Origin of the sequence: Sphingomonas sp. Ag1 (assembly GCF_000980895.1) — a bacterium.
GTDB lineage: Bacteria > Pseudomonadota > Alphaproteobacteria > Sphingomonadales > Sphingomonadaceae > Sphingomonas > Sphingomonas panaciterrae.
On sequence record NZ_LAZX01000084.1, the window covers coordinates 1 to 57,455 of the forward strand.

56 protein-coding genes and 2 pseudogenes (1 of these 58 running past the window's edge) are annotated in these 57,455 nt (G+C 64.1%); 29 read left to right on the forward strand and 29 right to left on the reverse strand.

Annotated features, from left to right (window positions below; translation table 11 throughout):
• Positions 1-524: pseudogene (locus XM50_RS05435) on the forward strand (thiol-disulfide oxidoreductase); the annotation flags it as partial.
• Positions 525-1,101: 577 nt separating this feature from the next.
• On the opposite strand, the gene XM50_RS05440 reads toward XM50_RS05435, so the two are convergent.
• Positions 1,102-1,782, reverse strand: coding sequence for a rhomboid family intramembrane serine protease (locus XM50_RS05440; protein ID WP_082102739.1), 681 nt, complete (start codon positions 1,780-1,782; stop codon positions 1,102-1,104).
• A gap of 292 nt (positions 1,783-2,074) precedes the next feature.
• Between XM50_RS05440 and XM50_RS20755 the strand changes: the two genes are divergently transcribed.
• Both XM50_RS20755 and XM50_RS05445 read left to right on the forward strand, forming a co-directional pair.
• Complete coding sequence (locus XM50_RS20755) at positions 2,075-2,833, forward strand: PEPxxWA-CTERM sorting domain-containing protein (RefSeq protein ID WP_082102740.1); 759 nt, start codon at positions 2,075-2,077, stop codon at positions 2,831-2,833.
• 206 nt (positions 2,834-3,039) lie between these two features.
• Entirely contained in the window at positions 3,040-4,068 is a 1,029-nt protein-coding gene (locus XM50_RS05445; RefSeq protein WP_156167149.1) for a site-specific integrase, read from the forward strand.
• A gap of 1,799 nt (positions 4,069-5,867) precedes the next feature.
• Here XM50_RS05445 and XM50_RS19980 read toward each other — a convergent pair.
• From XM50_RS19980 to XM50_RS05480, 6 genes are all read right to left on the reverse strand, one after another.
• Positions 5,868-6,413 carry a hypothetical protein gene (locus XM50_RS19980; protein WP_231621863.1) on the reverse strand — a complete coding sequence of 182 codons (546 nt, stop codon included), beginning with the start codon at positions 6,411-6,413 and terminating at the stop codon, positions 5,868-5,870.
• A gap of 311 nt (positions 6,414-6,724) precedes the next feature.
• Positions 6,725-9,928 (reverse strand): autotransporter domain-containing protein, encoded by a 3,204-nt coding sequence (locus XM50_RS20430; protein WP_197075391.1) that lies wholly within the window; start codon positions 9,926-9,928, stop codon positions 6,725-6,727.
• Positions 9,929-10,038: 110 nt separating this feature from the next.
• Positions 10,039-13,833, reverse strand: coding sequence for a beta strand repeat-containing protein (locus XM50_RS20435; protein WP_197075393.1), 3,795 nt, complete (start codon positions 13,831-13,833; stop codon positions 10,039-10,041).
• Positions 13,834-13,957: 124 nt separating this feature from the next.
• Positions 13,958-15,265, reverse strand: a complete 1,308-nt coding sequence (locus tag XM50_RS05470; RefSeq protein ID WP_046408045.1) for an O-antigen ligase family protein — start codon at positions 15,263-15,265, stop codon at positions 13,958-13,960.
• Positions 15,266-15,502: 237 nt separating this feature from the next.
• Positions 15,503-15,763: a hypothetical protein gene (locus XM50_RS05475; RefSeq protein ID WP_046408047.1), complete on the reverse strand. Its 261-nt coding sequence runs from the start codon at positions 15,761-15,763 to the stop codon at positions 15,503-15,505.
• Between the two features lie 196 nt (positions 15,764-15,959).
• Positions 15,960-16,685, reverse strand: coding sequence for an SDR family oxidoreductase (locus XM50_RS05480; protein WP_046408049.1), 726 nt, complete (start codon positions 16,683-16,685; stop codon positions 15,960-15,962).
• 149 nt (positions 16,686-16,834) lie between these two features.
• Between XM50_RS05480 and XM50_RS05485 the strand changes: the two genes are divergently transcribed.
• Positions 16,835-17,740, forward strand: coding sequence for an AraC family transcriptional regulator (locus XM50_RS05485; protein ID WP_046408051.1), 906 nt, complete (start codon positions 16,835-16,837; stop codon positions 17,738-17,740).
• Between the two features lie 105 nt (positions 17,741-17,845).
• Positions 17,846-17,914, forward strand: coding sequence for an excalibur calcium-binding domain-containing protein (locus XM50_RS21130; RefSeq protein ID WP_082102766.1), 69 nt, complete (start codon positions 17,846-17,848; stop codon positions 17,912-17,914).
• Positions 17,915-18,032: 118 nt separating this feature from the next.
• On the opposite strand, the gene XM50_RS20440 is transcribed toward XM50_RS21130, so the two are convergent.
• The 3 genes from XM50_RS20440 to XM50_RS19985 form a co-directional block, all read right to left on the reverse strand.
• The gene (locus tag XM50_RS20440) at positions 18,033-18,398 is read right to left on the reverse strand and encodes a hypothetical protein (RefSeq protein WP_197075395.1); all 366 of its coding nucleotides are present in this window, start codon (positions 18,396-18,398) and stop codon (positions 18,033-18,035) included.
• A gap of 54 nt (positions 18,399-18,452) precedes the next feature.
• On the reverse strand, positions 18,453-18,833 hold the full coding sequence (locus XM50_RS20445) for a hypothetical protein (RefSeq protein ID WP_197075397.1): 381 nt from the start codon (positions 18,831-18,833) through the stop codon (positions 18,453-18,455).
• Between the two features lie 241 nt (positions 18,834-19,074).
• Positions 19,075-19,248: a hypothetical protein gene (locus tag XM50_RS19985; protein ID WP_156167153.1), complete on the reverse strand. Its 174-nt coding sequence runs from the start codon at positions 19,246-19,248 to the stop codon at positions 19,075-19,077.
• 484 nt (positions 19,249-19,732) lie between these two features.
• On the opposite strand from XM50_RS19985, the gene XM50_RS05495 reads away from it, so the two are divergent.
• The 6 genes from XM50_RS05495 (at position 19,733) to XM50_RS05525 (ending at position 24,827) form a co-directional block, all read left to right on the forward strand.
• On the forward strand, positions 19,733-20,689 hold the full coding sequence (locus XM50_RS05495) for a replication initiator protein A (RefSeq protein WP_082102743.1): 957 nt from the start codon (positions 19,733-19,735) through the stop codon (positions 20,687-20,689).
• Between the two features lie 428 nt (positions 20,690-21,117).
• Positions 21,118-21,999 (forward strand): helix-turn-helix domain-containing protein, encoded by an 882-nt coding sequence (locus XM50_RS05500; protein WP_046408054.1) that lies wholly within the window; start codon positions 21,118-21,120, stop codon positions 21,997-21,999.
• 560 nt (positions 22,000-22,559) lie between these two features.
• Positions 22,560-23,075, forward strand: coding sequence for a hypothetical protein (locus tag XM50_RS05510; RefSeq protein ID WP_046408057.1), 516 nt, complete (start codon positions 22,560-22,562; stop codon positions 23,073-23,075).
• An 83-nt stretch (positions 23,076-23,158) separates the two neighbouring features.
• A complete protein-coding gene (parA, locus tag XM50_RS05515; protein ID WP_046408149.1) occupies positions 23,159-23,812 on the forward strand; it encodes a ParA family partition ATPase in 654 nt (217 codons plus the stop codon).
• On the forward strand, positions 23,809-24,084 hold the full coding sequence (locus tag XM50_RS05520; protein ID WP_046408058.1) for a ribbon-helix-helix domain-containing protein: 276 nt from the start codon (positions 23,809-23,811) through the stop codon (positions 24,082-24,084). The genes parA and XM50_RS05520 overlap by 4 nt, the downstream gene beginning before the upstream one ends.
• A gap of 80 nt (positions 24,085-24,164) precedes the next feature.
• Complete coding sequence (locus XM50_RS05525) at positions 24,165-24,827, forward strand: PglD-related sugar-binding protein (protein ID WP_156167155.1); 663 nt, start codon at positions 24,165-24,167, stop codon at positions 24,825-24,827.
• Here XM50_RS05525 and XM50_RS05530 read toward each other — a convergent pair.
• The 10 genes from XM50_RS05530 to rfbC form a co-directional block, all read right to left on the reverse strand.
• Positions 24,784-25,908: an aromatic ring-hydroxylating oxygenase subunit alpha gene (locus XM50_RS05530; RefSeq protein WP_052742445.1), complete on the reverse strand. Its 1,125-nt coding sequence runs from the start codon at positions 25,906-25,908 to the stop codon at positions 24,784-24,786. The two genes, XM50_RS05525 and XM50_RS05530, sit on opposite strands and share 44 nt — an antisense overlap.
• Before the next feature lie 31 nt (positions 25,909-25,939).
• Positions 25,940-26,686: an SDR family NAD(P)-dependent oxidoreductase gene (locus tag XM50_RS05535; RefSeq protein ID WP_046408060.1), complete on the reverse strand. Its 747-nt coding sequence runs from the start codon at positions 26,684-26,686 to the stop codon at positions 25,940-25,942.
• Positions 26,687-26,691: 5 nt separating this feature from the next.
• The gene (locus tag XM50_RS05540) at positions 26,692-27,591 is read right to left on the reverse strand and encodes a ketoacyl-ACP synthase III (protein WP_197075399.1); all 900 of its coding nucleotides are present in this window, start codon (positions 27,589-27,591) and stop codon (positions 26,692-26,694) included.
• 152 nt (positions 27,592-27,743) lie between these two features.
• Positions 27,744-27,956, reverse strand: coding sequence for an acyl carrier protein (locus XM50_RS05545; RefSeq protein WP_046408063.1), 213 nt, complete (start codon positions 27,954-27,956; stop codon positions 27,744-27,746).
• A gap of 21 nt (positions 27,957-27,977) precedes the next feature.
• Positions 27,978-28,973 carry a 3-oxoacyl-ACP synthase III family protein gene (locus XM50_RS05550; protein WP_197075401.1) on the reverse strand — a complete coding sequence of 332 codons (996 nt, stop codon included), beginning with the start codon at positions 28,971-28,973 and terminating at the stop codon, positions 27,978-27,980.
• Positions 28,974-29,091: 118 nt separating this feature from the next.
• On the reverse strand, positions 29,092-29,964 hold the full coding sequence (locus tag XM50_RS05555; protein WP_156167157.1) for an alpha/beta hydrolase family protein: 873 nt from the start codon (positions 29,962-29,964) through the stop codon (positions 29,092-29,094).
• A 19-nt stretch (positions 29,965-29,983) separates the two neighbouring features.
• The gene (gene rfbA, locus XM50_RS05560) at positions 29,984-30,853 is read right to left on the reverse strand and encodes a glucose-1-phosphate thymidylyltransferase RfbA (RefSeq protein ID WP_046408068.1); all 870 of its coding nucleotides are present in this window, start codon (positions 30,851-30,853) and stop codon (positions 29,984-29,986) included.
• A complete protein-coding gene (gene rfbD / locus XM50_RS05565; RefSeq protein ID WP_046408153.1) occupies positions 30,850-31,740 on the reverse strand; it encodes a dTDP-4-dehydrorhamnose reductase in 891 nt (296 codons plus the stop codon). Before rfbD ends, rfbA begins: the two co-directional genes overlap by 4 nt.
• Entirely contained in the window at positions 31,737-32,789 is a 1,053-nt protein-coding gene (gene rfbB / locus XM50_RS05570; RefSeq protein WP_046408070.1) for a dTDP-glucose 4,6-dehydratase, read from the reverse strand. The genes rfbD and rfbB overlap by 4 nt, the downstream gene beginning before the upstream one ends.
• 12 nt (positions 32,790-32,801) lie before the next feature.
• Positions 32,802-33,365, reverse strand: a complete 564-nt coding sequence (rfbC, locus tag XM50_RS05575; protein WP_046408154.1) for a dTDP-4-dehydrorhamnose 3,5-epimerase — start codon at positions 33,363-33,365, stop codon at positions 32,802-32,804.
• Between the two features lie 236 nt (positions 33,366-33,601).
• Between rfbC and XM50_RS05580 the strand changes: the two genes are divergently transcribed.
• The 6 genes from XM50_RS05580 (at position 33,602) to XM50_RS05605 (ending at position 40,473) form a co-directional block, all read left to right on the forward strand.
• Positions 33,602-34,744, forward strand: coding sequence for a DegT/DnrJ/EryC1/StrS family aminotransferase (locus XM50_RS05580; RefSeq protein ID WP_269430561.1), 1,143 nt, complete (start codon positions 33,602-33,604; stop codon positions 34,742-34,744).
• Positions 34,741-35,346, forward strand: a complete 606-nt coding sequence (locus XM50_RS05585) for a sugar transferase (RefSeq protein WP_197075403.1) — start codon at positions 34,741-34,743, stop codon at positions 35,344-35,346. Before XM50_RS05580 ends, XM50_RS05585 begins: the two co-directional genes overlap by 4 nt.
• 66 nt (positions 35,347-35,412) lie before the next feature.
• Positions 35,413-36,705 carry an oligosaccharide flippase family protein gene (locus XM50_RS20450; protein WP_197075405.1) on the forward strand — a complete coding sequence of 431 codons (1,293 nt, stop codon included), beginning with the start codon at positions 35,413-35,415 and terminating at the stop codon, positions 36,703-36,705.
• Positions 36,678-37,844: an O-antigen polymerase gene (locus XM50_RS05595; protein WP_046408075.1), complete on the forward strand. Its 1,167-nt coding sequence runs from the start codon at positions 36,678-36,680 to the stop codon at positions 37,842-37,844. Before XM50_RS20450 ends, XM50_RS05595 begins: the two co-directional genes overlap by 28 nt.
• A 9-nt stretch (positions 37,845-37,853) precedes the next feature.
• Entirely contained in the window at positions 37,854-38,621 is a 768-nt protein-coding gene (locus XM50_RS05600; RefSeq protein WP_052742446.1) for a glycosyltransferase family 2 protein, read from the forward strand.
• A 7-nt stretch (positions 38,622-38,628) separates the two neighbouring features.
• Entirely contained in the window at positions 38,629-40,473 is a 1,845-nt protein-coding gene (locus tag XM50_RS05605; protein ID WP_231621864.1) for a right-handed parallel beta-helix repeat-containing protein, read from the forward strand.
• A 75-nt stretch (positions 40,474-40,548) separates the two neighbouring features.
• On the opposite strand, the gene XM50_RS05610 is transcribed toward XM50_RS05605, so the two are convergent.
• Positions 40,549-41,469, reverse strand: coding sequence for a glycosyltransferase (locus XM50_RS05610; protein WP_231621865.1), 921 nt, complete (start codon positions 41,467-41,469; stop codon positions 40,549-40,551).
• A gap of 508 nt (positions 41,470-41,977) precedes the next feature.
• Between XM50_RS05610 and XM50_RS05615 the strand changes: the two genes are divergently transcribed.
• The 10 genes from XM50_RS05615 to XM50_RS21135 all read left to right on the forward strand — a co-directional run bounded on the left by XM50_RS05615 (position 41,978) and on the right by XM50_RS21135 (position 51,106).
• Complete coding sequence (locus XM50_RS05615) at positions 41,978-43,900, forward strand: polysaccharide biosynthesis protein (protein ID WP_046408078.1); 1,923 nt, start codon at positions 41,978-41,980, stop codon at positions 43,898-43,900.
• Positions 43,901-43,951: 51 nt separating this feature from the next.
• Entirely contained in the window at positions 43,952-45,346 is a 1,395-nt protein-coding gene (locus tag XM50_RS05620) for an O-antigen ligase family protein (protein ID WP_156167159.1), read from the forward strand.
• A 53-nt stretch (positions 45,347-45,399) separates the two neighbouring features.
• Positions 45,400-46,098: a polysaccharide biosynthesis/export family protein gene (locus XM50_RS05625; RefSeq protein ID WP_231621866.1), complete on the forward strand. Its 699-nt coding sequence runs from the start codon at positions 45,400-45,402 to the stop codon at positions 46,096-46,098.
• A 29-nt stretch (positions 46,099-46,127) separates the two neighbouring features.
• Entirely contained in the window at positions 46,128-48,335 is a 2,208-nt protein-coding gene (locus XM50_RS05630) for a GumC family protein (RefSeq protein WP_082102751.1), read from the forward strand.
• Positions 48,319-49,572 (forward strand): tetratricopeptide repeat protein, encoded by a 1,254-nt coding sequence (locus tag XM50_RS05635; RefSeq protein WP_156167161.1) that lies wholly within the window; start codon positions 48,319-48,321, stop codon positions 49,570-49,572. The genes XM50_RS05630 and XM50_RS05635 overlap by 17 nt, the downstream gene beginning before the upstream one ends.
• A gap of 5 nt (positions 49,573-49,577) precedes the next feature.
• Entirely contained in the window at positions 49,578-49,865 is a 288-nt protein-coding gene (locus XM50_RS05640; protein WP_046408085.1) for a hypothetical protein, read from the forward strand.
• 18 nt (positions 49,866-49,883) lie between these two features.
• Complete coding sequence (locus XM50_RS19990) at positions 49,884-50,039, forward strand: hypothetical protein (RefSeq protein WP_156167163.1); 156 nt, start codon at positions 49,884-49,886, stop codon at positions 50,037-50,039.
• Positions 50,040-50,045: 6 nt separating this feature from the next.
• A complete protein-coding gene (locus XM50_RS05645) occupies positions 50,046-50,231 on the forward strand; it encodes a hypothetical protein (RefSeq protein ID WP_046408086.1) in 186 nt (61 codons plus the stop codon).
• 460 nt (positions 50,232-50,691) lie between these two features.
• Positions 50,692-50,877: a hypothetical protein gene (locus XM50_RS05650; protein ID WP_046408088.1), complete on the forward strand. Its 186-nt coding sequence runs from the start codon at positions 50,692-50,694 to the stop codon at positions 50,875-50,877.
• Between the two features lie 52 nt (positions 50,878-50,929).
• The gene (locus XM50_RS21135) at positions 50,930-51,106 is read left to right on the forward strand and encodes a hypothetical protein (RefSeq protein WP_443024638.1); all 177 of its coding nucleotides are present in this window, start codon (positions 50,930-50,932) and stop codon (positions 51,104-51,106) included.
• 230 nt (positions 51,107-51,336) lie between these two features.
• Here XM50_RS21135 and XM50_RS05655 read toward each other — a convergent pair whose 3' ends face one another.
• Together XM50_RS05655 and XM50_RS05660 are read right to left on the reverse strand one after the other, a co-directional pair.
• Positions 51,337-51,888 carry a GNAT family N-acetyltransferase gene (locus XM50_RS05655; RefSeq protein ID WP_046408089.1) on the reverse strand — a complete coding sequence of 184 codons (552 nt, stop codon included), beginning with the start codon at positions 51,886-51,888 and terminating at the stop codon, positions 51,337-51,339.
• Positions 51,885-52,193, reverse strand: a complete 309-nt coding sequence (locus XM50_RS05660) for a type II toxin-antitoxin system TacA family antitoxin (protein WP_046408091.1) — start codon at positions 52,191-52,193, stop codon at positions 51,885-51,887. Before XM50_RS05660 ends, XM50_RS05655 begins: the two co-directional genes overlap by 4 nt.
• A 108-nt stretch (positions 52,194-52,301) precedes the next feature.
• On the opposite strand from XM50_RS05660, the pseudogene XM50_RS21025 reads away from it, so the two are divergent.
• Positions 52,302-52,436 (forward strand): annotated as a pseudogene (locus tag XM50_RS21025) (AAA family ATPase); the annotation flags it as partial.
• Positions 52,437-52,553: 117 nt separating this feature from the next.
• Here the strand turns inward: XM50_RS21025 and XM50_RS20760 are convergent.
• The 6 genes from XM50_RS20760 to XM50_RS05685 all read right to left on the reverse strand — a co-directional run bounded on the left by XM50_RS20760 (position 52,554) and on the right by XM50_RS05685 (position 54,704).
• Complete coding sequence (locus tag XM50_RS20760; protein ID WP_231621867.1) at positions 52,554-52,919, reverse strand: type IV secretory system conjugative DNA transfer family protein; 366 nt, start codon at positions 52,917-52,919, stop codon at positions 52,554-52,556.
• A gap of 67 nt (positions 52,920-52,986) precedes the next feature.
• Entirely contained in the window at positions 52,987-53,493 is a 507-nt protein-coding gene (locus tag XM50_RS21140; RefSeq protein WP_443024639.1) for a type IV secretory system conjugative DNA transfer family protein, read from the reverse strand.
• A 99-nt stretch (positions 53,494-53,592) separates the two neighbouring features.
• Positions 53,593-53,853, reverse strand: a complete 261-nt coding sequence (locus XM50_RS20770) for a hypothetical protein (RefSeq protein ID WP_046408092.1) — start codon at positions 53,851-53,853, stop codon at positions 53,593-53,595.
• Entirely contained in the window at positions 53,853-54,137 is a 285-nt protein-coding gene (locus XM50_RS05675) for a hypothetical protein (protein ID WP_046408093.1), read from the reverse strand. The genes XM50_RS20770 and XM50_RS05675 overlap by 1 nt, the downstream gene beginning before the upstream one ends.
• Positions 54,134-54,361 carry a conjugal transfer protein TraD gene (locus XM50_RS05680; RefSeq protein WP_046408094.1) on the reverse strand — a complete coding sequence of 76 codons (228 nt, stop codon included), beginning with the start codon at positions 54,359-54,361 and terminating at the stop codon, positions 54,134-54,136. Before XM50_RS05680 ends, XM50_RS05675 begins: the two co-directional genes overlap by 4 nt.
• Before the next feature lie 16 nt (positions 54,362-54,377).
• Positions 54,378-54,704: a conjugal transfer protein TraD gene (locus XM50_RS05685; protein ID WP_046408096.1), complete on the reverse strand. Its 327-nt coding sequence runs from the start codon at positions 54,702-54,704 to the stop codon at positions 54,378-54,380.
• 171 nt (positions 54,705-54,875) lie between these two features.
• On the opposite strand from XM50_RS05685, the gene traA reads away from it, so the two are divergent.
• Positions 54,876-57,455, forward strand: partial view of a Ti-type conjugative transfer relaxase TraA gene (traA, locus tag XM50_RS05690; RefSeq protein WP_046408097.1) — the 5' portion only. Its footprint extends 339 nt past the window's final position; 2,580 of the gene's 2,919 nt are visible here — the first part of the coding sequence; its start codon is at positions 54,876-54,878; the stop codon falls past the right edge of the window.

Genomic DNA, 57,455 nt, shown 5'->3' on the forward strand with positions numbered 1-57,455 from the left:
CAAACCCGGGGCGGTTCAGTGCTGCGATGATCTTCATCATCCGAGCCGCTCTCGTCTCCATGGCTCATTGGGAGTTCTCGCCGGTCCGGCCGCGACCTTGGTGGCTTTACGGGATACCGGTTGTGCTCTTTGTATCCTGCTGGTCTCCGTATATCGGATTGAAGACCGAGAGTTCGATCGCGATGTTCAGCAACCTCCATACTGAGGGCGGAAGCACTAACCATCTGCTGTTTTCTACCCCGCCGTACCTTTTTCCCTACCAGCAGAAAACGGCAAGGATCATCGACTCGTCTTCCGAGAAGCTGCGGCGTCAAGGAGCCAGCGGAAATTATCTGGTTGAGCATGATCTTGCACTCCGGATCATCGGCAACCCCAAAGAGTGGGTCACCTACGTAATCGACGGCAAGACCTATCACCATGTAACCGCCGCAACCTACACCGGTTATCGTCCAAACTGGATAGAAACGAAGCTACTGGACTTCAAACCAGTCGACTGGGACCGACCGAAGAAGTGCACGCATTGAACATAAGCCGTTGCGAAGGGGGAGCGGCTTTGCTGGCTCACTGAGCAACTTGGTAACGGAGCGAAGTATCGCGCTGTTCTGGTTTTTGAGAGAGGGTAGTTAGCGAGTCGGTGTCGCCGGTCGACGAGTCCGCGCTGGCCGCCGATCGGCGATGCTGGAGCAGCATCGCCGTTTACGCTTTCTTGTGTAGCCGAAAGTCCTCATCGCACGTTGCATTTAAACCACCTGCTTTTCTGAGACCCGAGCATTGGCGTTGCTCAGCAGGCCGGCGGAGAACTTTTGGTGTGGGCGTCCATGGAAGATGATCGTGTCAGATGATCCCAGACATGTGCAGTTCACGCTATACTTCATGGCCGTGAATGCTCCCCGGACGGAAGGCTACGGAAGGCGCATCAGCGATATCCAAGGGTGAACCCGGTTGGTGGATGGAGGCGGAGCGGCCTTCCGTCGCTGAACAGCCCGGGTGTGACGTGGAAACGGAGTAGCGCCGCTTGCACAAAGCATATCCCGACACTTCCTTGAGCGTTGGTCCGCCTCTCAGACGAAAAATCATGTTCCGACCGGCAGGTGCGGCCTGCTATTTGTCGGATCGCTCAAGGTACAGTGGCGTGGCAAAGAAGCCGAACAGCAGGCCGCCCAAATGGGCTTCCCAGGCAAGTCCTATCCACCGCCCGGAAAGGACAGCCATGATCGCCAAGAGCAGGAACAGCGCCAGGTGGTTTTGGACAAAGAATTTAACCAGCAGCCAAGTTCTTTGCGATCGTACGCTGACCAGACTTCCGGTCGCGGGGTGCACGCGCGTCAGGGCGGCCACAAGACCAAACACCGCCCCTGAAATGCCCAGCACGGATGCATCTGAGTCGCGATTGACCAGGAGGAAGAGCACCCCTCCCGAAATGCCGCTTCCGATCAGCATGTAGAGGTAGCGTACCCAAGCCAACGGTGGCTGGCCCAGACGCGATATCAACGGCGCACTGAGGAAGAGGAGCGCACTTAGGTTCAAAAGCACGTGTAACCACCCGCCATGCGCAAACACATGCAGGACGAGCGGCATTACTCGTCCATTCTCGATGGCTCGCCAGGAGAGTGCCCAATGAGAAGCGACCGGTACACCGCCCCAGAGAAAGACCACGGCAACCACCAAGCTCAGGGCGATCGGCACAATATGCGAGTGCCATGGTACGCTCCACTGGCGCAAAAACAGAGTATCCGAACCGACGTCTGGCGCGGGATCAACAACCATGATTACCTGCTCCACGCCGGGTCGACAGTCTGATCCAGATCACCGTAGGAGGCTGAACTGCGGGCATACCATCCAAATCCCTTTGACGAACAAAAAGTGACGTTCATCAAAACTCTGCTCATACCATGCTAATCCCCCCCTGTTTAATAGCATTTTACTTTCTTGGATCTCGTGCATATCATTCCATTAACCATACGAGTCGGGTCGCACCAATCTGTTCTGCGTAGCTGCCAGGCAACCTTCCTACATTGTCCTGGCGAAGCATTCCACGAATCAAGGACTTCCTTGATAAACAAGGGGAATCGGTATGAAGAACCAGAAATCTATGGTTGCGGCTGCAGTCATTGCTGTAATGGCAAGTTCCTCACCAGCGATCGGGCAAGCCATTCAGAACGGGCCAGTAAAGAACCAAACTACGGCCTTTGACAACACTATAACTAGCAATGGTGGTACTGTTACGCTTGATACGCTTTCCAATCTGTCTTTGGGAAGCTCCTGGGTGCGCAGCGGATACACCATAAGCTCTACTGACGGCAGTTTCAGGTCTATAGACAGTGGTTACTTGCCGGTGAGCACCAATACCTCAGGCTCGGCTATCGGTGGAGACTCGATTGGAATCGATCCAGACTCTCCATTTCCCTCGTCAGGTCTGACATTCTCTTTCGCGAATCCCATTAACGCCTTTGGTTTAGAAATCGGCGATTGGGCGACCTGCTGCTATCCTTCATCTCTCTATATTGCATTTGATGGAGGAGCAACACGTCTCGTTGCAACTGCCAACGACAGCAACGACAATCCCGGTATCCCTGCCGGTCAAGGCTTCTACAACTTTGTGGGAGCTATCGACAGTTCGAACACCTTTAAAACCATTTCGTTTTATGGGGACGGTGCTGGTGAGTTCATTGTCGCTGGTGGCACGATCAGGTACGGGACAGTCGATATCGGTTCCGTTCCAGCAGTTCCCGAGCCATCGACTTGGGCAATGATGTTGATCGGTTTCGGCTCCATTGGCGGAGCGATGCGGCGCAAGAGGAAGCAGCAAGAGCGAACCCTCGCAGCTGCTTAGTTCTATTGAGCTATGACAATGACGGCATTGCAGCAAGTGGCGACCTTAAGCGTCACCACGGCTAAGCGGATGTCGGTTTTCCTTTTCAACAATCAGGTGCGACGCTTCGATGCAGCGCCGCACCTTTTTTGCGGCTCTATGTCCGATAAGCGTCATTCTCGGACACAAGGCTGGCGCGTCCGAAATCGCTGTGGCAGACGCTATTGATGGCTGCGTCTCCTTCCCTGCCCATGCTCGACCCCGCCGATCGCGGGCATGAAACCGCGCTCGTTGCGCTCGATCCGGCGCAACCGGCGCTGCCGGCGATCCTCAATGCCAAGATCGAGCGTGCCGCAGCCTACGCCAAGGCCGCGCGCGCGGGCGCGACCAGGCGCGCGTATGAGTCCGACTGGGCGATCTTCACCGCCTGGTGCGATGCGCATGGTCTGACCGCGTTGCCGGCTACGCCGGATGTTGTTGCGGTGTTTGCCAGTGACCAGGCCGATGCGGGGCGCAATCCGTCGACGATCAACCGGCGCGTTGCGGCGATCGGCCATTATCATCGTGCCGGCGGCTATCCGGCGCCGACCGCGCTGCCGACCGCCGGGCGGCTCGCCGAGGTGCTCGCTGGCATCCGCGCCGAGCATGGCGGCGCCAAGCGCCAGAAGCGTCCGGCCGATGCGGCTGCGCTGCGCAACATGCTTGCCGCCATCGAGGGCGACGATCTTCGGTCCTTGCGCGACCGCGCGATCCTCGCGATCGGCATGGCTGCCGCGCTGCGACGATCGGAGATCGTCGCGCTGGAGGTCGATCATGTTGCGATTGTGCCCGAAGGCTTGCGGCTTACAATTGCGCGGTCGAAAACCGATCAGGCGCGGCACGGCGCGGTGATCGCGATCCCGGAAGGCTCGCGGATCCGTCCCAAGGCGATGCTACTCGCCTGGATAGCAGCGGCGGGGCATGGTGACGGATTTCTCTTCCGCCGATTGTCGCGGGGCGGCGCGCTCACCCCTGCCCCGATGTCCGATCGTGCAATCGCGCGTCTCGTGCAACAGCATGCCGCGGCAGCCGGGTACGATCCGACACAATTTGCCGGCCATTCGTTGCGGGCGGGCTTCCTCACCGAAGGCGCCTCGCAAGGCGCGACGATCTTCAAGCTGCAGGAAGTTAGCCGCCACAAGTCGGTGCAGATCCTGTCTGATTATGTCCGCAATGCAGAGCTGTTCAAGGATCATGCCGGTCAGCGCTTCCTGTAATCTGAGTTTTGCATAGGTGTGCACATGTCTACAAAGCGGCTTGTCGACATGTGTTGTGGCTGGCGTTCCTCATGGCGTCTGCCCGTCGCTTCTACGACCAACACTAGGAGCAATGATTAAGGCACCCGAACCAGCGTGGCTGCGTGACGCGCTGCTGCCTGGCGCTAGCGACAACGAGGTGGAGATCGAGCCGTTCGCGGATAAGCTTCACCGCATCCCAGGCGCGGATAAGCGGCCGAAGTAAGAAGCAGGCGCGACGCCTTTTGGGGGTGTTGTGGAGACGCCGCGCCAACCCTGTTGCGAGCGGGTCTAGCCTGAAAGGCTGGGGCGCCGATTCGCAGATAGCAGTCTTGTCTCGCATGGTTAACAACGCAAGCCGGAAGGGTGACGGCATCAGCAATGATTGAACTTCATCAAAGCCCCGACGGGCCTGCCCAGTGGCGGGGCAACCAAGTCTGCAACGCAAGCACGACGCTCGCGGCCCCTATGGATGCGAGGTGCTTGCGGAGCCAGCAGCGGGCTAGCGCCGGGCTGCTCGTGATGATCGACCATTCTGGCGTGAAAACAAGCGGCACGGAGCAAGCGTCACCGGACCATCGTGGATGCCTGCGGCAAGGCCCGAACGGTCTAGGCAAGTGCCCCGCCCGAGCTTTGCGGGGCGAAGGCGGGGCACCTGAAACAAACCGGGTTCATGGGGGGATGGGCATCCCGGCTTGCTCATCCTTAATGAAGAAGAAAGGTTAACAAACGGCTACCGAACCGACGAGCCGGCCGATCGACAGCTTCGCCGAGAGCGGCGCCGTCTTTGCATTCCTGACGACTGAGCCGAACAGCCGGTCGGACCAACTCACCCAAAGGCGATGCCGTTGCTGTTGAACAATGAGGATGAGGAGCGCGCGCCCCTAACTGAGACGATGGAACTGGTGGCACCATATCCTGCCCAGCGGATGCGGGTGGACGGCGAAGCGCCCCCATTACTGCAAGCCACAGGGTGGGCACGCAGATTGGGTGCCCAATTGTGCGCGCTAGAGCAAAGTAATTGAAAGCATTCGGTTGGTATAGCCGCTCCAGCCGCCGGCATCTTGCTGTGCGACTCGGCGGGGGCGCCAAGTGGACGATTGGGAGAGCAGCCGCTACAAATCGCGGCAGGTTGCGGAGCTGTACAGTCTTGGGTGCTCCCTACGTCGCGCTTACAGGCCGGCGACTCGCCTCGACCCAGCACTAAGTAATCTGATCCGCGAGTTCAGCGAGATCCCTGCGACGGTTGTGGACACCGCGCCAGCCGGCCGCGGCAAGTCGGTAGATAAGTCGATCGTCAGCGATGACACTGAGGAACACGTGGAGAGCGCGGGCGAAACGAAGAAGCGATGGAATTGGCCGCGTCGCAAGCCTCCGAACTGATGCAACTTGTTTGATTGGCTATCTGTCCTCAAAGGTCATACCTTGGCGCTGCGAGCCACCAATGGTTCGCCCATAGGCGGTATCTCGTGACGGAAGACGCAGCGACTTTTCGGGCCCGGGCGGCGACGGAACGCGCCAATGCAAGCGGATCGCCGTTGCAAAACGTGCGGGATCGAGCCGAACGTGCAGCTTTGGCTTGGGAGGTTATGGCAAACCGCGCCGAGCGCGTTATCGTCCAAAAGCAGGAGCGCGAGGCAGTTACTGCAGCCCAGCGCATCGATAAGGCTTCCGAAAACGACTAGACGCCGTGGGCGGCGCCACGCCTTGGTTATACAACCGCTTGCTCGACGACCATCGCCCGGATCTCGAACGGTGGCCACTGATCACGAGTTTCGTCGTCAGTGCCTGGTAGCCCGCGCCAGCACATCCATTCCGGCCGCCAGTGCTACCCAGCCATCGACGACGTCGCTTCGATCATTCGGCGCAGATCTGATACCGTGGACGATAAGATCCCGCGCCTCGGCAGCGCCGACGGTCCGCACCAGCGCATAGGCCAACTCGACCGCACTATCGGGAACCGTTTCCGGGTCTCCCAAGGTGATCATGCGCACCGCTTCACCCTCTTGTGTTCCGGCCACCGCTCGAACCCCAGTTTTTACCCCGGTGGTGTGGAAGGCGCGATCGCGCCATCGCCTCCACCGAGGATCGTCTCGACCGAGCTCTACCGGGTCAATCTCAAAGGATCGTGAATGTACGTCGAGGTAACTGGCGCCGATCACGCCGTGGGCCGAGGCGTTGGAGCTGTTGACGCCGCATTCCTTCCAGTTTGATGCGGGTGGATGACTAGAGGTCGTCGTCGGCCACTTCTCGCGCTTGCTGTACTTCAGAACAGGCGTGCGAGCATCAAAGTGTCGATCCGGAAAGGACCGCTTAGCCGCTTTCAACAAGCGTTCGGACCGTTGCCATGGGCAGAAACAGCCTTAGTTTCGACAGCGCCAGCGCCGCGCCATCGTGCTGGAAGCGATGCAGGACAGGCCGCTGCGCGTTGCGCTACAGACCGCTTGCGACGCTTCACCGTCCAGCAGCGCCGCTTCGTTGCGCGACGCCGGTATGAGCAGCGCAGGGACGGCCCAAACTCGCCGATGCACCATTGCGCAGGTGAAGCGCGTCACCGCTGCGCACCAACTCGGCGCAGCGACGAGGGACGAGGCGCCGGATGGGCGGCAAGCCGAGCCGTGACCCGCCGCCCACCGGATCAGAAGCCGATCCGCACCCCGGCCATGATCGCTTCCTGGTGATCGTCCGTGCCGGTCTGTGCCGAGGCGGTCGCGAACAGGTCGACGCCTGCGCCGAAGCGATAGACCACCGTGCCCGCTGCGGTGCCGACCAGCGGCGCGCGGCTGGCGCCGAAAGCAGCAAGATCGAAGCCACCGCCGGCATAGCGGCCGAGCGCATCCGCGCGCTTGCCGTCGATCTGGCCGCGCGCCCCCAGCGTAATTGATGGGCGGAAGGCCGCCTCGGATGCGGTGCTGCGGCCGAACGTCACTCCGCCGTCGACGAACCCAGCGACATGGCGATCACGCGTCACGTCCAGCGCAAAGGCGCTGCCGCCCGCTTCCGCCACGCCGTCGCGCGTGGTGCGGATGTAGGTGACGCCTAGCTTTGGCTTGATTGCCCACTCGCTGCCCATGTCGATCGCATAGCTGACGGTCACGTCGGCGACCCAGCTGTTCAGGTCGTAGCGCCCGATCGTGCTCGCCCCACCCGGCAAGGCGCGTTCGGTGCGTGCCTCGCCGCCGTCGTACAGCAGCGACGCGCTGAACCCGATCCCGCTATCCGCCGCATAGCGACCATGGACGCCGGCGACGAAGCCATCGCTCTTGGTGCGCGCACCCAGCACATCGATCTGCTGGCGTGAATTGAGGTAGCCGGCGAAGCCGCCCACCATCCAGTCGCGATCGCCATAGCCGATGCCACCCATGAAGCCGTAGCTTTGCGCGCGTGCGCTCGCCGTACCCTCGCCCGTATCACGGCCCAGCCGGTGCCACTGGCCGACCGTCTGCGCAAAGGTGAACAGCCCCGGATCCTCGCGCCTAGTCGCGAAGCCCTCGCCGCGTGCCACGCCCGCCAGCGTCAGCGCATTGTCGACGCCGAGCTGCGTCGCCGAGGCATAGGCTTCGGGCGTTAGCTGCGCGAAAGCGCGCGGGTCGGAGGCACCCCCTGCCGTGAGCAGCGCGGGCAGCGCCGCGAACAGATTGCTCGTTGCCGGCTGGGTCGACAGCGTCGCATTGGCATAAGCGATCGAGCGCGCTACTTGTGGTGAGAAGCCGGCGTCCCCGAGGAACTGGCCGAGCAGTTGGATGCGGTCGGCGCGCTGCACCACGAAGCCGAACAGGCTGTCGGGCTTCAGCACCGTGGCATAGCCGCCGGTGATCCCGCCGCTCGCAACGACGAGGTCATAGGAGGTGCCGGGACGAAGCGTGCCGCCCGGCACGAGCTGCAGCGTTGCACCCGCCTCGATCGCCAGCGCGCCGTTGACCACCAGTTTGTCCGCACCGGTTGCCGCGATCTCGAACAGGGAAGTCGAGGTGCCCGCCAGCGTGACGTTGCCGTTGATTGTCATCGTGCCGATGCTGGCGCCCGGGCTCAGCGTACCGGCAACAGCAAGGTTGCCGTTCACCGTTCCCGCCGAGCCGAAGGTCGCGCCGCGGTCGACGGTGATCTGTCCGGCGCTGATCATCGATCCCGACAACCCGACCAGCCGACCACCCGACATGTCGACAGAGCCGAATGTAGCATTGCCCGCCACCGCCGCGAAGCCGCCCGACTGGACATAGCGTTCGACGTTGCTGACGCTGGCAAAGGCGACCGGCGCTGCCGCGCTGCCGCCCGCTACCGCGATCGTGTCATTGCCTGCATCGCCATCCACGCTGCCGGCGAAGCGGCCGGTGATGGTGAAGCGATCGTCGCGTGCACCGAACTGGACCCGATCGGCGGTCAGCGCCGCATCGCCGGCCACTGTCAGGTCGGTGCCCGCATCGACGCTCTGATAACCGTGGGCGCCGACCAGTGTCAGCCCGCCTGTGCCTTCGCTGGCGAGCAGCTCGAACTCGGTAAGGATCCCGTCCGCCAGCGTTCGGTCGCCCGCCAGTTCCAGGATCGCGCGGTCCGTGCCCGCGCCGCCCGAAACGGTGCCGGTCAGCACCGATCCAGCGGCGAGGCGCAGCGTGCCGTTACCCGCGCCAAGGTCGATCGTCCCCGCGAGCGCGCCGCCATTGGCGACCGTTACTTGCTGGTCGCCCGCCCCGAACGCCAGCAGCGCCCCCGCCATGCCCAATGTGCCGCTGACCGTCAGCGCGTTGCCGGCCAGGTCGATCTGCTCGAACCCGGTTGCGCTGCCCGCCAGTTCTACCGGGCCGGTCGCGGTGAAGCGCAGGACGTCATTGCCTGCGCCGCCTTCGTAACGGCCGGCCCCGCGCGCCGCGCCCAGCGACAGTACGTCGTCCCCGCCGCCCAGGTTGATCGCGGCGATGTCGCCGTCCACCACCAACGTCTCGGCCGCATCGCTGCCGCTCACCCGGCCAACGCTGAAAGCGCCCAGCGACAGGTTGAGCCCGGTGCCGGCCAGCACGATCTGCTCGAAGCCCTGGTCGAGCGCGAGCGACAGCGTGCCGCGGCCCTCCACCGCGAGCCGCTGGAAGCCGGTGCGTGCGCTGATGCTGCTGCGGTTCCCCGCCAGCACCACCTGGTAGAGGTTGGTGCCAGAGCCGCCATCGACCAGCCCGGCGCTGCTGCCGGCATGGTCAACGAACACGTCATTGCCCTCACCCAGCAGGACCGGGCCCAGGATCGTGCCGCGGTTCTCGACACGGTCTTTGCCGCCACCCAGCGACACCGCGCCCGCGATCGTCCCGCGATTGTCGAGCGTTTCCGCACCATCGCTGCCGGTGACGGTGACGTGGCCCGCGCTGCGCAGCGTCTCGCCGGCCGCGACGGTGATCGTGCCGCCCACCACGCCGATCGTGCTGAAGCGGAACGTGCCGGAATATGCGACATTGCCCTCGCCGATCTGCGCGAAGCGATCGAAGTTGAGGAACTGGTCGCCGTTTACCGCACCGCCCCCCGTCGCATCGACGATGAGGCTGTTGCTGCCAGTGCCGCCATCGACGGTGCCGATCAGCACCGCGCTGGCGTGCTGCAGGAAGGTATCGTCGCCCTCGCCGAGGAACACGTTGCCCTCGATCCGGCCGTGGTTCTCGATCCGGTCGTTGCCCGTGCCTAGCGCGATCGACCCGATGATCGTGCCGGTGTTGGTGATGCGATGGTCGCCCACGCCGATCGTCTGGATCGCGCCGGCGAAATAGGGCGTGCCGATCGACTGGCCGAGCCAGTCGTCGGCGCTGAGCACCATCCCTGCCCCGCCGCGGATCGTGCCGCTGTTGGAAAGATCAAGCGCCACGTCCCGCGCCACGATCGCGGCCGACAGGTCGCCCGTTGCCTCAATCGTGCCGCTGTTGGCGATCGTAGCCGTTGCCCCCGGGCGAGGGCCATCGAGCCACAGCGCGGCCGCTAGATCGGTTTCGCGATAGGTGTCGCCATACCAGTCGGTGAAGACCTGGCTGCTGCCCCGCCATTGGCGCGGATCGTGCCGGCGTTGCTCACCTCGATTGCCGCACTGCCGAGCGGGCCGTAATAGCCGTTCAAACCGAGGTAGGCGCCCAGTCCGTTCTCGCCCGATCCTTCGATCGTGCCGCTATTGATGAGGGTCGCGTGTCCCGCCACCTCGTTCGCCACGTCGATGGTGATCGACACGCCGGCGCCCGCGCTGGTGGCGATCCTGCCGCTGTTGGTCAGCGATGCCGCCATGGCCGCGACCGGCCGCTCCTCGCCGGGGAAAAGGTAATTCTGCTGCAGGCCGAGGTGAAAGCCGCCAGTGATCGTGCCGCTGTTGGCCGCGGTGATCGCGCCGGCGTCATAGCTGGACAGGCTGACGGCCAGCGTGTCGCCGTTGCTGATGCTGCCGCTGTTGTCGAACGCCAGCGTGTCGATCGCCTGGATGCCGACCGCCACGTCGCCGTCGCGCGTGCCGGTGATCGTGCCGCGGTTGGCGAAGCTGCGCACCGGGCCGGTGAAGCCGCCTTCGATCGTCCCTTCGTTGGTGAAGGCGAGCGGGCCCGCAAGGTCGATCGTGGTGGGATCGTTCTGGTAGAAAGCGGCCGCCTGCACCAGGCCGGTGATCGCCGCGGTGTTGGTGATCGCGCCGTCGCCTGACAGAGCCAAGTCACCAACGAAGGGCCCATCGGCGCGCACCGTCGCCTGCGTGTCGCTGCCAAGCGCGCGTATGCCCTCCGCCCGGAAGTTGGTGAGCGCCATCGACCCCAGCGTCACGGTGCCGCTCGCCCGGCGCGCATGGATCAACGTGTTGGTCCCTGCCCCGCCGTCGATCGTGCCGCTGATGCCGGTCGTCTCGCCGAACAGGATCAGCGTGTCGTTACCCGAGCCGAAGGAGAGATTGCCGGTCAGCGTGCCGCCATCGGCGACATAGGTCGCACCATAGCCATAGAAGGACGCCGATACATTGCCGATGATCGTGCCGCGGTTGGTCACTGTCATGCCGTTCGACAGGTCGATCGCGGTGACGCCGCGGATCGTGCCGCCCGCTTCGTTGACGAGCGATCCGTAGTAGCCCGCCACCACCGCGGTGCCGTTCAGGCTTTCGATCGTGCCGGTGTTGGTGATCTGGGTCTGCCAGCCATAGCCGCCCTGCACCGCGACATTGTCGGCACGGATCGTGCCGCTGTTGGCAAGCGTGTCGAAGCCGGTGATGCCCAAGCCAGAATTGCCCGACACGGTGATCGTGCCGCTGTTCTCGACATCCTGCGCGCCGCTGATTGCGGTGCCACCGCCCGATAGCGTGATCGTGCCGGCATTGGCGACGCGCGATCCGCCGAGGATCGCTGCTGCGGGATAATATACGTCCGGCGCGTTGGTGACGGTGATCGTGCCGTTGTTGGTGATGTCGACGGTGCTGGCATAGATGGTGCCGGCGTTGATCGCGGCCAGGTTGTAAACATAACCCTGCACACTGGTCGTGAGCGTGAGATCGCCGTTGTTGATGAATGAGAGCGCGTGCTCTGGGCCGGTGCCCTCCCCCGTCAGCTGCGCGACGGTCGAGATCATGGTATCGACTACCGAGCGATCGGTCGTCGATAGCGCGCCGTTCAGCGTCACGGTGCCGTTGCCTGCCAGCCCGATCGTGGTGGCGATCGGGCTCGCCGCAGTCAGCGTCAGCGCGGCATTGTCCGCCAGCTCATACGCCAGCCCCTCGAACCCGCCCACCAGCGCCAGCGACGCCTCCGCATCGGCATTCACCAGGTAGCGTAGCGTGTCATAGCCCGCGCCCGCATCCACCCCGCCGGTCGCCCCGGCGAGCGGGCGCGTGGGATCGCCGCCCAGCGCCACGACCAGCGTGTCGTTACCGCCGCCCAACAGTATCGCGCCATTCACAATGCCGCCATCGTCGATGAACAGGTCGCTGCTGTAATCATAACCATAGGGCGAGCTGAAATCGACGTTGCCGTTGATGGTCCCGGCGTTGATGATCCGTGCCGGGCTGCCGCTGCTCCCGACCACCGCCGTGGCGCCGGTGATTGTGCCTTCCGCGGCATTGTTCAGCGTGCCGATCAGATGCACCCCGGTGGTGCCGCCAATGATCGTGCCGGTGTTGTTGAAACGCCCGCCCAGCAACTGCACGCCGATGGCCGCACCCTCGATCGTGCCGCTGTTGGTGGAACTGCCGCTATTGCCCGAATAGGAAAGGCTGGCGCCGATCCCGGCGGTGGAGCGGATCGTGCCGCTGTTGGTCAGCGTCCCGGCATAATCGACCGATACTGCGATTTGCGTGGCAGTGATGGTGCCGCTGTTGGCAATCGATTCCGAGGCACGCACCCCGTTGCCGTCGATGGCGGTGACCGTGCCTTCGTTGTTGACCGTGCGGGGCGTGAGCACGGCGTAGCGCTGGTATGAACCCCCGAGCGTCGCGGTGATCGAACCCTGGTTGGTGAAGGAAACGGCAGGAACGCCATATGCGCCCACTGCCGGGCCCTGCGTCACCAGCGCCGCCTGGTTGATGACGGTGCCGCTGCCGGAGAGCGTCAGGCCGCCGGAAGTGAAGCCGGGCGTGATCGTCACCGCGGCGTCGTTCGACAGGGTGAGCCCGAGCAACTCGAAATTGGTCGGCAGCACGGCATGAGCGATTGTCGTATCGGCGTCGATGTCGATCGCCAGCGTGTCGGTGCCGGCACCACCATCGATCGTTCCCGTGATCGATGACGCGAGCCCAGTCGCCGCGTCGTAGCGCGCGTACAGCGTGTCGCTTCCGCCGCCCAGCAGCAGGTCGCCGTTGATCGTGCCGTTGCGGGTATCGACGAAGCTTGCGCCGCTGCTCGATGTCAGCGTCGAGATCACCGATCCGTTGATCGTGCCGTTATTGGTCAGCGACAGATTGTCGGCGGTGCGGATTGCGATCGGGCTTCCGCCGATCATTGCGCCAGCGGCGTTGGTGATGGAGAGGCGGCCGGTTCCGCTCAGCGTTGCCGGCGCGCCGCTCGACACGATCGATCCGGTGTTGACGACGGTGAGGTTCCACATCGTTCCTGCAATCGCGGCCCGTGCGCCTCCGTCGATCGAGCCCGCATTCGTCACCATCGAAACCCGGCCGGCGATGCCGCCGTTGATCCTGCCGGTTGAAGCGTTGGTGATCGACAGCTCGCCGAATACGATGTCGCTCGCCAGGATCGCCTCGCCTGCGGCCCCGCTGATCGTCCCGGCATTGTCCACCGTCGCGTTGATCGAACCGCTCGTATTGGCGGGATCGCGGCGCAGCAGGATGGCATTGCCGCCCGACACCGTGCCGCCTTCCGCGACCGAGATCGATGCGCTCGACGAAGGGTAGACCGTCCGGGTCCAGCCGGGCACGCAATAGATCGGTGATGCCCCCGCATAAGGATCACAAGGAACCTCCCGGGGTGCGCCGTTGGTGATGAAGATACCCGGCTTTACGCCACCGTCGACCAGCCCGGCGACGCTCAGCGACGTGCCGAGCGCCTGCGGAGAGATCGCCGCACTAGCATTGCCCGCCCGCACGACCGCGCCGGCCGCGACAGTGACGCGGGTGTTGTCGGTCGTGACCGTCAGCCCGTCCGCGTCGGTTCCGGTGCAATTGGTGATGCCATTAGCGACAGTAGGGTCAGGCGCACATTGCGCCGCAGCCGGGCTCCCCAGCGCGAACCCCAAGGCGATCGCGCTCGTCCCCAGCGCATAACCGGGCACCCGCCGCCCCCGCAGCGCCCCACTCCGACCCATGAGATCCCCCTGTATGTGGAATTTGCCCTAGCAGCAGTTCAGGGGCTGTCGAGATCGGATGCGTGCCGCACCGGATCATTCCGGGGCATGGCGATCGGCGTCGAACGATTTGCTGTAGGGAAAATCAGTTGGCCATCGTTCCGGAGGAATTGTTACACGTTTTAGCAAACAAGACGCCGAAGCATAACATGATTAGCATAACGAAGCGCGGATAATGGAGCATGCCCGCGAATATGCTCATCGACAGTAATGCATATAGTGTCCCCGCAACCGGACGCAGGCTGTCGTCCTGCATGGCACTTCGATGAACGGAGATAATTGCGCGGCCGAGAAGCCACAGTGCACCCGCCGCGCCGACGATACCCCAAGAGACCAGAAATAGCAGAAAAGTATTGTGCGGCTGCGTGTGCCACCATCCGACATTGACTTCCCAGAAGGTGGATCCGGATCCCCAACCGAACAACGGCGCTTCGAGCCACCGTGCGAAGGTAGCGTGCCACAAGGCAAGGCGCCCCGACGTCAGGGCATCGGCACTGCCCAAATTGTCCCGTGCGAACAAGGAGAACGCCTCTTCGCTCGGCGCCAGGACAACGGCACCAAGCATCGCAAGCGCGCTTAGTGCCCCGACACGGAGTACGGCCTCCACGCTGGGTAGACGGCGCAGGCTGATCAACGTGATCAGGGTGACGGCACCCATCGCCAGCGCCGCCGCGCGCGTGCCCGACCAGAAGGTCAGTCCCGCTGCCAGCAGATACCACCGGCGGTATATGCCGGCCCGTCGGGGGTCGCCGTATAGCAGAGCCACTAGAAGCCCGGTGGCGATCGCACCTGTCCAGGATCCGAAATAGCGTACGTTGATGAAGCCGGGGAGCGCGGATGCCCATTCGATCTTGCCGCCGAGCACCGTCCATTCGGGCGGGGGCAGCTGGAATTTCCAGATGGTCAGGATCGCCAGAACGGCAAGGCCAGCGACCAGCCCCCCTCCGAACCGATGAAAGATGGGAGGCTTGGTTTCGCCTGTCTCTTCCTTCGTGGCCATGAAGAAGATCGCCGAGCAGAAGCGCAGGTGAACAAGGGTGATGATTGAAAAGGTGACCGATGCCGCGACGTTCTTGGAAACGAACACGCTGCTCACCACTAGCCCGGCGAGCAGCAGGCCAAGCGCCACGATCACGTCCCGCGGCAGCTTTCGCCAGATCAGGACATCGCGATATCCCTTCCCCCGGGCAACAAGAATGATCACCAGTTCGCAGGCGACGAACGGCAATTCCATCAGCCGCGTCCATTCCGCCCAGGCCGGCTGCATCTGGTGCATGTAAACCGGATAAAGCAGCGCCGAGATCACCGGCATGATCACGCCGATCGTTATTCCGAGCCAACCGAACAGGTCCAGCCGCGGCACCGAATGCTTCATCGTCGCTGTATGGCCCACCGTCCCCCTCCGCTGCGTCTCGCGGGAAGATGAACTAGGCTGATGAGGTTAAATGTGCGTTGACCAGTATTCTTCAAAATACTGCGAAGGCCAATGCCACCGTATCGACATGCCTAAAGTTGCATTCCCGGGTACTGCTGGTTGATTACAGCCTGATACCGCTCAGTGAGATGCATCACATCAACGGTGTGGAGGTGGAGCTACCCGGCGCTCCCAGAGGGAGCGCCGGCCCGCAGCTTAGTTGCTGTCGGAATCGTTGTCGTCGCTGCTATCGACGATGCCGTAGATGATGCCGCCGGCGATCAGCACGCCCAGCGCGATGCCTGCGATACCGCCAGCGCCGGCAGCGGCCTTCTGGGTGCCGTTCGTCGGGGTGGAAGCGCGCACGGACTTGCTGACCGACAGGCTGGAGGCAGCGTTGGTAGGGGCGGCCGAGGCGGTGACAGGGGCGGCGACAAGTGCGGTCGCGGCGGTCGCGGTCAGGATCTTGGCGAACATGTGATCTTCCTTTTCAACAGGCACATGGCGTCGCTTCCCGAAACGGGCCAAGAGCGCCGAAACCACAAACGACACAGATGCGGCTTGGTTGCAAGCCGGATTCGTCCCGGATTTCGCGCCTGGCACCCGCGCAAGGCTACAGGTCGATGTGTCGACAAAGCGACATAGCGACCTGAGTGCAATCATGCCTGTGGTTTCACATCCCCGCCGCGGTCGGGCGTACCACCACTTCGTTGATGTCCACCCCCTCGGGCTGCTCCAGCGCGAAGCGGATCGCGCGGGCGATGGCATCGGGGGTCAGCGACTTCTTGCGCCACTCGGTCAGCGCCGTGGCGACCGCGGGATCGGTGATGTCGTGGCCGAGTTCGGTTGCGACCACACCGGGCGAGACAATCGTCGCGCGGACCTCGTCATGCCCCTGGCGAAGCCCATCGGTGATCGCCCAGACGGCGTGCTTGCTGGCACAATAGACCGCCGCGGTCGGCATCACCATGTGCGCGGCGATCGAGGCGACGTTGACGACATGCCCGCCGCCCTGCGCCACGAAGCGCGGCAGCACCGCGGCGACGCCGTTCAGCACGCCATGAACGTTGACGTCGAACATCCGCTTCCATTCGTCGCGCTTCAATGCCGCGAGCGGCGACAGCGGCATCACGCCGGCATTGTTGACCAGGGCGTCGATGCGGCCGAAGCGCGCCTCGGCCGCGTCGGCGAAGGCGTCGAAGCTGGCGGCGTCGGTGACGTCGAGCTCATGCCAGGCGACCTCGCCGCCCAGTTCTGCGGCCAGTGCCTGCAGGCGGTCGCCGCGGCGCGCGCCCAGGAACAGCTTGGCGCCCGCGCCGGCCAGCTCGCGCGCGGTTTCCGCGCCGATGCCACTCGATGCGCCGGTGATGAGAATGATCTTGTCGGTAACGCCAGTCATGGTCGTGAACTCCCGTTGCTGATGACCGGCCCCAGATGCATCCAGCGGGGCAGCAGGCGGTAAAAGGATCGCCCGCAATCCTTGCCCGATCCTCCGAAAGATGCACCTCCGTCTTGCTTGCGCGCGCGATCACTCCGACAGGCGGCCCCATGGAACGGATGCAGCAACTCGCGGAAACCATCACCCGGCACGCGCCGGCCACGGGGATGTATGCCACCCCCCTGCCCCGCCTGTCGCTGTTCCGCGCTGATCAGCCGACGCTCCCGATCCCGTCGGTCTATGAAGTGTCTCTTTGCCTGATCGCCCAAGGCGCCAAGCGCGTGTCGATCGCCGATCACAGCCTGGTTTATGATGCCGCGCGCTATCTTGTCGTCTCGCTCGATCTGCCGCTGACCGGGCACATCATCACCGCCCGGCCCGACGAACCCTATCTGTGCTGCAAGATCAATCTCGATCTCGCAGTGCTCGCCGATCTGATCGTCGCCGAGGGCGGCGCGTCCCCCTCCCCCTCCCCCGCGCGCGCGCCGGCGCTGGCGGTCTACCCCAGTGACCCGCATATGATCGACGCCGCGTGCCGGCTGGTCGGGCTACTCGATCAGCCCGACGCGGCGGAAGTGCTGGCACCGCTGATCGAGCGCGAGATCCTGTTCCGCCTGCTCGCCGGGCCGCACGGATCGGTGCTTCGCCATCTGGCGGCTGCCGACAGCCACCTTCACCAGGTGAGCCGAGCCATCGCGCATATCCGCGCGGGTTTCCGCGGGCCGCTCCGCGTGCGCGACATCGCCGCTGCGGCGGGGATGAGTGCATCGTCGCTGCACGAGCATTTCAAGGCGATCACGCGCCTGACGCCGCTTGACTACCAAAAGCAATTGCGCCTGCAGGAAGCGCGCCGGCTGATGGTGGCGGAGGGCGCCGGCGCCGGTGCAGCGGGCTTCGCGGTCGGCTATGAAAGCCCCTCGCAATTCAGCCGCGAGTACCGCCGTCTGTTCGGCGCCCCGCCGCGTCAGGACGTGGGCCGGTTGCAGGCGGAGCAAGATTATCTCAGCGCGGCGTAGCGATGTAGAGTGCGCGACATGTCGATAATGCGACATGTGCGTGCTGCGACATAGACAGCAGAAAGCACCAACGACGTGGTTACGCCGTTGGTGCTTTCTTGACCGATGGCGTTCTACTCTTTGCTCATGGATGGAGACGGAGACGGCATCGCCTGTGAGCCTTGTCGTGGATGACACGGCAGCGCGACGCCGGCGTACTCGGAAGGTCGGACGCGACCATCATATCAACATGTCGACAGGTCGGCATGGCGGCACGCTGACGTTTATGCCGTCGTCGCCATATCGAGTGCGATCACGTCCCCGCCCTCCGCGCGCAAACAGGCGAGATAAGCGGCATGATCGAGCACTTGATGGGGAAGTACAATCCCGGCGGGGTCGGTGCCGCGCCGTCCAGCCCGGTCAGCCGCGCCAGGATCATGCTGACGCCCAATGCGGTCAGCGGCGCGGCGCCGCCCGGGTGGAACACCGCATGGCGGGTGCGCAGCGCAGCGCCGTCCGGCCCCTCCCCTGTCAGGTCGATGATGATCTCGGTCGACTTGGGCTCGCCGCGCCGGCAGGACGAGCTGACGCCGGTGGCAATATCGAACGATATGTCGCGCGCGCCGGTTGCTGCCGCCAGCCCGGCGACGTCGATCGAGGAGAAGCCTGACGCAGCCATCACCGTGCCATCGATCGCGCGGAAGCTGGCCTTGTTCTCGTCGTCGCGTCGCCATTAGTAACCCAGCACGATCGGCGCGGCATCGGGCCGGTTCATGTAGATCGCCACCTCCGGTGCTATCTCGAAGATGCCGGACGATATGCCGAGATGCGGCACGCCGCGCTGGCGGGCGAAGTGCAGCCCGGCCAGCCGATCGTCCGAATAGAAGACCGCCATGGCGCCGACCTGGCGCTTGCCCAACCCTAGATTGGGCCCGTCAGGATCAATGACGACGCCCTCAGCCCCGCCGATCTCGCGCGCAGCTGCCTCGGCCTTCGCCATGTCGCGCCCGTCGATCAGCAGCGCTGCGTCCGGATGTGCGGCGCGCAGCGCCCGCGCCGACAATTGCCCGATCGCGCCGGTGCCGCCCATGAGGAGGATGGGATCCGAAGCCATAGGTGTCCTCGCCGCTGTTGCTTTTGTTGCTTTTCGGTTGAACCCGGCAGGCGCGGTCGCGCTCCCGCGCGCATGGCCGAACGTCGACGATCCGGCCGTGGCATCCGACGGATGTTCGGCATGGTGACATGTCGAGAGTGCGACGTGTCACTGTGCACCGATTATGCGCCCCCCCTGCCCTCGACAGCGGCGCTGCATCTTTGGCGCCGCTACATCTGTGGATGGGGGCAAGCTAGTGGGATCAGCCGCTCTTGGGCATTCCGGCCGTTGCGGCGATGACGGCACGATCGTCGCGCTCGGTCGCCAGCGGCTGGTAGGACCAGCCGTCAAATAGCATGCGCTGCGGCGCCGGGCGGTCGCGCTCGGGCAACGGGACGGCATCAAAGAAGGGGTCGAATCCTGGATCGTTACGCATACAAACCTCCCGCCGCGGTGCATAACCTCGGCAATTGCTTATTGCGCCCGCGTTTCCTTACGCCGTGTCGCTGGCGCGTCAAGCTGTGACTAGCATGGGCGCGGGGGTGCGCAGCAGTTTGGAGATCTCACCTTCGCTGCGGCCAAGGCGGGCGCCGATCTGTTACAGGGTTAACCCTTGGGATCGCAGTTGCTGGGCACGATAAGCCATTTCCTGTCGTTCAGTCGCATCGCGCGCGCTTAGGCGTGTTGGGCCGCGTCAGCCAGAACAACAGTGCCGCGCGTGTCCCGAAATGGCTAACGCTGCCATCCGACGTGTCGACATTTAGACACGTCGGCGTTTCGGGCGCCGCAGTCCACTGCCGAAAGCACCTTGTAGGAATTCCTACTCGAAAGCACGAATCCAACAGCCATTCACCGCCTATTCCCCTCATATCACCCGCGATGCCTCCCCAAAGTTCGTGCTTTCGAGTAGGAAATCCAACATGAGCCGCCCACCGTCCGGATCGCCGCAGAAACCCGCTTCGAAAACCCTCGCGGCGCGCCGCAGGGACATCCCGCAGCGCGACCTGTTCCAGCTCGATAGCCCGCTGATTGGCGAGATCCGTGGCGAGCGCTCGCTGATGGCGTTCCCCTTCTTTGCGCTCGCCAAGAGCGCTTGGATGAAGCCACTCGCCTATCATCACGGCCCGGTTTCGATCGAGGTGCGCCCGTCGTCCAACGGCGTGGCGACGATCTACGACAAGGAGATCGTGCTTTATATCGCCAGCCTGATGGCCGCGAAGCTCGAGGCGGGCGACCAAGTCGCGCAGGATTTCGTCTTCACCGCGCACGACCTGTTCACCGCGACCGGCTCGAACCATTCGGCACGCTCCTATCAGCGATTGTCCGAGGCGCTCGAGCGGCTGCAGGGCACGCAGATTAAGACCAATATCGAGGCCGGCGGGGAAGGGGAGGAGGGCTTCTTCTCGTGGCTGTCCGAGGCGCGGCTGCATTATTCCAAGACGCGCACCGGCGAGAAGCGGCTGAAGGCGGTCAAGGTCCGGCTGTGCGACTGGCTGTACCGTGCGATCCTGCGCGATCGCCAGGTGCTCGATTATGCCGCCACCTATTTCCAGCTCGGCCCGATCGAGCGGCGCATCTATGAGGTGGCGCGCGCTACGGCGCCCGACGCCGAAGGGGAGCGGCTGGAGGTCGACCTTGCGACCTTCCGGCTGCAGATCGGCTATCAGAACCCGCTGCCCAATTTTCGCGCGGCGCTGAAGCAGATCGCGGGCACGGACATCATCCCCGATTACGATCTCGCGCTGGTCGAGGGCGAAGCACCGGGCGATGGCGAGGGCGAAAGCAAGGGCCGCGGGCGCAAGGCGGCCCTCGTCAATGTGGTGATCACCCGTCGTGCAGCGCAGCTCGCGAACGAATCAGACGAATCACCTGTCTGATCGTCCGTGACGACCGCCCAAGATGCGGCGTAATTCATACTCGAAAGCACGAAGTATTGGCGTAATTCATACTCGAAAGCACGAATAGAAGCGCCAGTTGATACTCGAAAGCACGAACTTTTCGGCATTTCATACTCGAAAGCACGAACCGTAACGCCTTCCGATGTTGGATTTAACCTGCAACAAGAAGGTCGATGTGTCGGCATGGGGTCGGCGCTTAGCGAGAAACCGGCCGTGACCACATAAAGGAAAGCCCGGCACGAAGGCCGGGCATCCCAAGGGAGTTGTGAAGCGACGTCGCCAAACGTCGATCCGAGGTACATTCAACGCCTCTCTTCATATCCCCGAACCAGCACCGGTTCAAGGATGCGCGTTTCGCGCCACGCCCTTTTTTTGTCTCCAGTCCCGGCCCTTGAGGGGGAAGGAAGATGACGGTGTTCGCCTTGGGCGAAGCGACGGCGATGGCGCTTGCGCGGTGTCGCATCCATGATGGCGTGCGCGTGCGCCCGCCCGCCAAGAGTGGTGCGCCGCACCGCACCGGCGCGCCGATCCGCCGCGACAGCATCGAGGCGGGCACGTTCGAGGAGCATTTCTTCGCCGTCCCCGCCAAGGGGGAAACCGACCGCCTCCTGCGCATGGCGCGCGCCGCGCTCGACGCCGGGCGGCGCCTGAAGCGCGCGGTGCGCAGCGAGGGCTTGGTGCTTTCGCCGGCGGAGGCGGCGCTCACCGGCCTCACCGCCGGCGCGATCCGCGTGTTCGAGGAGCTCTGCACGCTGGCACGGCTCAACAGGGGGCGCGTCTTTCCGACCTATGACCGGCTCGCTGCGGCGACCGCGCTCGGCCGAGCGACCGTCGCGCGGGCGCTGCGGGCGCTCGAGCTGGCGGGCTTCCTGGTCCGCCAGCGTCGCTTCAAGCGTGTGGCGCAGGACGGAGAGGAGGGGCCACGCTATGCCCAGACCTCCAACGCCTACCGCCCGCTGCTCCCGGCGCGCCTGCTGCCGCACCTGCCGCGCTGGCTGTCCTCCGCGCCGCTCCCCGCCGATGTCGTACAGCGCCAGGAGGATCGCACGGCGGATGTTGCCGCGATGCACGACAGCCTGTCCTGCCGAGAATTGGCGGAAACCCTGGTGGGAGGATCGCTCGGCCGCGCTCTCGCCAAGCTGGGGGCCCAGATCGATCGACGCCGCGACAGTGACGATCCATGTGAGTCTCAAAACAATCCACAACCGCTACTAAATTCCATTTGTTCAAGGAAAAGCGGCCTCGGCCTAACCGACCGACACATCAAGCCTGACGGCCTACCCCGCTGAACCCAAAAGATTCCCACCAGATTGTGAAACCGCAACAACTGCCGAAGCGCCGGCTACGCCGTCGCAATGCTCCCTAACGGGATCAAGCGGTTGCCAACGCATTTCCGCTCGAACCGGATACATGGGGTGCCTGTCGGACAATCGACGTGTCGATAGGTCGGCGCGTCGACGATGCGACAACGCATGGCATCAACATGCGTTGTCCGTTGCGCTTTGCCATCACGCCGCCATGGCATGACTTGCCGAATTGATCGTGGAGGGCTTCTGGCAGGGCGGCCGAGACCGCTATCGCAAATAGAGCTTCCCCGCCGCGGGTGCGGTGTTGTTCAGCCCGCTCACCACTGGTGGATTGCTGTTGCGGCTGGTCCTGGGCTGATGCGCGTCAGCGCTCCGCGCCGGCCTCGCCGATCTCGCGGCATCATAGGCTTCTTGCAGCAGCGCGCCGACCAGCGGCGGATCCCGCGTCATCGGCAATCTGCAGTGCGCTGGCGACCAGGTCGGCGCATCCGGCCAGCAGTTCCGCTTGCTCGATCATCGATTCCGCGCGAGCCCAGGCTGCCATGGCAGCGGCGCAGTCCGACATCGCCGATCCGGCGCTTGTTTCCGGCACGAGTTGGAACGTGCTGCTCCAGGTCTATATCGCCGAAGGGGAGGGGCGATCCGTCAGCGTCGCGTGGTTGGCCGAGCATCTGAAGCTCTCCCATGTGACCAGTCAGCGCTGGATCAACGCGCTACTGGCGGCCGACGTGCTGGAGGTGGAGATCCGCAACCTCGCGCCCGACACGGTCAAATGCTATCGCCTGACGTCAGCGACCATGCACCGCGTCGAGGAATATCTCGCCAAATTCTCGGGCTATTCGGCCAGCCATCGCGCACGCCTGACGAGCGAGCCACGACGTTCCGACACATCAACATGTCGACATGTATCCGACAGTCAGGCCGACAAACGCGAAGACCAGTTGTCACTCGCGACTACGCGAGTGGGAGGCGCTCTATTCCGCAGCAACGCGGAACCGAACGACTCGGGTACCCTAGAGCAACGGCACGGCGATCGCCACGTCGTCGCCGGCCCTTAGGCGGTGATCGCCAGCGCGTGCGAACTCGATTTGTACGATTTACTACTCGACAACCGCACATGTCGACATGTAACGCCGTCGCCATGCCGACAGTTGCGATCATCAGCCAGAAGGGCGGGGCGGGGAAAACCACGCTGGCGCTTAACCTCGCCGTCATCGCGCAGGAGGCCGGCCGCGTGTCGCTGATCATCGACGCCGATCCGCAGGCTACTGCCAGCCAGTGGGCCGCTTGGCGGCAGGATCAGCCGCCCGAGGTGATCGACAGCCCCCCGCCGCGCCTCGCCGCCAAAGTGGCGGCTGCTGAGGGGCAAGGGGCGGATTTGATCGTGATCGACACGCCCCCCCATGCCGACAGCGCCGCGCGCGCAGCGGTGGAGGTAGCCGATCTCGTCCTGATCCCGTGCCGCCCCAGCGCGTTTGATCTTGCCGCAATCCAGACCACGGCGAAGCTCGTTCAGCTGCTGCGCAAACCCGCGTTCGTGGTCTTCACCGCCGGCCCGCCCAACGCGCCGCGGGTATACCAGGAGGCTGGCGAGCTGGTCGACAGCTACGGCATCCCGCCATGCCCGGTGATCCTCCCCGATCGCGCCGCCTATCGCCACGCCTCGGCCGTGGGACGCACCGTCACTGAGACCGAACCCGCTGGCCGCGCCGCGGACGAGATACGCGAGCTTTACAAATGGACATGTCGACAGCTCGATCTGCCGGCACCGCGTTATCGAAAGGCCGCCCGATGAGCCGCAAGCCCAGTTTCGCCAATCTGCGCACTGCCAGTGCCGCGCCGACGTCGTCGATATCGCCGGAAATCGCCGAAACTCCGCCGAATAACCCTAGGAATCGCCCGGAAAGCCGCGTCGGCCGCAAACAGATCGCCGGCTTTTTCACCCCCGAGATGAGCTTCGCGATGCACATGCTCGCCCGCCGCCAAGGAAGGAGCCTCCAGGCCCTGATGGCCGAAGCGTTCAATGACGTGCTGCGCAAGCACGGCGAAAGCCCGATGGGCGAGTGATTATTCCTGTCGGCGATCATGGCTGGTATCGGCGCCATGCCTTTCAATCAGCAGGCGCTTGAATAAGAAGGAATCTTCTGGTGAAGGAACATGGCCGTCTGATCTTGGCCGGCGGCGGCGGCTTTGGTCGCGAACTCGCTTCTTGGGCAGATCATTGCACTGCCGCAGGCAGTCTCCCTCCCTTGTTCGGGTTCGTCGACGACCGACCCGAGACGATGGCCGAGCATGACACGCCGTGGCTCGGCCGCTTCGACGACTTTCGCGTACTGCCCGATGACAGATTTCTGGTGGCGGTGGGCAATCCGGCAACCAAGGTACGCATGGTGCAATCGCTACGCGAGCGAGGCGGACACTTCGTATCTTTGATCCATCCGAGCGTTGTGCTCGGCCGCAACCATCGTCATGGCGAGGGCGTGATAATGGCGCCCTTTTCCATGAACACGTCCGATACTGCACTCGGCGATTTCGTCACGATCCTGTCGTTCTCGGGATTGGGCCACGATGCATCAGCCGGTGATTTCACGACCATCAGTTCGCATGTCGACGTAATGGGCGGAGCGACGTTGGGGAAGCGCGTGATGGTCGGCTCGGGCGCCCGCATCATGCCCAACGTCCATGTGGGTGACGATGCGCGGATCGGCGCCGGGGCGTTGGTGTTGCGCCGCGTCGCCGCAGGAGCAACGATGTTTACGCCGGCGGCTAAGCGACTTCGGCTGGGAGAACCTCGTTCAGAGGCGCGCTGACCACCGCCTTGCCCGCCAGTGCCTGACCATAAGCGTGGTGGAAGGCATGGATGCGGACCTCCTCGGCGCCGAGAACGGACGGGCGATCGGCAGCGATCACGCCACGCTGCACCGTTTCAAGGATCGTGCGATCCTCTTCGATGACCTGAAGCGCCAGCGCGGTGCCTTGTTTGTTGATCGCATCCTGGCGCAGGCGCCCCGCCTCGGTCAGTGCGACATCGGGCTCGAACAATCGCACTCGCAGCGTCGTCCCGACCGCGCTGTAGGGTAGCGCATGGCCGACATAGAAGGCCGTCCCTTCGGTCGACGAAATGAACAGGTTGGGAAAAATGTGGACGTGAAAGAAGGAGTCGTGCGCGAATTCGCGGCTGTCGAGATGTGACACGATCTTCTTGCGCAGCGATTCACGCCGCGTCGGCACGCGCGGAAAATGGCTGCTGGAATGCGGGCTGACGATCTGCACGTCGGCGATCGGCTTGCGGCCCACGCCAAGGCCGGTGACGAAGGTTTCCGGGTGAACCGTGGCGCAATGATAGCATTCGAGGACGTTTTCGACCAGGAGCTTCCAGTTCGCAGCGTGCGGCACCAGCCCGTAATGCGTTTCGCGTCCGATATGCCGGCTGAGATCGCGCAGCAGGGGGGCGAACTCTCCCAAGAACGCCTCAAGCGACGGTCCCTTCGGGTCGCGTGAGACGAACACGAACTTCCCGCAGCGATCGACCTTGTAGCGCGTGAGACACAGGCGATCCCGATCCGCATCCTCTGGTGCGAACCCGCTCTTGCCCAGCGGCATCCCCTGGGCGTCGAACACCCATCCGTGATAGGCGCACATCAGGTGCCGGTTGCCCCGATCCATGGTCTGGATCAGGTTGAGGCGATGCGTGCATACGTTCTTGAACGCGCGCAATTCCCCTCTGAAATTCTGTACCACGATCGAATCGTTGGGAAGATTGACGCACACGAAATCGCGATTGTTCGCAAGCTCGTCCGCCATGGCGATAAATTGCCAGCCGGTCGCGAACACATGCGCCAGTTCCTGACCAAGCAGCGCAGCATCGTAATAATGTACGTTCGGGATCACAGGAAACGCCCCACAATATAGACAGTAAGCGTTATTTGGCGGCGTAGCCGCCATCGACAGGAAGATCGACGCCGGTGATCCAGCGCGACGCATCGCTCAGCAGGAACATCACCGCATTGGCGACATCTTCTGCCCGGCCGAACCCGAGCGGGTGCAGGTCGCGATAGTTGCGCACCATTTCGTCGCTGACCGAATTGGCGAAATCCTGGTGCATTTCAGTTTCGATCGCACCGGCAGTGATCGCATTCACGCGGATGCTGCGATCGGCCAGCTCAACGGCCAGCGCGCGCACCATGCCGCTCGTTGCCGCCTTCGAGGCGGAATAGGCGACCATCCCGCGGCGACCGCGCAGGGCCGACACCGACGACATGAACACCACCGATCCATGGTCGTGCATCACATTCTTGCGGCTGACGGCGCGGGCGACGCCCAATGCGCCAAACACCGCGGCGCCGAACAGCTCCTGGATCTGGCCGGTCTTGGTCAGCCGCATCGGTGCGACCAGGCTGGTGCCCGCCGAATGAAACACGCCGTGGATCGCGCCATCGGCGGCAATGACGCGGATCGCATCGTCCGCGGCATCGTCGCTGGTCAGGTCCACCGCCATCCAGCGCTGTCCGCCCGTACGCTGGGATGTGTCGCGCAGCCGCTCTTCGTTGCGGCCGAGCAGCACCAGTTCGGCACCGGCGCCGGCCAGGCTGAGCGCGGCGGCGCGGCCAAGCCCGGAGGAAGCGCCGGCAATGACGATCTTCTTGTTGGCGAACGATTGGGATGGCATGTGTGTCACAGCGTGATCACCTCCGCGCAGGCGAGCGGGCCGACGGGAAGCGATGCCGACGCCCAGCTATAGCCGACACCGAACCCGAACATGGCCAGGTTCAGCGTGGCGGTGCGCAGGCGTTCGGCCAGATCATCGGCAATGAGCAGCGGGATGGTTGCGCTGCTGGTATTGCCATAGCGGCCGATGTTGATTGGAACCTTGTCGATCGGCAGTTTGCTCTTTTTGGCAAGATGCTTGATCATGAAGGCATTGGCCTGGTGGAACAGGAAGGCATCATGATCCTCCACGGACCGGCCGGCCAGCGCCAGGGTATCCGCGACCAGCGGTGGCACCGCCTTAAGCGTGAAGGTGAAGATCTCGCCGCCATCCATGAATAGACGGGTCTGGTCGTGATCGCCGCGCGGCGCACCGTTGCGGAACGCCCCTTGCGGAATGATGAGGTTCTGCGCACCACGGCCATCGCTGCCCAGCACGAAGCTAGCGGCGGGCGCGGCCGGATCGAATTCGATCGCCGTGACGGTGCCGGCATCGCCGAACAGCAGGGCGGTTGCGCGATCGTCGGGATCGACCACGCGGCTGCTGGTGTCGCCGACCGCCAGCAGGATGCGGCGTGCCGAGCCCGTCGCGGCCATGGTCATCGACAACCATAGCCCATAGGGGTAGGCCGAGCAGCCGAGGTTCACGTCGAATGCGATAATGCCGGGTCTCAGCCCCAGGCCCGCTTGCAGCACCGTGGCAGTCGCCGGCAGGCGATAGTCCGGGGTCTGCGATATGAACACGATGGCATCGACCGACTCCGGTAACCAGTCGAGTGTCTCCATCAGCCGGGTTGCCGCCGCAGCGCAGAGATCAGACGTGGTGGTATCGGCATCGACCCAGTGGCGATGCGCGACACCCGTCATCTTGGCGACTTCGGCGACGCCTTCCCCGAACCGTTCGATAAAGGCGTCATTGTCGACGCGGCGTGACGGCACGCAGGCTACGACGCCTCTTATACTCGCATTGCCGATAACGGCAGCACGACCAGTGGCAAGTTCGGGAAGGTTGTGCATGATCAGGCCGCTTGCGCTGCTTTCTCGACATCGCCGACGGTCTTGCAGTCCTGCAGGGCGTCTACCCCGATGGCCTTGTCGAACACCTCGTCGACCAACGCGATCGTTGAAACAATGGCCAGCGAATCCCAAGCCTCGCCCAGTTCATAGTCCGGACCGATGTCACCGGCCTCGACTTCGAGGATTTCCGCCATTCCTTCATAGAATTCGGACATGCTTCTTTACTCCTGTAAGTGTCAGAAAGAGACGATCGCGCCAGCCCATGACAGACCGACGCCGAACCCCAACAAGGCGATGCGTGATCCCCGCTTCAACCGCCCCGATTCAATTTCCTGATCGAGCACGAAGGGGATCGTTGAAGAAACCGTGTTTCCGATCAGCTCGTAGCGCCGCGGAAGCTTCTCTTCGGCAATCTTCATTTTCTTCTGCAACGAATCCAGCATGAACTTGTTCGCTTGATGCAGGATAACGGCGGAGAGATCCGATTCTTCCAGTCCCGCCTTGTCCAGCAGGCCACGGTACATTGCCGGAACCTCGCGCAGCGTGAAGTTCATGACGGCAGCACCGTCCATGAACAGATTATTCGCGCTGCGCACGTTGCCGGAGCGATCCTCGGCTTCGATGGCGCTGTCGGAATCTGAGGGACGGCGAAACCCGCCGGCGGGAACGATCAACCGGTCGGCGCCGCTGCCATCCGTGCCGAAGGTGAACGGACCAAGACCAGTCCGGCCGTCGTCGTCCGCGCAGATCAGGGTCGCCGCGGCGCCGTCGCCGAACAGCGTACGGACGCTCTTATCCCGATCGTTGATATATTTGGAATAAGTGTCTGCGGTTACCAGCAGCACGTTACTGGCAGCGCCAGCGCTGATCAGTCCTGCCGCCAGCGCCAGGCCGTAAACGAAGCCCGAGCACCCCAGATTGACGTCGAGCGCGCCGATACCCTTTCTCAGGGAAAGGCGTTCCTGCAGGATACACGCCGAACTGGGCAGGACATAATCGGGCGCCTGCGTGCACAGGATAACGAAATCGACCGCATCGCGCACCTGTGCATCCTTCGCGAACAATTGTTCGGCAGCGGCAACGGCAAGGTCGAGCGCGGTCTCGCCTGGAGCGGCGATACGACGTTGGCGGATGCCCGTCTTCTCGAGGATCTTGTCCGCGGACCAGCTCGGAAATTCCGCGGCAAGTTGCTCGTTGGTCAGCACCGTGTCCGGGACATGCGTCGCTACCATGGCGATGCGAGCAGGAACGCTTCGAGCGAGGGCATCGTGACGCGGATGGGCCGGAGGAACGGAAGGCATGGTGTTCGCGATCTCGATATCTTCTTTTAGGGGCAGGCGCTTGATCCGTCTATGGTAAACTGCCGTGCCGGCCCGGTGATGGCTGCTGTACGCAGGCGGTGCCTAGAAAGGCGAGTTGCTCCTGCACCATCTGCGCACCGTTTACGTGAATTTCATACAAATGCCCGCCTGCCGGCAGCAAGCCCGACACCACGTGCGGCGAACGCCCGAATTTGGCTGCGAGTGCGCCCGTTGTCACCTCCTCACGCTGCCAGATTGCTTCATGTTCGGCCAGATGGATGGAGACAGGCACGGTGACGTGCGCGGCAATAGCGTCGAACCGCCGCGGCCATTCGACCAATGTCTCGTGAACCTCATCCAGGCGCCAGGCTTCGGCGGCGTTTCGAAGCGCGATGGGTGCACGCCAATCGTAGCTGCCTTTTGGCCCGAAGAAGAGCTCGGTCGGGGGCGCCGTGCTGCTGTCTTTCCCGAACCGGGCAAACCACGACAGTGCGGCCGAACTGGGCGTACGGCCAATACCTGACACGGCGACTGCACTGATGGGTATGCGGTGATCGGCTGCGACCGTCAGTGCCACCGCGGCGCCGATGGAATGGCCGATCACGACAAGCTTGGGGCAAGGACGTTCCCTCAGGATCATGTCCAGAAAGCCAGGCAACAGGTCCGCGGCTTCTGTGATCGGATGTGCGGTTCGGCCGGCGGGGCTCGAACCGTAACCCGGCCGGTCCACGAGCAGGACGTCATAACCTTGCGACAGGGCCAGATCGGCGACGGAAAATCCCGGTATGTCAAAATAGCGGCCGCTGCATCCCCCGCCATGGATGCACAGCAACAATGGTGCATTCGCGCGGCCGCACAGGAGCATGCGCCCGGTAAGTCGCTGGTCGGCGCTTGTCCGGATCACGGAATGATTGTCGGTCACGGTGCGGCCGGATGCGGGCTTAATGCCCTTCAACGGCGTTCAGGATCGCGCGCCCGTAAGTGGTCTTCTTGAAGCGCTCGCCGGCGGCGCGTGCCTCGTCGGCGCTGATCCAGCCCTGGAGGTAGGCGATCTCCTCGAGACAGGCGATCTGGATGCCCTGGCGGTGCTGGAGGGTGCGGACGAACTCGGATGCTTCGAGCAGGCTGTCGTGCGTACCGGTGTCGAGCCAAGCATAGCCGCGGCCCATCTGCTCGACGTAGAGGTCGCCCGCCTCCATGTAGAGGCGATTGAGGTCTGTGATCTCCAGCTCGCCGCGCGGCGATGGCTTGAGGTCGCGGGCGTATTCGACGACGCGGTTGTCGTAGAAATAAAGCCCGGTCACTGCGTGGTGCGACTTCGGATTCGCGGGCTTCTCCTCGAGGCTGATCGCGCGGCCGTCCCCGGCGAGCTCGACCACGCCATAGCGTTCGGGATCCTCGACGCGATAGCTGAACACCGTCGCCCCCTGCGTACGGTTGACCGCGCTTGCCAGCAGATCGGTGAGATGCGCGCCGAAGAAGATGTTGTCGCCCAGCACCAGCGCGACATTGCTGTCGCCGATGAAGTCCGCGCCGATCGTGAAGGCTTGGGCGAGACCCTCGGGCCTGGGCTGTTCGGCATAGCTGATCTGGAGGCCGAGCGCCGAGCCGTCGCCGAACAAGCGCTGGTAATTGCCGAGATATTCGGGGCTCGAGATGATCAGCACCTCGCGAATGCCGGCGAGCATCAGCACCGACAGCGGATAATAGATCATCGGCTTGTCATAGACCGGCAGCAGCTGCTTGTTCACTGCCAGCGTCGCCGGATGGAGCCGGGTGCCCGAACCGCCCGCGAGAATGATGCCCTTCACTTCTGTGCTCCGATCAGTTCGTCAAGGATGTCGCTCAGGGCGTCCTGCCAGGCGCGTGGCTGGATGCCATAGGCGGCGCGGATCGCGTCGTGGCTGAGCAGCGAATTGGCCGGGCGCTTCGCCGGCGTTGGATATTGGTCGGTGGAGATCGGCGTGACATTGGCGGTCGCCCCGCCGTGCGCGCTCGACTGACGGAAGATTTCGCTCGCGAACCCCGCCCAGCTGGTCTCGCCCGCGTTGCTGAAGTGGAAGGTGCCGGTCGGCGCGGCCGCGTCCTCGATCAGCCGCAGCGTGATGGTCATCAGCGCCTGCGCGAGGTCCGCCGCGCTGGTCGGCGAGCCGCGCTGGTCGTCCACCACCGTCAGCGTCTCGCGCTCGGCGCCAACGCGCAGCATGGTCTTCACGAAATTGTTGCCGTGCGCCGAGACGACCCAAGCCGTGCGCACAATCGCATGCCGCGCGCCCGAGGTGCGCACCGCCAGCTCGCCGCCGAGCTTCGACGCGCCGTATACGCCGAGCGGAGCGACCGGGTCGCTCACGTCCCATGCGCCCTGCTTGTCTCCGGCGAAGACGTAATCGGTCGACACCTGGACGAGCGGGATGTTCGCCTTGGCGCAGGCTTCGCCGAACGCCGCGGGCGCCATGGCGTTGACCGCCCAAGCGGTGACAACATCGCTCTCAGCCTTGTCGACCGCGGTATAGGCCGCACCGTTGATCACCGCAGCCCAGTCGCGCTCCGCCACCTTGGCGGCGACCGCGGCGGTATCGGTCAGGTCGAGGTCGGCGACGTCAATCGCGACGACCTCATAAACCGCCGGCCAGGCACAGCGCTGCAGCTCGGTGCCAAGCTGTCCGTTTCCGCCGGTGACGAGGATCGCGCGGGTCATGCAGCGACGCCGCGCCGCTGCGCCGCGCCGCGCTCCACGATCGGGCGCCACCAGCTCTCATTGTCGAGATACCAGCGCACCGTCTTCTCGATGCCGGTCTCGAACGTCTCCTGCGGCCGCCAGCCGAGCTCCTGCTCGATCCGCGTCGCGTCGATGGCGTAGCGCTTGTCATGCCCCGGCCGGTCGGCGACCGAGGTAATCTGCTCGGCATAGGGCTTGCGGTCGGTGCGCGGGCGCAGCTGGTCAAGGATGGTGCAGATGGTGTGCACCACCTCGATGTTCTGCTTCTCGTTGAACCCGCCGACATTGTAGGTCCGGCCGAGCTCCCCGCGCTCGAACACCGCCTGCAATGCGCGGACGTGATCCTCGACGAACAGCCAATCGCGCACCTGGTCGCCCTTCCCGTAGACCGGCAGCGGCTCGCCATCCAGGGCCTTGGCGATCATAAGCGGCACCAGCTTCTCGGGGAAGTGGTATGGCCCGTAATTGTTCGAGCAATTGGTGATCAGCACCGGCAGGCCGAAGGTGTGGCCCCATGCGCTGACCAGATGGTCGCTGCCCGCCTTCGACGCCGAATATGGCGAGCGCGGATCGTACGGCGTATCCTCGGTGAACAGCCCGGTATCGCCGAGCGAGCCATACACCTCGTCGGTAGAGATATGGTGAAATCGGAAGGCCTCTTTCGCTGCGCCTCCCAGCGACTGCCAATAGCCGCGCGCTTCGGCGAGCATCGTATAGGTGCCGACGACATTGGTCTGGATGAACGCGCCTGGCCCGTCGATCGAGCGGTCGACATGGCTCTCTGCCGCAAGGTGCGTGATGACGTCGGGTCGGAACTCGGCGATCGCGGCGCGCACCGCCTCGACGTCGCAGATGTCGCCCTGGACGAAGCGATAGCGGTTGCTGCTCGCCACGCGCTCTACGGTCGACAGCGTGCCGGCATAGGTCAGCTTGTCGAAGTTCAGGACCTCATGAGTCGTGTTCTCGATGAGGTGCCGGACAAGGGCCGAGCCGATGAAGCCGGCCCCGCCGGTGACGAAGATGCGCATTTCTGTGGTCCTTCAGGCGAGCGGAGCGAGCGGGTTGCCGTCGTAGGCGAACGGGCTGTCGAAGTCGGCGAGCGTGGGCTGCACCTGGTCCTTGGCCGAGAGTTCGGGCGTCACGCCGGCAGGGATCGGCCAGTCGATGCCGACGCTGTCCCAGCGGATCCCGCCGTCATGATCGGGGGCATAAGTTTCCGAGCATTTGTAGGTCACTTCGCAATCCGCCTCGAGCGTCACGAAGCCGTGCGCAAATCCGATCGGAATGAACAGCTGATGCCCGTTCTCGGCCGACAGCTCCGCACCGACCCACTGACCATAGGTCGGCGATCCGCGCCGCACATCGACCGCGACGTCGTAGATCCGGCCGCGAATGCAGCGCACGAGCTTATCCTGCCCGCGCGGCGGAGTCTGGAAGTGCAGGCCCCGTAGCGTGAACGCCGGCACCGAGAGCGAGTGATTGTCCTGCACGAAGCGGCAGGTGATGCCCCGCGCGGCGAACGCCGGCTCGGAATACACCTCGGTGAACCAGCCACGGGCATCGCCGAAGCGCTTGGGGACGATCAGTTGGACGGGGTTCGACATGGCGGTGTCGGTAGAGAACAGTTCGTCATACGACAATGCGCTCTTGCTCGCGGCATCACGCTTCCTGGGTCGGCCGCAATCGCTGGCGCAGGGCCGCGCCGCTGCGTCACCCCAGCGCCGTTCGCCGGTCCGAAGTTGAAAAACAGGCAGGAACCCGCCAAGGCGCGCTCCGCCGTGCGGGACCGTTCGCATCCACAGCACAAGTCAGGGCAACGGCCGTCATCGAGGAGTAAGGCGTGCAACAAGTCAGTCCCGACCGGATATTTCTCTCGTCTCCCCATATGGGCGGCGCGGAGCGCGTGTTGGTGGAAGAGGTGTTCGCCAGCAACTGGATCGCGCCGACCGGCCCCATGGTGACGCGTTTCGAGGAGGATCTCGCGCGGCTGACGGGGATGGGGCATGTGGCCGCTTTGGCGAGCGGGACAGCGGCTCTCCACTTGGCGTTGCGATTGTCGGACATCGGGCCGGGCGACGAGGTCTGGGGCGCGACCATGACCTTTATCGGCGGGGTCGCGCCGATCCTGTATCTGGGCGCCAAGCCGGTTTTCCTGGATGTCGACCCGGACGATTTCCTGATCGACCTCGATCTTCTCGAAACACAGCTAAAGGCGGCAAAGGCCAACGGCACGCTGCCCAAGGCGCTGATCACGACCGATCTGTACGGCCATGTCGTCGATGGCGCGCGGGTCGCGGCGCTGCGCCGCGACTATGGCTTTGTCTGGATCAGCGATACCGCCGAGGCGGTCGGAGCCTATCGCGACGGCCGGCACGCCGGCGCGGGCGCAGATTTCGTGATCCTGTCGTTCAATGGCAACAAGATCATCACCACGTCGGGCGGCGGTGCGCTGGCGAGCGACGATGCGGAAGCGATCGACCGGGCGCGCTTCCTGTCGACCCAGGCGCGCGATCCCGCGCCGCATTACGAACATACCACCTTTGGCTATAACTATCGCCTGAGCAACGTCTGCGCGGCGATCGGCGTCGGGCAGTTGCAGGTTCTGTCGCAGCGCGTGGCGCGGCGTCGCGAGATCCATGAGCTGTATCGCGAGCGTCTGGGGCAGGTGCCGGGCTTCGTCTTCAGTGGCGAAGCGCCGGGGATGCAGGCCAATCGCTGGCTGACCACAATGCGGATCGGATCGCAGGCGGGGGTGGACGGCGAAACCATCCGCCTTGCGCTGGAAGCCGACAATATCGAAAGCCGCCCGTTGTGGAAGCCGATGCACATGCAGCCGATATTCGCAGGCGCCGATTATTACGGTGGGAACGTGGCGGAGCAGGCCTTTGCGGACGGTTTGTGCCTGCCATCCGGATCGTCTATGACAGACGGCGACGTGGCGCGGGTCTGCACGATCATCGAAGATCTGGCGACGCCGCGGTGAGCCTGAAGCGCGCGATCGACGTTGCGGGGGCGCTGACCGGCCTCATCTGCCTGTCGCCCGTCATTGCGGTGACGGCGCTGGCGATCCGGATCACCATGGGCGGGCCGGTCTTCTTCCGGCAGGCGCGGCCGGGGCTGGGCGGGCGGCCCTTCACGATGATCAAGTTTCGCACCATGGCCAATGCGCATGACGCGTCCGGCCGGCCGCTGCCCGATGGCCAGCGGCTGACGCGCACCGGTCGCCTGTTGCGCTCGACCAGCCTGGACGAGCTTCCCGAGCTGTGGAACGTGCTGGTCGGCGACATGAGCCTGGTCGGTCCGCGGCCGCTGCTGACCGCCTATCTCGATCGCTATTCGCCCGAACAGGCGCGCCGCCACGACGTTAAGCCGGGCGTGACCGGATGGGCCCAGATCAACGGGCGCAACGCGATTTCCTGGGACGAGAAGTTCGACCTTGATCTGTGGTATGTGGATCATCGCTCGACCTGGCTCGATCTGCGAATCCTGTTCGCGACCGTCCGCCAGGTGATCTGGCGCAAGGGCATCAATTCCGCCGAGGCCGCAACCATGCCCGAGTTCACCGGACGCAACCGGCCCGACTGAAGGTAGCTGCCGCAGCATGCGGCCAGCCAATCCTGCCGTACCGGGAACGGATCAGATCACAACATGATGTCCTATCGCACACTGCCCGGCAAAATGGTGCCCCTGATCCGGGCGACGTACCAGAACAAGTTCTTTCTCTGGAACATGTTCGGGAACATCGGGCCGCTGGTGTTCGCATTGTTCGCGGTTCCGTACATCTACGGCAATGCGTCCAGGGAATATGTCGGGTTTCTTACGATAACCTGGGCTGCCATCGGCTATACCGGCCTGTTCGACTTCGGCCTTTCGCGCGCCCTGTTGTACTTCGCTGCGGCCAGCAAGTTCAACCGGCAGACCGATCTGGAAGGGGCGATCAGGAAATCGGTGCTGTTCGCGATCGGCATATCGATCGCGATCAATCTTCTTCTGTATCTGTTCAGCGAGCGATTGTCGCAAAGCCTGGCCGTGCGCGGCGACGACCAGCTGGCCGCGATGTTCATCATATCGGCCACCCTTCCGATCTATCTCGTCTCGAACATGATCCGGTCCTCGCTGGAGGGGCTGGAGATGTTCAAGGAGGCGAACATCTTCAAGTTCGCCGCCTATGTATCGCTGTTCCTGTGCCCGGCGGTGCTGATCGCGATTGAAGACCGCTCGCTGTCGCATGTCTGCGTGGCCTATGGCGCCGTGCGTCTGGCGTGCTGCCTGTACGCACTGGCCAAGCTGCTGCCTCGATTGGCCGAGCGCCGCGCGCCAGCGGCCGAGCGGGTATCGATCCCGATCGGCAAGATCCTGGGTTTCGGGGGCTGGGCAACCGTGTCGTCCACCATCAGCCCGTTGATGGTCTATGGCGACCGGTTCGCGCTGGCCTATTTCAACGGCGCGTCGGCGATGGCGATCTACGCCCTGCTGCAGGAATTCATCGGCAAGACGATCCTGCTGAGCTCGTCCTACATCACGTCGATCCAGCCGAAGCTGGGCTATCTCGCCGAGCCGGAAGCGATGGATCTATACCGGCGCGAGCATAAGAACGTGATCCTGTTTTCGGTGATCATCTACGCCGGATGCCTGCTGGTCTCGCCGATATTCGTGGCGTTCTGGCTGGATGTCACGATCGCCGAAGTGGCGTTTCTCGCCGCGGCCATGTCGATCGGGTTCATGTTCAACTCGATAGCGCAGGCGCCGCTTGCCTATCTCCTTGCGCGTGGCCATCCCCGCAGGATCGCCCACGCCCACGTCGTGGAAGCGTTGCTCTATTTCCCGCTTCTGATTGTTGCCGCAAGGCAGCATGGCGTGGTCGGTGCTGCGATCGTCGGCGTGCTTCGTCAGATATTCGATTATGGGATCCTGTCATGGCAAGCTCGACGCCAAACCGCCTAAGCGAATACCTGCCCATGCTGGCATTCGTTGCCGCCTGGTTGCTTCAGATCGCTTATTTCATGGGATATGAATCCCGGATCTTCTTCACCTACGGGTTTGAGATCATTTCGCTGATCCTGCTGGCGGTGGGGGCGTACGTCACGGGATATCTTGCCTGCAAGATCCTGCCGCTGGGCAAGGGCGTCGCCGAGGTGTCGACCGTGACGTTATCGGATGCGCGTGCCGCAAAGATCCTGATGCAGGTCACGATCGTGATGGCGGCCTGCCTGATCTCGGCGAACATCCTCTTGCCGCTGGCGCGCGGCATGTCGCTGTCCAGCGCCCGGGAGATGGCGCTGGAAGGTTGGGAGACCGGCAGCGTCGTGACCCGGATCGTCGCGATCGCGGTCAACGTCACGATCTCGTTCAGCCTGATGGCGATCATCGACCGGATCGACATCAAGGGCAGGTTTCCCCTGCTGCTAGTGCTGTTGTTCATCGCGCTGACCATTGCCGCTTATTCCCGCGCGCATCTTCTGATGGGCTTGTCGATCATCTCGACGAAATGGATCTCCCAATCAAAATACCGGCTATCCTACATCTTCTTCGTGTTCATGCTGTTCTCGGCCCTGTTCTCGATTCTGTCGGTCATCACCAGCGTCGGAAGTGCGGATCGTGGATCAGGGATCGAGGACATATTGAAGAGCGTCGAAGTCTATGCCTTTGGCGGGGTGGCAGGGTTCGAATTCTTTTACACCACGGGATTTCCGCAATATGCTTCCCTGCTAACGGTGCCGCGTTTTATGTATTTCTTTCTTCCGGGGCTAGGTGCGCTGCCGCCATCCTATTTTCCGTTCATCGACACGGTTCCCCCGATCAACGTATTTAGTGCCTTGTATCCGCCGTTCCATGATTTTGGACATGTCGGTCTGGCCGGTTTCTTCCTTTTTTATGGCTTCATATCGGCGCTGGTCGCGCTGCTGTTTCAGCGCAAGGCCAATCGCTACCTGTGCGTGCTTTCGGGATTTCTCCTCTACGCGGCGCTGATGAGCCCGTTCGACGATCAGTTCATCCGCGGCCTGACCATTCTCATCCTCATGCTGACCGGGGCGGCATTGTACGGGCTGATCCGCCGGATGATCCGCATGGGTCTGGAGTAAATGTCTCTCATGCCAGCAGCAGGCCCGGCGCAAGGCGGCGTGTCGATCCTTGTGGCGACCTACAACGGTGCCAGATATCTCGCTGACCAGATGGACTCGATCCTGGCGCAGGTCGCGCCAGACGACGAGGTCATCGTCGTGGACGACGGCTCGTCCGACACCACGTTCGCGATGCTGTCGGACTATGCGGCGCGGTTCCCGTGCGTCACCGCGCTTCGCAACGATCGGAACATGGGCGTGCGCAAGACGTTCGAGCGGCTGCTCGGCCTCTCCACCAGGAATATCGTCTTCCTCAGCGACCAGGACGATATCTGGATCGAGGGCCGAAAGGCCCGCATGATCGAGGCATTGCAGCAGGGAGGCTGTGTCGCGGTGCTGGCCAATTCGCTCGTCATGACGGATGAGGGCATCGGCCGGTCGTTCTTTCCCGAAGGGCATCGCCCCGACGTCGGCTCGGTCGCGCGTACCTTTGTTCGCAATCCGTTCATCGGCTGCTGCATGGCGTTCCGGCGCGAGGTGCTGGCAGTCGCGCTGCCGTTCCCGGCGAGCATTTCGATGCACGACTGGTGGATCGGCACCTGTGCCATGGCGATCGGCGAGGTGCGCTACGTGGCGGCGCCGTCGCTGTTGTATCGCCGCCACGGCGCCAACCAATCGTCCAGCACGCGGCGATCCTGGCGCGTCGTGCTGAACGATCGGCGCGGCAACCTGCTGGCGCTGGCGGCGCTGGCGGCGCGGCTCGTGCGTTTGCGCCGGCAACAGCATGATGCGGCATGACGGCGCCATGCGCTGCGCGAAGGAGGCGATGATCATGGCGCTGAGCCGACGCGCGCTATTGGCGGTTGCGGCATCCGGCACGCTGGCGCGGGCCGCGCCGGTGCGGCCGGACGGGGCCGATCCGCAGGACAGGGACGCAGTCTCCTTGCGCGATCACGGCGCCGATCCCAGCGGTGCCACCAGCTCAGTGGCGGCGTTCGCTGCGGCGCTGGCGGCGGGCCGGCGCGTGACGGGCGCACCGGGCGACGTGTACCTGCTCGACGCGCCGGTCGTGGTGCCCGCCGGGCGCGCGATCATCGGCAATGGCGGCACGCTCAAGATCGGCGCGAACGCGATCGGCCTGAAGCTTGCGCATGACGGATGCGAGGTGAGCGGCTGGTCGATCCGGGGCAACAATGGCCGCTATGCGGTGCTCAACACCGGTCGGGGCAACACGTTCAGCAACAATGTCTGCACCGGCGACATCGGGCATTTCTTCTTTTCCACCGGCGCGGACCATGTCACCGCGATCGGCAACCGGGTCGAGGGGCTGAGCGCCGGCACCGAGATCACGACCGCGATCGTGATGGAAAAATCACGCCACATCACGGTGAAGAACAATCATTTCGAGCAGATCCCGGTCGGCTGGAGCGTCCAGATCCGCGATGGCTCCAGCAACTTCGTCGTGGCGGACAACAGCTTTCTCCAGACCCGGTGGACCGACAGCCGCAAGGCGATGGCCGGCCAGCGCGTCTTCACCTTCGACCTGAAATCGCGCTGCCACCTCAAGAAGGTGCAAATCAACGGCAGGCCATTGTCGCTCGGGTATGCGATCAGCGGCGCGGGGCCCTCCTATACCGTAACGTTCCAGAGCGGGCGGGCGGCCGGCGAGATCATCACGCTTGTCGGGTATCGCGGCGCGGAGAACATCCAGATCAACACGGGATCGCACGACGGCGTCATCACCGGCAACACGATCGACGGCACGGGTGACAGCGGCATCATCTGCCTGGGATCGCACCTCCTCGTTACCAGCAATACCGTTCGCAACTGCGGCTATGCCGGGATCGCGATCTACGGCGATCAGAACTACATTGCGGTGACGAACAACACGATCGCGGATTGCGCGCAACTGGACGACGGACGTTCGAGCCCGGACGATCCGCGGCTTGCATCGGTGTTCGCCGGCGCGATCCTTGCCAGCGGCGAAGAGGCGACCATCACGGGAAACCGCATCACCAACGACGCCGGAACGATGCGCTATGCCATTCGCATCAACAAGGCCAACATGGCGCTGCGTACCGACGGGGGCGCCACGATCGCCATTTCCGGCAACAGGATCAGCGGCGATTATGCCGACGGGCGGATCAGCGCGCCCAACGAAACCACCGGCGCGCGGATCAACTCGATTGCGGTGGACGGCCCCGAGGTGCGCTATCCCGGCACGATCGACCTTGATCGGCCCTGGATCAATGCGCCGCCTCCCGACGATCATTTCGGCACCAAGGGTTTCGGCAAGACCTGGGCGATCCGTGACACAGCGGTCAGAAAGGACGGCGCCGCCTCGCTTCGCACGATTGCCGGCGAGCATGTCGAATTCGCTCTGCTGCAGGCCGCGATCCTGCGCAATTGCAACGTAACCGTGTCGTTCTGGGCGAAGGCGGTGAGCGGCAGCAGCTACGTCAGCGTGTTCACGGCATTGGAAGGGCTGCTCCATCCGCTGACCGCGCAGATCACCGCCACGACCTGGAAACGCTATACGATCAGCTTCCCGCTGACCGCGAAACTGGCGGACACCATTCTCATCCGTTGCGGGGCGACGAGCGGAAGCGCCAACATCCAGCATATCGCGATCGTCGGCCACCGCCTGTGATCGCCTGCGCTGCAGCGGGCATCGATCGCCGCAATCGATCCGGCGGCGACGACCCGTGCCGCGCGCGATTTGTCGTCAGATCGCGCCGGACAGAAGCGCGGCGCGCAGCTGCAACACGGATCGCCGCGTCCGCCTGAACCGTGACGCGTGCCGGATCAGCCACCAATGGTTGCCGGCGCCACCGCGCGCGATGGCATCCAGGACGCGCCGTTCATCGGCATGGCCGGCGATGACGTGCCGCAGCCAGAGGATATGGTCGCGATACCAACCCGAACGCGTCAGGCGGAATTTGGCGATCACATCGCCCCATCCGCGCCGCGCGCCATATAGATTGGATGCGTGCTGGCGATACACGATGCCGGAGGCCGGATCGCGGAACCACTTCAGGCCGTGCGAGCGGCAGATGGCATAGACGATCCAGTCGTGCGACGCGCCCGGGCACAAGGGCGGGGCCTTTGCGATCACCGCGGCCGCCAGCTGCGCGGCCTTGGCGGTCAGCACATAGGTGCATCCGGCCGACGCGCCCTGGAACAGATAGTCGAGGTCCGCGTCCGCCCCTTCCTTGTGCAGCATCCAGGCGGCGTTGCGGCCCTGATGATAGGCGATGAGGTCCGACGAATAGCCGTCCACGCCATGCCGGGTCATGGCCGCGATCGCATGGGCTAGCTTGTCGGGCATCCACACATCGTCCTGGTCGGCGAAGGCGATGTAGTCGTGTTGCGCCAGATCGACGTCGGCCAGCAAGGCAAAGAAGCTGCCGGTTGCCGATCCGGTGCGGATCCCGCGATTGTCGATGGTGGTGATCTGGTGGGGAAAGCGGTCGGCCAGCCGGGCGACGATGTCGGTGGTCGCATCCTGCGACCCGTCGTCGCGCACATAGACATGCACGTGCACGTCGCGCTGCCACAACAGCGACAGCAGCTGGTCCTCGCAATGAGCCGCGCCGTTGAAGGTCGCCAGCAACACGCCCACTGTTGGAGTCACGGTACGATCCACCAAAACACCGCTCGCTTCATGGTTGCAGACCGCAGCCGTCCGCTGCGTGTCGTAAAGGCCGCCTGGCGCGGCTGCTCCGCTGCCTGTGCCTGTAACGCGTATCGCAGGGCACACAAGATCGCGGGCGGACGGGAGATCGGAGCCATTCTGGCGCCGATCTGGACATTTGTCGCATTATGGTTACGGAAGGCGGCCTGCTTTTTGAACGCCAAGCGACCGCTTCCCCACGCGGGGCAGGGTGGACCATTCACGGGACGGTATTTTCTGTCTGAACCTTCCGAGACGGCCGCCAGGCAGGCGTCAGGCAGATGGACGGGTGTCAGGGCTGTCCCGATAACCGCATCGTCCGCACGGGCGTACGCGAGCGGATCGCCGTCATGTCCGGCCGTCGCCACGCAAGGGCAGGGTACGGCTGATTGCCGGGCGGCGTCACCCATGACAAAGCATGACCGATGGATGAAGCGCGCGCGTGCCGCATCCATGGGTGCCAGTTATCCGGAGTGAATCGATGCGTTTGATTGCCGATCCCCTGCTGGCCCTGCCAAGGGGATCCAAGCGGGTGATGGCCGCAACGATCGACATGGCGTTATGCGCGCTGACGATCTGGATGGCCTATTACCTGCGGCTTGGCTATTTCATCTCGCTTGCGGGCCGGCCCAGTGTCGCGGTGGGGCTGTCGATCGCGCTTGCCTTGCCGGCCTTCCACGTCGCGGGCATGTATCGCATGGCGTTTCGGCGTGCCGGCGCCGAGATGATCCCGGTCGCCGCGCTGGCCTGCGCGGCTTATGGCCTGTGCTATGTGACGATCATCTCGGCCTACGCCTTTGACAACATCCCCCGTACGATCGGCATTGTTCAGCCGATCCTGCTGTTTCTGGCAGTGTGCGGCGTGCGCCTCACCGTGGGCTATGTGCTGGGAGGGCGGATGCAGCGGCGGTTCGACGCCAGGCCGCGTAGCCGCGTCCTGATCTATGGCGCGGGTTCCTCCGGGCGTCAGCTGGCGGTCGCGATTAGCGACAGCCGCGAATCCCACGTCCTTGGCTTCATCGACGATGATCGCTCAATCCAGGGGACGCGGGTCAATGGCTTGCGCGTCTATGCGCCCAACGATCTTGCCGCCCTGGTGGAAAGCAAGGGGATCGACGACATCCTGCTCGCTTTGCCTTCCGCCTCACGCCAGAGGCGCAACGAGATCATCCAGGATCTGCGACCCTTGTCGGTGAGCGTGCGTACGCTGCCCGGGCTGATGGATCTGGCCCACGGCCGGGTCGAGGCAAGCGACCTGCGCGAACTCACCATAGAGGATCTGCTCAGCCGCGATCCGGTCGATCCGGACATGAACGTGGTCCGGGGCAAGGTGGCAGGCAAGACGGTGCTTGTCACCGGCGCCGGCGGGTCGATCGGAAGCGAATTGTGCCGGCAAATTCTGGCAGCCGAGCCGGCGCGGATCTTGCTGCTGGAACAGAGCGAATTCGCGCTCTACGCGATCCACCGCAATCTCGACGAGGTTTCACAGATCGAGATCGTGCCCTTGCTGGGCTCCGTGACCGATGAATTCCGCGTATCGCAGATCATGCAGGCCTGGCGGCCGGACATCGTCTTCCACGCGGCTGCCTACAAACATGTGCCGCTGGTTGAGCACAATCCGCTCGAAGGATTGCGCAACAACGTGATCGGCACCCGCCGTGTCGCCGAACTCGCCGTCAAGTTCGGCGTGAAGGACCTGGTTCTTGTCAGCACCGACAAGGCGGTGCGGCCGACGAACATCATGGGCGCCACCAAGCGGCTGGCCGAGCTGATCCTGCAGGGGTTGGCGGCGGAGGAAACCGGCACGCGTTTCTCCATGGTCCGGTTCGGCAACGTCCTGGGATCGAGCGGATCGGTGGTGCCGTTGTTCCGCGAACAGATCCGGCAGGGCGGACCGATCACCATCACCCACAGTGACATCACACGCTATTTCATGACGATCCCCGAGGCTGCGCAGCTGGTGGTTCAGGCAAGTGCAATGGCATCGGGCGGGGAAGTGTTCGTGCTCGACATGGGCGAACCCGTGCGGATCGCCGATCTGGCCCGCAACATGATCGAATTGTGCGGTCTGACGGTGCGGTCGGCGGCCAATCCGCTTGGCGACATCGAGATCGTCACCATCGGCATGCGCCCCGGCGAGAAGCTGTACGAGGAATTGCTGATCGGGAACGATCCGCGGACCACGGCCCATCCCCGCATCATGATGGCATCCGAACACCATATTCCCTGGGCGACGCTGGAGCCGCAGCTGCGCACGCTGGAGGTGCTGATCGACACGGGGGCGGTTGCGGCAGCGCGGGGCCTGCTGTGCGAGCTGGTCGAGGAATTCACGCCGGCGAGCGACATCGTCGATCTGGTGTCGTTGCACGTCGCGTCGGACCAGGCGGTCGGCGAACCGCTGTAGCTGACAAGGGCATCATGAACGCGACATCATCCCGCCGCCGGCACGCCTAGGTTGACCATTCCCATGCCCAACGCATCATCCGTTCGCCTCCTGCGCAGGCCAAGCCTGCCCTTTGTTCTGTTTTGCGTGTTTCTGGCCGTTCTGTGGCTGGCGGGCGGGGCAGCCCGCGCCAACGTCTTCGGTCAGGTCGTCGTGCGACTGGCGGCGGTGGTATCGCTGTTCGTCTTGGTGCTGTTCGGCGATCAACCGGTGATGGCCCGCGCCCGGCCAATCTGGTGGCTGCTGTTTGCGGCCATCGGCCTGGCGATCATCCAGTTGATCCCCTTGCCGCCGGCGCTGTGGCAGGTGCTGCCGGGGCGTGCGATGTTTGCGGAGGCGACGCTTGGCCATCCGCAACCCTGGCGTCCTCTGGCGCTTGTGCCGGGCACCGCTATCAATGCGCTTGCATCGCTGCTCGTGCCGCTGGTCACGCTGGCCATGGTGAGCAGCATTCGGCAGGACGAACGCGCTTTGCTGCCCGGCGCGATCCTGCTCATGATCGTCGCCGCCAACCTGCTTGGTTTGTTGCAGCTTTCGGGAGCCGGCTTCAATAATCCGCTCATTAACGACAGCGTCGGCGAAATGAGCGGCATCTTTGCCAACCGCAATCACTTCGCGCTTCTTCTGGCACTGGGCTGCCTGCTGGTGCCGGCTTGGGTGTTCGCCAGCGGCAACCGTTCGCGCGGGCGGGCGGTGATCGGGCTCGGGCTGGCGCTGCTGTTCCTGCTGACGATCCTGGCGAGCGGCTCGCGCGCGGGGCTGTTGCTGGGTGCGCTGGCGCTTTGCGGCGGGATGCTGGTGGCGCGGGGCAGCATCAGGCGGGCATTGCGCCGCGCGCCGGCCTGGGCGTTTCCCGCGCTGATCGCGGCTATTGTCGCGGTGGTCGGCGCGTTCGTGCTGATCAGCGTTGCGGCGGATCGTGCGGTGTCGATCCAGCGGATTTTCGAGATCAGTGCCGGTCAGGATATGCGTGGCCGCGCCCTCCCTACCGTATGGGCTATGACGCTTGGCTATTTCCCCGTGGGCACGGGCCTGGGCAGCTTCGATCCCGTGTTCCGCATTCACGAGCCGTTGGCACTACTGAAACCCACCTATTTCAACCATGCGCATAACGATCTGCTCGAAATCGTGCTCGATGCCGGCCTGCCGGGACTGTTGTTGTTGATGGCTGCTTTGACATGGTGGGGGTGGGCGAGCATCGGGGCTTGGCGGGCCGGAACCGCTGGAACCGAGGTCGCCCTGGCTCGAATCGGCTCCATCATGCTGTTGTTGATGGTGCTGGCCAGCGCCTTCGACTATCCGGCGCGCACGCCGACGATGATGATGATGATCGTGGTTGCTGCGCTGTGGCTGCATGGGGACCAGCCGGCCCGACGTAGCCAAGCTTTACCTCGGACCGAGCGCTAACTATGGCCCTGCAGTCCCTAACCTGAAAGCATCGCAGCTGCATGCGTAGAATTTTGTTCGTCCTGCTGGGCGCTTCGGTCCTGACGGGCTGCGGAGGCCGCCAGCCGCTGGTATCCACGCAGCGGCTGACCGTTGTAGAGAATGACACGAGCTTGCCTGCTCCCGCGCGAAGCGATCTGATCGCGGGCGACCGACCAGCGCTGATCGGCCCGTTGGACACCATTCAGATCGATGTGTTCAACGTGCCGGACCTAAGCCGGGAAGTGCAGATTGATGCAAGCGGACGCATCGCGATGCCGCTGGCGGGCACGATTGATGCGCGCGGCAAGACGGCCGGCGAACTGGCCACAGCGATCGAAGATGCCCTGCGCGTGCGATATGTCCGCAACCCGGAGGTCACTGTCAACATCAAGGGCTCGGTCAGCCAGGTCGTCACGGTCGACGGACAGGTGCTGGAGCCTGGGCTCTATCCGGTCACCAATCAGATGACGCTGATGCGCGCCATCGCCTCGGCAAAGGGCTTGTCCGAATTTGCACGCCAGGATGATGTGGTCATCCTGCGGACGGTGGAAGGCCGCAAGATGGCCGGGCTCTACAACATCGGCGCCATCCGGCGCGGCATGTATGACGATCCGGAGATCTATGCCAACGACGTGATCGTTGTCGGGGATTCTCCACAACGACGGCGGTTCCGCGATCTGGTATCGGTTGCGCCCATACTTGCAGCTCCGCTTATCGCGGTCCTGCAGTAATCGTACGCTTTCAAAGGCCTTTTGTAGACATGAACCTAGCGACAGCCATTGCACCCGGCGGCGCACAGCTGACTGGGGCGGCTTTCAGCAAGCAGCCGGTGCCCGAGCCTGCGTCGATGCCGATGCTGCGGCAATATCTGCGCATGGTGATGCGGTGGCGGTACGTCATTCTGTCGATCATCGCCGCGTGCATCTTGCTGGGGCTGATCATCACCTTGTTGATGACGCCCAAATATACGGCAACCGCTTCCATCGAGGTGCTGCGTGAGTCCAGCAAGGTCACCGACATCCAAGGCGTGGAGCGGGAAGCCAGTCTGGCCGATCAGGAATTCTACCAGACGCAATACGGACTGCTGAAATCCCGTTCGCTGTCGGAGCGGGTGGCGCAGCAGCTGAAGCTGGTCGACGACCCCAAGTTCTTCGACCAGTTCGGTGCCGCGGCGGATACACCGGCCTTCAATGTGGTGAACGGTCGCTATCCGGCGGGCGGAAGGCTGGAGCGGCAACGAGTGGCGGGCAAGGTGCTGCGCGACAACCTGTCGATCACGCCAACGCGTCTGTCGCGGCTAGTGGACATCTCCTTCACCAGCCCGGATCCGACCTTTTCCGCGCAGGTGGCGAATGCCTGGGCCGAGAACTTCATCCAGACCAATCTGGAGCGCAAGGTTCAGGCTACGTCCTACGGCCGCAATCTGCTGCAGCGGCAATTGGCGCAGGCGAAGGAACGGCTCGACGCATCGCAACGGCAGCTGGTGAACTATGCGTCCGCCCAGCAGATCATCAACCTGCCGGCGCAGTCGGGTGACGGCAGGGCGACCGCGGAGCGTTCGATCGTCGCAGACGATCTTGCCACGCTCAACGCCGCTCTGTCACAGGCGGTGGCCGAGCGTATCCAGGCTGAGGCGCGGTTCCGCCAAGCCGGTGCCGCAGGCGCCTCGACCGAGGCGCTCCGCAACACCGCAATCAACAATCTGCGTCAGCGGCGCGCCGAGCTTGCTGCCGATTATCAGCGGCTGATGGTGCAGTTCCAGCCCGATTACCCGGCCGCCAAGGCGGTTCAATCGCAGATCGACCAGCTCGACCGTTCCATCGCCCGCGAGGAGGGGCGCGTGTCCGGTTCGCTCGAAGCCGACTTCCGCGAGGCGCGCGAGCGCGAGCGCGGACTGCAGAACAAGGTTGATGCTTTGAAGATGAGCTATCTCGATCTTCGGCGGCGAAGCATCCAGTACAATATCTACCAGCAGGAGGTGGACACTAACCGCGCATTGTATGACGGCCTGCTGCAGCGTTTCAAGGAGATCGGCGTCGCTGGCGGTGTGGGGATCAACAACATCTCGGTGGTGGACATCGCCGACAGCCCGCAGAAGCCGTCAAGCCCACGTCTGCTCCTGAACCTTCTGCTCTCACTGCTGGTGGGCATTGGCCTTGGTGCCGTTACGGCCTTTGCGCTTGAACAGATCGACGAGGCGATCGCCGATCCAGCCGAAGTGGAGCGGCGGCTCGGATTGCCATTGCTGGGATCGGTGCCGAAGGTTGACGGCTCGACGCCCAAAGAGGCGCTGCTTGATCGCAAGTCGGACTTGTTCGATGCATACCTTGCAGTTCAGACGAGCCTGGCCTTCACCACCGAGAACGGCATTCCGCGCACGTTTGCGGTGACGTCCACGCGCCCGGCCGAAGGCAAGTCGACCACTGCGCTGGCGCTGGCGACCACGCTGTCGCGTGGCCAACGCAAGATCCTGCTGGTCGATGGCGACATGCGCTCGCCATCGATCCACCAGATGGGCGGCGTCGATCATGACCGCGGATTGAGCAACTTCCTGGCCGGCGACGACGATATTGCCACCATGCTGTTCCCGATGCAGGATCTGGGCTTCATGGCCATGTCGGCGGGGCCGATCCCGCCGAATGCGGCCGAACTGCTCACCGGCAATCGCCTGGCGGTTCTGGTGGAGCGGCTCCTGGAACAATATGATCATGTCATCATCGATTCGCCGCCGGTGATGGGTCTGGCCGACGCGCCGCTGATCGCCAGCCGTGTCGAAGGCGTGATCTATGCGGTGGAATCGCACGGCATCCGGTCGAGCCTGGTGAAGACCGCGCTCAACCGGCTGGTGAGCGCCAATGCGCGCATCTTTGGCGGCGTGCTGACCAAGTTCGAGGCGCGCAAGGCGCATTACGGCTATGGTTATGAATATGGTTACGGCTATGGTCGCGAGCGTGACGAAAAGGCCTGAGCGGCCATCCGGGGGCGGCAGCCGACTTGCACGCCGCTTCCGAAAGCAATGGCCGGCCCGCGTGGGGCTGGCGGCGCTGGTCGCCGTGCTGGGCTATGCCAATGTCAGCTTCACGCTGGCCGAGGCGCTGCGGCGAGATGCCGGACGGGCCTATGCGCTGGCGCCTTACGATGGACGCATGACGGCGCGCTGGGCGGGCGTTTTAAGCGGTCCCGAAGCGACCGCATCCGATCGTCTTCGCGGCGACGAGCTGGCACGAAAGGCATTGCGGCAGGATCCGGTGAATGTTCCCGCTGCCGCGGCACTGGGATTCAACGCGCAGGAACGCGGCGACGCCGCCACGGCCCGCCGCGCCTTCGCCTATGCGGAGCGGCTGTCGCGCCGGGATCCCATGACGCAATTGTGGGGCATCGAAGAAGCGGTGGCCCGCAACGACATTGGGGATGCCGTTCGCCATTACGACATTGCGTTGCGTGTCAAACCCGAGCTGGGCGAGGTCCTGTTTCCGGTGCTGGCGGCGGCAAGCGTCGAAGCCCCCGTTCAGGCGCAATTGGTGCGCACGCTTACCGCCAGGCCGCCGTGGAGCGAGGGCTTTGTCAGTTTTTTGGCCACCCGGGGGACGGACCCGCAGGCCACGGCCGTGCTTCTTCAGCGTCTCGACCGTGCGGGCGTGAAAGCGCCCAACGCCGCCAAAGCGGCTTTGCTGAATGCCTTGTTCTCCAGCGGCCAGAGCGACCGGGCATGGGCCTATTATGCCACGATCCGCGCCGGCGTCTCGCGCGATCGGGCGCGCGATCCGGGCTTTACCGGGCAGCCCGACGTGCCGACGTTGTTCGACTGGGTCGTGGTGGGCGACGGCGGGATCGTCGGCACGATCGGAAAGGGGGGCTTCGACTTTTCCGCACCGGCCAGTGTCGGCGGGCCGATGCTGCAGCAGGTCCAGCTTCTGCCCCCGGGCGATTATCGATTGCGCGGACATAGCAGCGATGTCGATCAGCCGGACGGCGCCCTCCCTTATTGGGCGCTGGTGTGCCAAGGCGGAAGGGAATTGGGCCGCGTGACGGTATCCCGGTCCAGCCAGTCGGAAGGCCGCCATGCGGGCATGCTGCGCGTACCGCAGGACTGCCCGGTCCAGACACTGGTGCTCGTCGCCCGGCCGTCCGACAATATCGCGGGGCTGTCGGGTCGCATCGATCATGCGGCGCTGGAACCGCTTTCGCGCGGAGGACGGACGTGAGAGGGATGGCTGAAGCTATCATGCTGGCGGCATCGCTGGTCGCGGCGCCTGTGGCGGCACAGGAAGCGGCAGCCGGACGTGTCACCAGCTCGTCGGTGGGAGATGTCGGGCAGCGTCGCGCGAAAGCGGTAGCCGGCGTTGCACCGCTCGCGCGCGTGAACACCCGCCTCCAAAACCGCATCGAGGCACGCCTGCGCACCAGGGTCGATCGCAATCAGGCTCCCGTTATGGATTCCAGCTCTGGTTACGACGTCGCCGCCCGGGTGATCAGCCAGACCGATAGCCCAAGGTAAACCAGATATCATCTGGACGTGGCGCGCGACCTCGCATCCGCGATGCAGTGCGATCCGAAGCTGATGGAGCAGGCGGCGAGTGGCGACACGAAAGGAGCGGCGCGGGCGATGGCTGAGGAGCAGCGTGTCTGGCTCGATCCGGACGCGCGTGCCGATCGGTTCATCGTAGGCTGACAAGCGATGCAGCGCCAGCGCATTCAGCTGGAGCGCGCCGGCGACACCGCAGGCGCCGAGAAGCTGCGCGGACGCATGGCGCAGGCCATAGGCGGGCTCGCCCGTGATCCACAGCTCGAATCCGCGCTACGTCACCGTGCGCCCGAGTTGGAGCTAAAATCGGGGAAGATCGGGCGATCAGCGACGCTTTGACGAAATCGCTAAGGCCGGAACGTGATCGCGACTGGGGATTAAGCCGACAGGTGGCTGCGACGTGGCGCGGATGGCAGTCGATTGTAAATGTTGCGCCATCAATCCTGGGATCAAACACCTAAAGCATTCGACTGGTTGATCTGAGGGACAAGAGACTGATCCGTCCGTACGGTCGACATGTCGTGTTGCCGCAATCTTGCTCCTAAACCGTCACAACAGCGGTGTAAGCTCGGTCGCGCTGCCATTTTCAGGATTGCGATTCCCGAAAGCCGCACCAGCGAATTCGCCTTCTAGGTTCCCGATGACTGGAAAAGACCGCCGCGTCATCGCTGGTCATCCCAGCCCAAGCCCGGGCAGAAGGTCGTGCCGAACGTTCTGGCCACCTATGATCGCCTCCCCGCTGACACCACGCTGGAAGCATTCGTCGACATCAGGTGAGCGAGCTGATGCGCGGCGCCAAATGGTTTGCGCTGAAGAGGCGGCGGGCGATCACGCTGGCCGGGCGCGCGGGGAGGAGGTGGTGTTCCAATGGGATGCCGGCGCCGGGTTGCTGCGCCAGCGCCAGTTCTATTTCGCGCTGCCGGATGGGCGCATCATCACCGTCGTCAACACCGCCACCGATGCTGAATTTGACGCGACGGACTAGATATTCTCCCATCCTCAACAACTTCACTTGGTTCTGATGTAGGAGGGGCGGGGTGGAAGCCGCACTAGCCGCCGCACGGATCGGGAACGAGATCGAGCATTCCAATGCGACGCTTGGATTCGCGGTGGGGGCTGCGGTGGGGCTTGGTGTGGGCGTGGCGATCCTTGGCGGGTGGTTGCGGCGCCGTTCACAGGCGGCCTGTCGCTATGCGCGTCGGTCGCCGCGGTAGCGGCGCTGGGGGGATCGTCGCAGGTGTGGGCGCGGGCGCTGCGGCAGGGGGCCTTGGCGGGCTGATGACGGCGCCCGCCGGGCCGATCACGTCCGGATCGTCTAACGTGTTCATCAACCGGCGCGCGGGTGATCGACGTGGTCGCCTGCACCAAGCATTCCGCGCCGCCAGCGCATCGCGCAGGGCAGCAAGAGCGTCTCGATCAAGGCGTCAGGCCGGGAAAGCCCCGCTTAGCCGCTTTCAACGAGCGTTCGGATCGTTGCCATGGACAGGAACAGCCTCAAAGGCTTGGACGGCAGCGGCTCAAAGCCATAGCTGATATAAAGCGCTAGGCGCCTCGCCACCGCATCGGGATCGCCGCAGTCGAGCACGTCGAGCATGACAACGGCTATGCCCAGCGCCTCGGCCGCGCCAGCTAAGCGTATCAGGCAATCCATTAGCAGATCGCCACCATAGCCCCGTCCTTGATAACGGCTATCGACGCCGATCATCGAGATATAGGCGGCCGGGATACTGCCATGGGCGGGGCGGCTGCGGGCAAATCGCTCGGGCAACTCGGTGTAATCAATGGCATGAGCATTGACGGCGTAGAAGCCGATCAGCACGCCTTCGGACCCGACCATCACGAACGTGCGGGCGTTGCCGGCCTTGGTTAGCTTGTTGGCGGTCCGGCGGAAGAAGTTGTCGACCTGGTCGATGCCACAGGAGAAGGCCGTTCGGTCGTGCTTGGTCGGATCGAGCGGCTCTATGATGAAGGACTTTGATCCTTGGAGCGCCGTCACTTGCTGATGATCGTCTCACGGTAGCGCGCAAAGGCTGCTCGCAGCCGATCGGTGGGTGCGGGGGGCGTATCGAGCGCGGCGAAGAACGCCTGATGATCGACCTGCTGCAAGCTGGTGCGCTCATGCGCTGCGATCGTCTCCAACGCCGACCGATAAGCGGCGTTCATGGTGAAGACGGAATCGTCCACACCGGAAAGCGCGGCAGCCTGCTGGATGGCGTGCTTGATACGCGGCTTGATGCGGAAGTTCATCCGCTCGCTGCTGCGCTCTTCAACGACGCCGATCTGGTCCTGGAAGCCGAGCATGGCACACCTCATTAAACTTTCACGCGATGTACGTCGTTTAAACGTACATTTCAATGATGTTTAGAAGCTGTGCGACTTCTATCGTGGTCATCGCACCGGTCAGCGGTGTTTGGTATTGCGCGCGGTGCATGGGAGAGGGCCGGGTATCAAGTCCGCGCCGCTGCACTAGCAGGTATTTCAGCCGAAAAGCTCAGAGGTGGTTCGGGCATTGCGTCACGCACCATCGCCAGCATGGAGCGGCAGTGAGAGCTGGGCAGGGGAAGGATACCGCGGTGTGCCTGTCGGCGTCAGGGCAAGCGAACGGGGCAGGTGAGGCGATACCCTAATGCTCACCGTCGATCCCTTGGCCGGTGTGTACGATTACGCCCGATCGAACAGGCGGGCGAACTCGCGCTGATCATAATAGCGGATTTTCTGCGCCCAAAGCGGGCGTTCGCCCTGGCGTAGCAGCAGGAGAGTGTCCGCCGGCATCCGCATGATTTCGTCGGGCGTCACCAGCCTGCGCGTGGCGACGTGACCGCTGACGCTGGCCGAGTGATCCGGGCTGTCGAACCAGCTCGTTTTATGGGGCGTGCTGACGGTCCCATACTTGATGGTGGTGTCGCCGATCGTACGCGAGAGCATGTCGACGGTCGCATGATCGTTGACCCCGAACGCCTCGACCCCGACGGCATTGGACAGGAAGGTGCCGGCGCGCTCGCCGTAGAGCGCGCGGAGCTGGTGCATGTCCTGGAGGATCGGCCAGAGCTGGAGGCCGTAGCCGCCATCAGGCCTGTCGCGCGTTCCGCCGGCTTCAGTCGGCCGAGGGCGGCAAACTCATCGAGCAGGGAACAGCACGGGGCTTGCTGGGCGGGCAGGGGACCGCGCCATGTCGGTGACGGCCTGCCCGACCAGCAGCCGCAGCCAGCGCGCATAAATAATCGAGCCGATCGGGCGGCAGGCACAGGAACACCGTGCGTGGCCGCTCCTTCAGGTCTGCGAACCGGAAGTCAGACGCCGAGGTGCTGTCCACCAGGCGGGGGCTGTCCATGAAGTGGGTGTGGCGCTGCGCCGAGGAGAGCACGCCCGCGGCCTCCCGTTTGACTTGTCGACCTGGCGGTTGGCGGCGCGCGCGATCAGACCGCTGACGCCGGTGCTGGCCTGCATGTCGGCGAGCAGTGCGGCGAGATCGGCGGGATCGCGGGTGAGCTTGTCGTGCACGGTCGCCAGCGTGACGCGGGTAGGGGGCTCGTGGACGACGGTGTGCAGGATCACGCCGGCGATCAGCGCCCTGGTCGAGCGTCAGCAGGTTGGGGATGATCGTGCCGAGGCCCTTACCCGACCGGAGTGGAGGCCATCGTCAGCAGATGGGCGGGGCCGTCGTAGTGCAGCAGCTTGCCGGATCCGATGGGGCGGTCGATCAAGAGGCTTCGTTTTCCCGAAGCCGGCGCACGTCCGCCCGATCGCCGAAGCGGGCCAAGCCGAACAGCGAGCTGCGCCGGTTCGCGGCGCGGCGATTGAAGCGCCAAGCCAGGAACAGAATCACGCTGGCAAGCAGGAACGGAATGTCGGTGGCAATCTCGCCATAGCCGAAGATGCCCTTAAGCCAGTTATGGTTGGCGAACAGCACGACCGGGGCGACGAACCTTGCGAACAGCGGGCTGATCCGCCCGCCGGGCATCAGCCGGCCCGCTCCAGCGGTGTGATCGCCAGCCCCGGATCGGCGTCCGGATGATCGTAAAGCCTCAGGATGATTTGCGTGGCGAGGAGAGGAGGTACAGCCTCGTCGCGGAGCATGTCGAACAACGCGTTATCGTCCGGCTCCATCGCCATGCCCTCGATAGCGAGATTGGCGCGAGATTCCGCGTCATCCTCGCGCCACATCGCGGCTTCCGCAGGCGTGCCGCGTACATAGCCGAGCGCGCGCACTTCCGTCCGGAGCGCGTCAAGGTCGAGCGTCGTCATGCCACCGTCTCCCTGCCTTCTGCTTCCGCGTCGAAGGCACGCTTGCCGCGCCGTTTCCACAGCGCGAGCATGTCGCCACCATCGTCGCCGCGAACACGGCCAACCAGCTCCAGCAGCGCGCCGTAAATGGTGGCGCGATCGTCGTCGGTGAGATCGACCAGGCCGGCCTTTTGGACTAGGCCGCCCAGTTCGATCAGATGGCGGGTGCGTTCGCGCCGTTGCACGACCCAGCTCCGCGTATCAGTCCGACGCCGCGCCGCTTCCAGACGCCGGATCAGCGCTCGGTTGCGCTCCTGTGCTGTCGCCGTTGCCGTCAGCAGTCCGCCTACCTTTGCGCCCGCGCCGCTGAAAGAAGGCGGCGCCCTTCGCACGCCACGCCTCCTTCGCTTCCGCTTTCTGCGAGGCAACGGCGTCGAGCAGCGCGCCGGCGAGCGTTTCCATGTCGAGCGCATCCGCGCCTGTGGAAGTAACAAGCTGGCCGAGCTGTTCAACACGGCGCGCCTTCAAGGCACGCGCCTTGCTCTCCAGCGCCTTCAGCTCCGCGTCATAGTCTCGCACCTTGCGCATGGTGCCTCCATTCTCCGCGTCAGTACCGCCGCAGCCTAGCAAAACGATAGGGGAGGGCAAGCCACATCAGTAGGCACCACTAGGTCAATCAGGAGGAGCGAAGCGAACTTTTGAGTGCGCGCTTATACACTCTTGCAAGTGTAGGCTTGTAAGTGCAGCATGCACGTTATTATGGCGATCTATCACTTCAGCGCCAAGATCATCAGCCGCAAGGTCGGCGCCAGCGCCGTTGCGGCTGCTGCCTATCGCTCAGCATCGGAGCTGTACGACGAGCGGCTTGGGCGCCATCACAACTTCTCAAACAAGGCCGGCGTCGTCCACTCTGAAATGCTGTTGGCAAAGGGAGCGCCCGAGCGTCTGTCGGATCGCACGACGCTGTGGAACGAGGTAGAAGCAGGAGAGAAGCGTGACGACGCGCAGCTTGCCCGCGAGGTGGAGTTCTCGATTCCACGCGAGATGAGCGAGAAGCAGGGCGTGAGCCTCGCCCGCGATTTCGTGGAACGAAAGTTCGTCAGCCAAGGAATGATTGCCGACCTCAACGTGCATTGGGACACGGCAACGGACGGCAGTCCCAAGCCGCACGCCCATGTCATGCTGACTATGCGCGACGTGGGCCCCGACGGGTTCGGCAACAAGAACCGCGGCTGGAACGATCGGGCATTGTTGAAGGACTGGCGCGAGGCATGGGCGGCGCATGTCAACGAACGCATGGCGGGGCTGGGGCTGGAGGGGCGGATCGACCATCGCTCCTATGCCGACCAGGGCATCGATCTGGAACCGCAGCACAAGATCGGACCGGCGGGAATGCGCCGGCTCGAGCGCGGCGAGGATGCCGAGCGCGCCGACGATCACCGGCGGATCGCGCGGGAGAATGGCGAGAAGATCGTGGCCGATCCGCGCATCGCGCTCGACGGCATTACACGGCAACAGGCGACCTTCACAACCCGCGACCTTGCCGCGTTTGCCTTCCGCCATTCTGACGGCAAGGAGCAGTTCGACCAGGTGATGGCTGCGGTGCGCGCCAGTCCCGAGCTGGTGGCATTGGGCAAGGACGGGCGCGACCAGGAGCGGTTCACATCCCGCGAGATGATCATGACGGAAGCGCGTCTGGAGAGGGCCGGCGACGAGCTGACGCGACGCGACGGGCATGGCGTTTCCGTGTCTCACCGCGCCGGCGCTCTGGAGGCCGCAGAAGGTCGGGGGCTGGTGTTGTCGGGCGAGCAGCGCGACGCCTTCGATCATATCACTAAGAGCCGTGGGCTGGCGTCGGTCATCGGCTATGCCGGCACGGGCAAGTCGGCGATGCTGGGCGTCGCGCGCGAGGCGTGGGAGCGCGAGGGCTACCAAGTGCGCGGCGCCACCCTGTCCGGCATCGCGGCTGAAAATCTGGAAGGTGGATCAGGCATTTGCTCCCGCACCATCGCCAGCCTTGAGCATGGTTGGGCACAGGGACGCGATCAGCTCACCCGCAACGACGTGCTGGTGCTGGACGAGGCGGGCATGATCGGCACCCGCCAGATGGAGCGGGTGCTGTCCCATGCCCGCGACGCCGGCGCCAAGGTTGTACTGGTGGGCGACCCGGAGCAGTTGCAGGCGATCGAAGCCGGTGCGGCGTTCCGGTCGATCGCCGAGCGCCACGGCGCGGCGGAGATCACCGAGGTGCGCCGGCAACGCGAGGACTGGCAGAAGGATGCGACGCGCGCGCTCGCCACAGGCCGCACGGCCGAGGCGATCCACGCCTATGACGGCCGTGGTATGGTTCACGCGGGTGACACGCGCGAGCAAGCGCGAGCCGCGCTGGTGGAGGGCTGGGATCGCCAGCGGCAGGCCGATCCGGACAAGACCCGCATCATCCTTACCCACACCAACGCCGAGGTACGCGAGCTGAACCAGGAGGCGCGTCAACGGGTGCGCGCATCGGGCGGGCTGGGCGAGGACGTGGGCGTCACCGTCGATCGGGGCGCGCGCGACTTCGCGGCCGGTGACCGGATTATGTTCCTGCGCAACGAGCGCTCGCTTGGCGTGAAGAACGGCACGCTGGGCACGCTGGAGCGCATCGAGGGCGGGCACATGGCGGTGCGGCTCGACGGGGGCGGGCGCGCCGCGTTCGACCTCAAGGACTACGCCGCGGTCGATCACGGCTATGCCGCGACCTTCCACAAGTCGCAGGGCGTGACAGTCGATCGCGCGCATCTTCTCGCCACCCCCGGCATGGACCGTCACAGCGCCTATGTCGGCATGTCGCGGCATCGTGACGGGGTGCAGCTCCACTATGGGCGGGACGACTTCGCCGACTTGGCGAAGCTCGCCCGCACGCTGTCGCGTGATCGCGCCAAGGACATGGCCGGTGACTATGCCGTGCCGTCCGACGAGGACCGGGCGCGCAGCTTCGCCGAACGGCGGGAGATACGCTGGCCCGAGCGCGCGCGGGAGATCGTCCACCAGGTCCGCGACAAGACCAAGGACATGTTCGCGGGATTCCGGCCGAAGCCTGCCGCCACGCCTGAGAAGGCAGCAACGCCGGATCGCACCGGGGCGGCGATTGGCGGCAAGCCGGACCAGGCCAAGGCGATCGAACGCTATGCGCGGGCGTCGGCCGACATAGGCCGGATGCGCGCGCAGGAGCTGCCGGTGCTGCCGCATCAGGAGAGCGCGTTGCGCCGCGCCAGCGAGGTGCTGGATCAGGTACGGCCCGATGCCGCGCGCGACCTCACTTCCGCGTTCCATCGCGATCCGGGGCTGATCGGGCAG

What these genes read in the sequence shown, in the direction of transcription:
- XM50_RS20755 (WP_082102740.1), top strand. Translation starts at nt 2,075, where the DNA reads ATGAAGAACCAGAAATCTATGGTTGCGGCTGCAGTCATTGCTGTAATG.
- XM50_RS05445 (WP_156167149.1), top strand. Translation starts at nt 3,040, where the DNA reads ATGGCTGCGTCTCCTTCCCTGCCCATGCTCGACCCCGCCGATCGCGGG.
- XM50_RS20435 (WP_197075393.1), bottom strand. Translation starts at nt 13,833, where the DNA reads ATGGGTCGGAGTGGGGCGCTGCGGGGGCGGCGGGTGCCCGGTTATGCG.
- XM50_RS05475 (WP_046408047.1), bottom strand. Translation starts at nt 15,763, where the DNA reads ATGTTCGCCAAGATCCTGACCGCGACCGCCGCGACCGCACTTGTCGCC.
- XM50_RS05480 (WP_046408049.1), bottom strand. Translation starts at nt 16,685, where the DNA reads ATGACTGGCGTTACCGACAAGATCATTCTCATCACCGGCGCATCGAGT.
- XM50_RS05485 (WP_046408051.1), top strand. Translation starts at nt 16,835, where the DNA reads ATGGAACGGATGCAGCAACTCGCGGAAACCATCACCCGGCACGCGCCG.
- XM50_RS20440 (WP_197075395.1), bottom strand. Translation starts at nt 18,398, where the DNA reads ATGGCTGCGTCAGGCTTCTCCTCGATCGACGTCGCCGGGCTGGCGGCA.
- XM50_RS20445 (WP_197075397.1), bottom strand. Translation starts at nt 18,833, where the DNA reads ATGGCTTCGGATCCCATCCTCCTCATGGGCGGCACCGGCGCGATCGGG.
- XM50_RS19985 (WP_156167153.1), bottom strand. Translation starts at nt 19,248, where the DNA reads ATGCGTAACGATCCAGGATTCGACCCCTTCTTTGATGCCGTCCCGTTG.
- XM50_RS05495 (WP_082102743.1), top strand. Translation starts at nt 19,733, where the DNA reads ATGAGCCGCCCACCGTCCGGATCGCCGCAGAAACCCGCTTCGAAAACC.
- XM50_RS05500 (WP_046408054.1), top strand. Translation starts at nt 21,118, where the DNA reads ATGACGGTGTTCGCCTTGGGCGAAGCGACGGCGATGGCGCTTGCGCGG.
- XM50_RS05510 (WP_046408057.1), top strand. Translation starts at nt 22,560, where the DNA reads ATGGCAGCGGCGCAGTCCGACATCGCCGATCCGGCGCTTGTTTCCGGC.
- parA (WP_046408149.1), top strand. Translation starts at nt 23,159, where the DNA reads ATGCCGACAGTTGCGATCATCAGCCAGAAGGGCGGGGCGGGGAAAACC.
- XM50_RS05520 (WP_046408058.1), top strand. Translation starts at nt 23,809, where the DNA reads ATGAGCCGCAAGCCCAGTTTCGCCAATCTGCGCACTGCCAGTGCCGCG.
- XM50_RS05535 (WP_046408060.1), bottom strand. Translation starts at nt 26,686, where the DNA reads ATGCCATCCCAATCGTTCGCCAACAAGAAGATCGTCATTGCCGGCGCT.
- XM50_RS05540 (WP_197075399.1), bottom strand. Translation starts at nt 27,591, where the DNA reads ATGACGGGTGTCGCGCATCGCCACTGGGTCGATGCCGATACCACCACG.
- XM50_RS05545 (WP_046408063.1), bottom strand. Translation starts at nt 27,956, where the DNA reads ATGTCCGAATTCTATGAAGGAATGGCGGAAATCCTCGAAGTCGAGGCC.
- XM50_RS05550 (WP_197075401.1), bottom strand. Translation starts at nt 28,973, where the DNA reads ATGGTAGCGACGCATGTCCCGGACACGGTGCTGACCAACGAGCAACTT.
- rfbD (WP_046408153.1), bottom strand. Translation starts at nt 31,740, where the DNA reads ATGACCCGCGCGATCCTCGTCACCGGCGGAAACGGACAGCTTGGCACC.
- rfbB (WP_046408070.1), bottom strand. Translation starts at nt 32,789, where the DNA reads ATGCGCATCTTCGTCACCGGCGGGGCCGGCTTCATCGGCTCGGCCCTT.
- rfbC (WP_046408154.1), bottom strand. Translation starts at nt 33,365, where the DNA reads ATGTCGAACCCCGTCCAACTGATCGTCCCCAAGCGCTTCGGCGATGCC.
- XM50_RS20450 (WP_197075405.1), top strand. Translation starts at nt 35,413, where the DNA reads ATGTCCTATCGCACACTGCCCGGCAAAATGGTGCCCCTGATCCGGGCG.
- XM50_RS05595 (WP_046408075.1), top strand. Translation starts at nt 36,678, where the DNA reads ATGGCAAGCTCGACGCCAAACCGCCTAAGCGAATACCTGCCCATGCTG.
- XM50_RS05600 (WP_052742446.1), top strand. Translation starts at nt 37,854, where the DNA reads ATGCCAGCAGCAGGCCCGGCGCAAGGCGGCGTGTCGATCCTTGTGGCG.
- XM50_RS05605 (WP_231621864.1), top strand. Translation starts at nt 38,629, where the DNA reads ATGCGCTGCGCGAAGGAGGCGATGATCATGGCGCTGAGCCGACGCGCG.
- XM50_RS05615 (WP_046408078.1), top strand. Translation starts at nt 41,978, where the DNA reads ATGCGTTTGATTGCCGATCCCCTGCTGGCCCTGCCAAGGGGATCCAAG.
- XM50_RS05630 (WP_082102751.1), top strand. Translation starts at nt 46,128, where the DNA reads ATGAACCTAGCGACAGCCATTGCACCCGGCGGCGCACAGCTGACTGGG.
- XM50_RS05640 (WP_046408085.1), top strand. Translation starts at nt 49,578, where the DNA reads ATGGCTGAAGCTATCATGCTGGCGGCATCGCTGGTCGCGGCGCCTGTG.
- XM50_RS05645 (WP_046408086.1), top strand. Translation starts at nt 50,046, where the DNA reads ATGCAGCGCCAGCGCATTCAGCTGGAGCGCGCCGGCGACACCGCAGGC.
- XM50_RS05650 (WP_046408088.1), top strand. Translation starts at nt 50,692, where the DNA reads ATGGTTTGCGCTGAAGAGGCGGCGGGCGATCACGCTGGCCGGGCGCGC.
- XM50_RS05660 (WP_046408091.1), bottom strand. Translation starts at nt 52,193, where the DNA reads ATGCTCGGCTTCCAGGACCAGATCGGCGTCGTTGAAGAGCGCAGCAGC.
- XM50_RS20760 (WP_231621867.1), bottom strand. Translation starts at nt 52,919, where the DNA reads ATGCACCAGCTCCGCGCGCTCTACGGCGAGCGCGCCGGCACCTTCCTG.
- XM50_RS20770 (WP_046408092.1), bottom strand. Translation starts at nt 53,853, where the DNA reads ATGCCCGGCGGGCGGATCAGCCCGCTGTTCGCAAGGTTCGTCGCCCCG.
- XM50_RS05675 (WP_046408093.1), bottom strand. Translation starts at nt 54,137, where the DNA reads ATGACGACGCTCGACCTTGACGCGCTCCGGACGGAAGTGCGCGCGCTC.
- XM50_RS05685 (WP_046408096.1), bottom strand. Translation starts at nt 54,704, where the DNA reads ATGCGCAAGGTGCGAGACTATGACGCGGAGCTGAAGGCGCTGGAGAGC.